This is a genomic window from Mesorhizobium vachelliae, assembly GCF_033977325.1.
GTDB classification, from domain to species: domain Bacteria; phylum Pseudomonadota; class Alphaproteobacteria; order Rhizobiales; family Rhizobiaceae; genus Mesorhizobium; species Mesorhizobium vachelliae.
This window is the reverse complement of sequence record NZ_JAVIIR010000024.1, coordinates 1-54,780: the sequence shown is the minus strand read 5'-3', so window position 1 is coordinate 54,780 and position 54,780 is coordinate 1. Positions and strand designations below refer to the sequence as shown.

General features: G+C 63.8%; 41 protein-coding genes. 23 read left to right on the top strand and 18 right to left on the bottom strand.

Features of this window, described 5'->3' with window-relative positions; translation table 11 throughout:
* The first annotated feature begins 416 nt into the window (after window positions 1-416).
* Together RFM41_RS31530 and RFM41_RS31525 are read left to right on the top strand one after the other, a co-directional pair.
* A complete protein-coding gene (locus RFM41_RS31530; RefSeq protein ID WP_320253161.1) occupies window positions 417-2,528 on the top strand; it encodes an adenylate/guanylate cyclase domain-containing protein in 2,112 nt (703 codons plus the stop codon).
* Window positions 2,529-2,557: 29 nt separating this feature from the next.
* Window positions 2,558-3,943, top strand: a complete 1,386-nt coding sequence (locus RFM41_RS31525) for a cyclic nucleotide-binding domain-containing protein (RefSeq protein WP_320319333.1) — start codon at window positions 2,558-2,560, stop codon at window positions 3,941-3,943.
* A gap of 429 nt (window positions 3,944-4,372) precedes the next feature.
* Here RFM41_RS31525 and RFM41_RS31520 read toward each other — a convergent pair whose 3' ends face one another.
* Window positions 4,373-6,331, bottom strand: coding sequence for an acetoacetate--CoA ligase (locus RFM41_RS31520; RefSeq protein WP_320253159.1), 1,959 nt, complete (start codon window positions 6,329-6,331; stop codon window positions 4,373-4,375).
* Window positions 6,332-6,598: 267 nt separating this feature from the next.
* Between RFM41_RS31520 and RFM41_RS31515 the strand changes: the two genes are divergently transcribed.
* Complete coding sequence (locus RFM41_RS31515) at window positions 6,599-8,479, top strand: AsmA family protein (protein ID WP_320253158.1); 1,881 nt, start codon at window positions 6,599-6,601, stop codon at window positions 8,477-8,479.
* 28 nt (window positions 8,480-8,507) lie between these two features.
* On the opposite strand, the gene RFM41_RS31510 is transcribed toward RFM41_RS31515, so the two are convergent.
* The 6 genes from RFM41_RS31510 to RFM41_RS31485 all read right to left on the bottom strand — a co-directional run bounded on the left by RFM41_RS31510 (window position 8,508) and on the right by RFM41_RS31485 (window position 15,552).
* Window positions 8,508-9,326 (bottom strand): ABC transporter permease, encoded by an 819-nt coding sequence (locus RFM41_RS31510; RefSeq protein ID WP_040988184.1) that lies wholly within the window; start codon window positions 9,324-9,326, stop codon window positions 8,508-8,510.
* The gene (locus RFM41_RS31505) at window positions 9,323-10,285 is read right to left on the bottom strand and encodes an ABC transporter permease subunit (protein WP_320253157.1); all 963 of its coding nucleotides are present in this window, start codon (window positions 10,283-10,285) and stop codon (window positions 9,323-9,325) included. The genes RFM41_RS31510 and RFM41_RS31505 overlap by 4 nt, the downstream gene beginning before the upstream one ends.
* 10 nt (window positions 10,286-10,295) lie before the next feature.
* A complete protein-coding gene (locus tag RFM41_RS31500; protein WP_320253156.1) occupies window positions 10,296-11,435 on the bottom strand; it encodes an ABC transporter ATP-binding protein in 1,140 nt (379 codons plus the stop codon).
* Between the two features lie 78 nt (window positions 11,436-11,513).
* Window positions 11,514-12,611, bottom strand: a complete 1,098-nt coding sequence (locus RFM41_RS31495) for a polyamine ABC transporter substrate-binding protein (RefSeq protein WP_320253155.1) — start codon at window positions 12,609-12,611, stop codon at window positions 11,514-11,516.
* A 395-nt stretch (window positions 12,612-13,006) separates the two neighbouring features.
* Window positions 13,007-13,972, bottom strand: a complete 966-nt coding sequence (locus RFM41_RS31490) for a DMT family transporter (protein WP_320253154.1) — start codon at window positions 13,970-13,972, stop codon at window positions 13,007-13,009.
* Window positions 13,973-14,109: 137 nt separating this feature from the next.
* Window positions 14,110-15,552: a helix-turn-helix domain-containing protein gene (locus RFM41_RS31485; protein ID WP_320253153.1), complete on the bottom strand. Its 1,443-nt coding sequence runs from the start codon at window positions 15,550-15,552 to the stop codon at window positions 14,110-14,112.
* A 251-nt stretch (window positions 15,553-15,803) separates the two neighbouring features.
* Between RFM41_RS31485 and aceA the strand changes: the two genes are divergently transcribed.
* From aceA to RFM41_RS31470, 3 genes are all read left to right on the top strand, one after another.
* Window positions 15,804-17,093 carry an isocitrate lyase gene (gene aceA, locus RFM41_RS31480; RefSeq protein WP_320253152.1) on the top strand — a complete coding sequence of 430 codons (1,290 nt, stop codon included), beginning with the start codon at window positions 15,804-15,806 and terminating at the stop codon, window positions 17,091-17,093.
* 54 nt (window positions 17,094-17,147) lie between these two features.
* Window positions 17,148-17,390: an SMc00767 family acetate metabolism repressor gene (locus RFM41_RS31475; RefSeq protein WP_027168360.1), complete on the top strand. Its 243-nt coding sequence runs from the start codon at window positions 17,148-17,150 to the stop codon at window positions 17,388-17,390.
* A 226-nt stretch (window positions 17,391-17,616) separates the two neighbouring features.
* Window positions 17,617-18,066: a response regulator gene (locus RFM41_RS31470; RefSeq protein ID WP_320253163.1), complete on the top strand. Its 450-nt coding sequence runs from the start codon at window positions 17,617-17,619 to the stop codon at window positions 18,064-18,066.
* Between the two features lie 34 nt (window positions 18,067-18,100).
* Here RFM41_RS31470 and RFM41_RS31465 read toward each other — a convergent pair whose 3' ends face one another.
* Window positions 18,101-18,814: an HAD family hydrolase gene (locus RFM41_RS31465; protein ID WP_320253151.1), complete on the bottom strand. Its 714-nt coding sequence runs from the start codon at window positions 18,812-18,814 to the stop codon at window positions 18,101-18,103.
* A gap of 180 nt (window positions 18,815-18,994) precedes the next feature.
* On the opposite strand from RFM41_RS31465, the gene RFM41_RS31460 reads away from it, so the two are divergent.
* The 3 genes from RFM41_RS31460 (at window position 18,995) to RFM41_RS31450 (ending at window position 22,871) form a co-directional block, all read left to right on the top strand.
* Window positions 18,995-20,431 (top strand): glutamine synthetase family protein, encoded by a 1,437-nt coding sequence (locus RFM41_RS31460; RefSeq protein WP_430691588.1) that lies wholly within the window; start codon window positions 18,995-18,997, stop codon window positions 20,429-20,431.
* Between the two features lie 10 nt (window positions 20,432-20,441).
* Window positions 20,442-21,728: an NAD(P)/FAD-dependent oxidoreductase gene (locus RFM41_RS31455; protein WP_320253149.1), complete on the top strand. Its 1,287-nt coding sequence runs from the start codon at window positions 20,442-20,444 to the stop codon at window positions 21,726-21,728.
* A 258-nt stretch (window positions 21,729-21,986) separates the two neighbouring features.
* On the top strand, window positions 21,987-22,871 hold the full coding sequence (locus tag RFM41_RS31450; protein WP_320253148.1) for an SH3 domain-containing protein: 885 nt from the start codon (window positions 21,987-21,989) through the stop codon (window positions 22,869-22,871).
* Window positions 22,872-23,248: 377 nt separating this feature from the next.
* Here the strand turns inward: RFM41_RS31450 and RFM41_RS31445 are convergent, their stop codons facing one another.
* Window positions 23,249-23,995 carry an SDR family oxidoreductase gene (locus tag RFM41_RS31445; RefSeq protein ID WP_320253162.1) on the bottom strand — a complete coding sequence of 249 codons (747 nt, stop codon included), beginning with the start codon at window positions 23,993-23,995 and terminating at the stop codon, window positions 23,249-23,251.
* 257 nt (window positions 23,996-24,252) lie between these two features.
* Between RFM41_RS31445 and zwf the strand changes: the two genes are divergently transcribed.
* The 5 genes from zwf (at window position 24,253) to RFM41_RS31420 (ending at window position 28,973) form a co-directional block, all read left to right on the top strand.
* Window positions 24,253-25,722 carry a glucose-6-phosphate dehydrogenase gene (gene zwf, locus RFM41_RS31440; protein WP_320253147.1) on the top strand — a complete coding sequence of 490 codons (1,470 nt, stop codon included), beginning with the start codon at window positions 24,253-24,255 and terminating at the stop codon, window positions 25,720-25,722.
* Complete coding sequence (gene pgl / locus RFM41_RS31435; protein WP_320253146.1) at window positions 25,704-26,420, top strand: 6-phosphogluconolactonase; 717 nt, start codon at window positions 25,704-25,706, stop codon at window positions 26,418-26,420. The genes zwf and pgl overlap by 19 nt, the downstream gene beginning before the upstream one ends.
* Window positions 26,421-26,481: 61 nt before the next feature.
* Entirely contained in the window at window positions 26,482-28,305 is a 1,824-nt protein-coding gene (gene edd, locus RFM41_RS31430; protein ID WP_320253145.1) for a phosphogluconate dehydratase, read from the top strand.
* A 60-nt stretch (window positions 28,306-28,365) separates the two neighbouring features.
* Window positions 28,366-28,695, top strand: coding sequence for a type II toxin-antitoxin system RelE/ParE family toxin (locus RFM41_RS31425; RefSeq protein WP_320253144.1), 330 nt, complete (start codon window positions 28,366-28,368; stop codon window positions 28,693-28,695).
* Complete coding sequence (locus RFM41_RS31420; RefSeq protein ID WP_320253143.1) at window positions 28,692-28,973, top strand: helix-turn-helix domain-containing protein; 282 nt, start codon at window positions 28,692-28,694, stop codon at window positions 28,971-28,973. Before RFM41_RS31425 ends, RFM41_RS31420 begins: the two co-directional genes overlap by 4 nt.
* Window positions 28,974-29,069: 96 nt before the next feature.
* On the opposite strand, the gene RFM41_RS31415 is transcribed toward RFM41_RS31420, so the two are convergent.
* From RFM41_RS31415 to RFM41_RS31400, 4 genes are all read right to left on the bottom strand, one after another.
* The gene (locus RFM41_RS31415; RefSeq protein ID WP_320253142.1) at window positions 29,070-30,701 is read right to left on the bottom strand and encodes a vWA domain-containing protein; all 1,632 of its coding nucleotides are present in this window, start codon (window positions 30,699-30,701) and stop codon (window positions 29,070-29,072) included.
* Between the two features lie 111 nt (window positions 30,702-30,812).
* On the bottom strand, window positions 30,813-31,820 hold the full coding sequence (locus RFM41_RS31410) for a GlxA family transcriptional regulator (RefSeq protein ID WP_320253141.1): 1,008 nt from the start codon (window positions 31,818-31,820) through the stop codon (window positions 30,813-30,815).
* Window positions 31,821-31,929: 109 nt separating this feature from the next.
* The gene (folD, locus tag RFM41_RS31405) at window positions 31,930-32,829 is read right to left on the bottom strand and encodes a bifunctional methylenetetrahydrofolate dehydrogenase/methenyltetrahydrofolate cyclohydrolase FolD (protein ID WP_320253140.1); all 900 of its coding nucleotides are present in this window, start codon (window positions 32,827-32,829) and stop codon (window positions 31,930-31,932) included.
* A gap of 212 nt (window positions 32,830-33,041) precedes the next feature.
* Window positions 33,042-35,456 carry a GumC family protein gene (locus tag RFM41_RS31400; protein WP_320253139.1) on the bottom strand — a complete coding sequence of 805 codons (2,415 nt, stop codon included), beginning with the start codon at window positions 35,454-35,456 and terminating at the stop codon, window positions 33,042-33,044.
* A 200-nt stretch (window positions 35,457-35,656) separates the two neighbouring features.
* Here RFM41_RS31400 and RFM41_RS31395 point away from each other — a divergent pair, with 200 nt between their 5' ends.
* A complete protein-coding gene (locus tag RFM41_RS31395; RefSeq protein ID WP_320253138.1) occupies window positions 35,657-36,952 on the top strand; it encodes a lipopolysaccharide biosynthesis protein in 1,296 nt (431 codons plus the stop codon).
* A 3-nt stretch (window positions 36,953-36,955) separates the two neighbouring features.
* Here RFM41_RS31395 and RFM41_RS31390 read toward each other — a convergent pair whose 3' ends face one another.
* The 3 genes from RFM41_RS31390 to RFM41_RS31380 are packed head-to-tail and all read right to left on the bottom strand — an operon-like array spanning window position 36,956 to window position 39,842.
* Complete coding sequence (locus RFM41_RS31390) at window positions 36,956-37,882, bottom strand: DUF6492 family protein (RefSeq protein WP_320253137.1); 927 nt, start codon at window positions 37,880-37,882, stop codon at window positions 36,956-36,958.
* Window positions 37,879-38,673, bottom strand: a complete 795-nt coding sequence (locus tag RFM41_RS31385) for a WecB/TagA/CpsF family glycosyltransferase (protein ID WP_320253136.1) — start codon at window positions 38,671-38,673, stop codon at window positions 37,879-37,881. The genes RFM41_RS31390 and RFM41_RS31385 overlap by 4 nt, the downstream gene beginning before the upstream one ends.
* A complete protein-coding gene (locus RFM41_RS31380; RefSeq protein WP_320253135.1) occupies window positions 38,670-39,842 on the bottom strand; it encodes a glycosyltransferase in 1,173 nt (390 codons plus the stop codon). Before RFM41_RS31380 ends, RFM41_RS31385 begins: the two co-directional genes overlap by 4 nt.
* A gap of 170 nt (window positions 39,843-40,012) precedes the next feature.
* Here RFM41_RS31380 and RFM41_RS31375 point away from each other — a divergent pair, with 170 nt between their 5' ends.
* From RFM41_RS31375 to proC, 3 genes are all read left to right on the top strand, one after another.
* Complete coding sequence (locus RFM41_RS31375) at window positions 40,013-41,011, top strand: glycosyltransferase family 2 protein (protein ID WP_320253134.1); 999 nt, start codon at window positions 40,013-40,015, stop codon at window positions 41,009-41,011.
* Entirely contained in the window at window positions 40,980-42,299 is a 1,320-nt protein-coding gene (locus RFM41_RS31370; RefSeq protein WP_320253133.1) for an O-antigen ligase family protein, read from the top strand. The genes RFM41_RS31375 and RFM41_RS31370 overlap by 32 nt, the downstream gene beginning before the upstream one ends.
* An 81-nt stretch (window positions 42,300-42,380) precedes the next feature.
* Complete coding sequence (proC, locus tag RFM41_RS31365; RefSeq protein WP_320253132.1) at window positions 42,381-43,196, top strand: pyrroline-5-carboxylate reductase; 816 nt, start codon at window positions 42,381-42,383, stop codon at window positions 43,194-43,196.
* Here the strand turns inward: proC and RFM41_RS31360 are convergent.
* On the bottom strand, window positions 43,171-44,511 hold the full coding sequence (locus RFM41_RS31360) for an NAD(P)H-dependent oxidoreductase (protein ID WP_320253131.1): 1,341 nt from the start codon (window positions 44,509-44,511) through the stop codon (window positions 43,171-43,173). The genes proC and RFM41_RS31360 overlap by 26 nt on opposite strands.
* Before the next feature lie 496 nt (window positions 44,512-45,007).
* On the opposite strand from RFM41_RS31360, the gene RFM41_RS31355 reads away from it, so the two are divergent.
* From RFM41_RS31355 to RFM41_RS31340, 4 genes are read left to right on the top strand one after another with little or no spacing between them, the layout of a single operon-like run.
* A complete protein-coding gene (locus RFM41_RS31355; protein ID WP_320253130.1) occupies window positions 45,008-46,456 on the top strand; it encodes a TolC family outer membrane protein in 1,449 nt (482 codons plus the stop codon).
* 39 nt (window positions 46,457-46,495) lie between these two features.
* On the top strand, window positions 46,496-48,628 hold the full coding sequence (locus RFM41_RS31350; RefSeq protein WP_320253129.1) for a type I secretion system permease/ATPase: 2,133 nt from the start codon (window positions 46,496-46,498) through the stop codon (window positions 48,626-48,628).
* 13 nt (window positions 48,629-48,641) lie between these two features.
* Complete coding sequence (locus RFM41_RS31345) at window positions 48,642-49,931, top strand: HlyD family type I secretion periplasmic adaptor subunit (protein ID WP_320253128.1); 1,290 nt, start codon at window positions 48,642-48,644, stop codon at window positions 49,929-49,931.
* Window positions 49,921-50,562 (top strand): ribbon-helix-helix domain-containing protein, encoded by a 642-nt coding sequence (locus RFM41_RS31340; RefSeq protein WP_320253127.1) that lies wholly within the window; start codon window positions 49,921-49,923, stop codon window positions 50,560-50,562. Before RFM41_RS31345 ends, RFM41_RS31340 begins: the two co-directional genes overlap by 11 nt.
* A 91-nt stretch (window positions 50,563-50,653) precedes the next feature.
* Here the strand turns inward: RFM41_RS31340 and RFM41_RS31335 are convergent, their stop codons facing one another.
* Window positions 50,654-51,598: a transglutaminase-like cysteine peptidase gene (locus RFM41_RS31335; RefSeq protein WP_320253126.1), complete on the bottom strand. Its 945-nt coding sequence runs from the start codon at window positions 51,596-51,598 to the stop codon at window positions 50,654-50,656.
* A gap of 323 nt (window positions 51,599-51,921) precedes the next feature.
* Here RFM41_RS31335 and RFM41_RS31330 point away from each other — a divergent pair.
* Window positions 51,922-54,780 (top strand): beta strand repeat-containing protein (locus tag RFM41_RS31330; RefSeq protein ID WP_320319332.1); only part of this gene is annotated, 2,859 nt, incomplete at its 3' end.

Here is a 54,780-nt window from a genome sequence, read left to right as displayed (position 1 = left end):
TCGCTACATCAACATGGACGACCTGCGCGAGCACAAGAAGCTCGCCCTACGCCAAGCCGCATGACCAGCAACAGGGCCGCCCCTTTTTGCTGAACTTGACGCACACAACCCGAAGACATCCGGTCGACACCAGCGCCCCTGTGACGGTGAATCATCAGCCACCGTTCTCACCCCTTAATGTCGTGCAGCGTTGGGCACAGGGCAAACGCGAGAATACATCGGAGAGGCAGAGGAAAACATATCCAGAACTCGTCATTATGACTTGCAATATAATTTTTTGGAGCGGAAGATTAATTCATGCCAATTGTCGCCTATTCTACATTAAACTGACCTTTATTAGGATGTAGTAGAAAGCGCTTTGGCCGCAGGCACTTCCGGTGCCATTGTCTACCAGGGCAATACGTATGAGAGGGCCGATGTTACGCCATCTTTCGATCCGCTCAAAACTCCTGGCGCTGTTGCTGCTGAGTGGCGTCCTCTGCATCGCGGTAACCGGCTTGATCGCGGACCGGAGCGGAACGAAGTCGCTACGCCAGTCAATTTTTGGCCAGCTCACGACATTGCGGGAAAGCAAAAAAGCGGAGGTCGAACGTTACTTCGGCCAGCTTGAGCGGCAATTCGTGGCGCTGTCGAAAAGCCCCGATACCGTTTCCGCCGCCGATGCGTTCACGCGCGGGTTCGACGAACAAGACATCGCCAACGTCTCCCCAACCGATCTTCAGGCATTCTATAAGGACAAGTTCATTCCCCATATTACCGGGCTAGGGGTCGATGAGACGCCAAAGTCCTATATGCCGACAAGTGCGCTGTCGCTGCGTCTTCAGACGGACTACATAGCCCACAATCCATATCCCCCAGATGAGAAATATAAGCTTGTCTCGGCTGGCAACGGCAGCGCCTACGACAAGGCCCATGCGTTCTATCATCCCTTTCTGGCTCGTATGGCCGATGCGAGCAATCTGAGCGATATCTCCGTAGTCGATCCCAACACAGGTTATGTGGTCTACACGGTCTACAAGGGGGCCGAGTTCGGCGCGAACCTGAAGGAAGGCCCGCTCGCTCAGACGGGCATTGCGCGGGCCTTCGAGGCAGCCATCCACAGCGGCAGCGTGGTATTTGAAGATTTCAGCCCCTACGCGCCGAGCTACTTTGCACCCGCAGCCTTCATCGCCACGCCGGTGATGGAGGATGGCCGCATGAAGGCCGTCCTGATCGCGGAGGTGATGAAGGATGATCTCGAGGCCGTGATGAGCGCGGATCGTCGCTGGGAGGATGCCGGTCTGGGCAAAACCGGTGAAGTCTACCTGGCGGGCGCGGATCGGACGATGCGAAGCGGCTCGCGCTTTCACGACGAAAACCCAGACCAATATTATAAGGACCTTGCCGAAAACGGTGTCGCCGCAACCGATATCGCCCGTATCAAGCGCTTCGGTTCCGTCATTCTCAATCAGCCCACCATTTCAAGCGCAGTGGATCTGGCCCTGAAGGGAGAATCCGGCACCGACATCCTCACCGATTATCGTGGCGCCGAGGTTCTCGATTCCTGGTCTCCCATCGATGTCCTTGGATCGCGTTGGGCTATCGTGGCGAAGATGGACACGAGCGAGGCGCTGGCCCCGATCGGCAATTTCCGGCAGCGCCTGTTGCAGGTAGGAGCCGCGGCAACTGCCTTGCTGACCTTATTTTCTCTGCTGGCCGCCGGCATATTCACGCATCCGATCAGGGAGGTGCTCAACGGCGTCAATCGCCTTGCTGCCGGCAAGGAAGACACCCGCATAGACGTTTCCGGCCACGACGAATTCAGCGAGCTAGGCCAGGCCTTCAATTCGATGGCCGATGAGATTGCAGCCCGCACGGAAAAGATTGAGCACAAGACGCTCGAATATGAGACGCTGCTGCGGAATGTGTATCCCGACATCGTTGCCGAGCGCATCAAGCTCGGCGATGAAACGGCCGCGGAAGTCGTCAAGAACGTCTCCATCATAGTCCTCAGCATCGAAGGGGTGAACGCGCTCATCACCAACTCTGCCGAGGATACGGTCCGCCGCATGAATGAACTCATCGGCGATTTCGATCAGGCGGCATCGGAAGCGGGGATCGAGAAGCTCTGCACCGTCGGGGAAACCTATTTGGCCGCTTGCGGCCTGTCGTCGCCACGATTGGATGGGCCGAACCGAGCCCTTGAGTTCGTGAGGAAAGCCGCGCTCATCGTCGATCGGCACGCCCAAAGTTGGAGCTTGCCACTCTCAATCAGGGGCGGCGTCGCGATCGGCGATGCCGAGGTCGGCCTGATCGGCCGTCAGCGTACCGTATACGAAGTTTGGGGCGTTACGATGCTGACTGCCCGTCGGATGGTCTTCGACGCAGCGCCCGGTGAGGTCCATGTCACGAAGGCAGTGCTCGACCAACTGCCTGATCCGGAGGGTTTCGCCAAAGGTCAGTCCTTCAATATTCACAACGCCGGTACGGTCGTTACCTGGAAGCGTCCGATCCTGCAGCAGACCGAAACGGGAGTTGCGGCGCAGTGAGTGGCATTGCGGACATGAGTTGGGCAGCGATGGTCGCCTGGACCGCCGTCATCGTTGTTGGCTATCCATTGCTTACGATTGCACTTTCGGAAGCATCGCGGCGGACACCGCAGGAAAGCGGCTCTGACGGCGCGCGCTTCTTGCGTGTGCTGCAGTTTGCCGTGCTGCCGGCGGCCGTTATCTGGGTGCTCATCCACAAGCTGATGTCGCTTCCCGAGCAAAGCTTCTGGATCAAGATCATCGACACGATCGTCGGCATATTGGTGCTCTATGCCGTTCTGCTGATTGCACAAGCCGCGCTTTTTGCAGTGCGCAGCCGCATCAATGGCAGGTTAACCGCACCCAAGCTGTTCTACGAACTCGGCGGGCTGGTAATCGCCGTGGTCGGCGGCGCGATGATCATATCGGCGGTCTGGGATGTGGACCTCGGAACGTTGTTCGGTGCCTTGGGCGTGGGCTCGGTTGTACTCGGTCTCGCCCTGCAGAACGTCATTGGAGGGCTCGCAAATGGGCTGATCGTGCTGTCGGGACGTCACTTCTCGATTGGAGACTGGCTGAAAGTCGATGGCGAATTTGCGAAGGTCGTCCAGGTTGACTGGCGCTCCGTCACGCTGGAAAACGGCGATACCAGGGTGGTTGTGCCGAGTTCTCAACTGTCTTCCTCGACACTGCGCATCCGGCAGGGGCAGCAACCCCGATCGGTTCAGGTTTCGTTGAGCTTCCCAGCGGTTCATTCGCCACAGAAGGTCAAGGCGGCCCTTATGGAGGCGGCCCAAAGCATCGAAGGCGGCTTGCCGGGAACGGCGCACGCGACTGCCGACGAGATTTCGAACGGTTCCATTGCCTATTCAGTTTCCATTGCGGTAGCCGATCCTGCCGCTATGACTGCCGTGCGCGCGGCAATGCTGGAGCGCATCTGGTATGTCTGCCGCCGTCGCGGTCTGGATAGCAGCAATGCCGGCGCCGAAGCCGACGAGACCGAAATTCCGCGACGCGAGCAGATTTTCGTGAGAATGGCCGGTCTTCGCGGAACCGTTGCGGGACTGAACGAACTCGCGGCCGCTATCCGTATCGAGCGTTATGCCGAGGGAGAATACCTTCAGCGGCACGGGGAGCCGGCCGAGAACATTTTCATTCTCCTTTCGGGCGATCTGTCTGTGACGACAGGTCGGGGTCGTGTCGCGGTTGAGCGCCTGGACGCCGGTCAGATGTTCGTCATCCGCGAAATGCTGCGCGGTGCGAAAAGTCCCGTCGACTTGCTGGCTGAGACCGAGAGCGAGGTCATGAACGTTCCCGCCGACGCCATGCAGCGAATGCTCGACAAGAACAGAGGACTGGCCGCGGATTTCGAATCCGCTATAGAAACCCGGACCAAACTTATCGGCACCGTGGTGACTCGGGAACGATCTCAGTGAGACATTTACGAGGAACGTAGCAGCGAGACCGGCCATCCTCAGGCAATGCGTCAGACTTCCTCAACCGCCTGCTAAAGAGTTTGACCGTTTCACGAAAACGGCGAACCGGCTCTACCGCCTTATGTTGACGCAATTCCGGACGGAAGGCTACGGCGAAGTCGCCGAGCCTAACCGCTCACCCTTTTCCTGGAATTGCTCCAAAGAAAAAGGCGTCCTGGAGGACGCCTTGAGAAATGGGATGCTGTCACAACGGGGGCTTGAGCTGAACCTCAGGGGATGAGGAACGGGATTTCTCCCTCAAGTTACACGCGACTATCGGGGTCGTCCCTTAACAAGTCCTTACCGGGCGGCAAAAAAATTTACGAATGTGTACCACCCATGAAATCTAGGTAAATTCGCCGGACAGATTTCGTTAACCATATCGGGGCGTCAGCTTGCCAGTTGGGGCAAGTCGCGGAACAGTTCCAGCGCCTCGGGATTGGCGAGCGCTTCCTTGTTCTTGACCGCGCGGCCGTGGACCACATCGCGCACCGCGAGCTCGGTGATCTTGCCGGACTTGGTGCGCGGGATGTCGGTGACGGCGACGATCCTGGCCGGCACGTGACGCGGGCTGGCGCCGGTGCGGATCCTGGCGCGGATGCGCTTTTCCAGATCCTCGTCCAGTCTCGCGCCGGCGGCGAGCCGCACGAACAGCACGACACGGACATCATTGTCAAAATCCTGGCCGATGCAGAGCGCCTCGAGGATTTCCGGCATCTGCTCGACCTGGTTGTAGATCTCGGCCGTGCCGATCCTCACCCCGCCCGGATTGAGCGTGGCATCGGAGCGGCCGTGGATGATCATGCCGCCATGGGCCGTCCATTCGGCGAAGTCGCCATGGCACCAGACATTGTCGAAACGCTCGAAATAGGCGGCGTGATACTTCTTGCCTTCGGGATCGCTCCAGAAACCGATCGGCATCGACGGGAAGGCCTTGGTGCAGACAAGCTCGCCCTTCTCCTGCCGGACAGGCTTGCCGTCGTCGTCCCAGACGTCGACCGCCAGGCCAAGGCCGGCGCCCTGGATCTCGCCGGTCCAGACCGGCTCGGTCGGCACGCCGAGCACGAAGCAGGAGACGATGTCGGTGCCGCCCGAGATCGAGGCCAGATGCACGTCCTTCTTGATACCGTCATAGACGAAGCGGAAATCCTCCGGCGACAGCGGCGAGCCGGTCGAGGAGATGGTGCGCACGCTCGACAGATCGTGGCTCGCGATCGGCTTCAGGCCGGCCTTGCGAACCGAATCGATGAATTTGGCCGAGGTGCCGAAATAGGTCATCTTCTCGGCATCGGCGAAATCGAACAGCACATTGCCGTCGGGGTAGAAAGGCGAGCCGTCATAGAGCAGCAGCGTCGCGCCGGAGGCCAGCCCCGAGACCAGCCAGTTCCACATCATCCAGCCGCAGGTGGTGAAATAGAACAGGTGATCACCGTCGAGCAAGCCGGCATGCAGCCGATGCTCCTTGACGTGCTGGATCAGCGTGCCGCCCGCCGAATGGACGATGCATTTCGGAATGCCGGTCGTGCCCGATGAGAACAGGATGTAGAGCGGATGCGCGAAGGGCAGCCGCTCGAAGCTGACCGTCCTGGCGGCAAAGGGCGATAGCGCTTCTTCGAGCGCGGCCGCCTTTTCGATGGTGGCGGCGACGTCGCTTGACGTGCCGAGATAGTCGACGATGAGCACCTTGCGCACGCTCGCGAGCTTCTCGGCCACGGCGCGCACCTTGTCGGCCACCTCGATCGCCTTGCCGTTGTACCAATAGCCGTCCGGCGCGATGAAGACGACCGGTTCGATCTGGCCGAAGCGGTCGAGCACGCCCTGCTCGCCGAAATCGGGTGAGCATGACGACCAGACCGCGCCGATCGAGCTTGCCGCCAGCATCGCGGCGATCGTCTCGGGCATGTTGGGCATCATGGCGGCGATGCGGTCGCCGGCCTTGACGCCGAGCGACAGGAAGAGCTGCTGCAGCCGCGAGGTCAGCGCATGGAGCTCGTTCCAGGAGAGCCGGCGCTCGACCTTGTCCTCGCCGCGAAAGACGATGGCCGGGCCGCCGCCGGTCTTCTGCAAAAGGTTCTCGGCGAAATTCAAGCTGGCGTCGGGGAAGAAGCTGGCGCCGGGCATCTTATCGCCGTCGACGAGGTGCTGCTCGCCCTTGTCGCCGACAAGCCCGCAGAAATCCCAGACCAGGCTCCAGAAGGCTTCGCGGTCATCGATCGACCAGCGATGGAGTTCGGCATAGGAGGAGAAAGAAAGCGCGGCCTTCGCTTCCGCGGCTTTCATGAACGCGGTCAAGGGCGCTGCGTCGACGCGCTCCTGCGTCGGGGTCCACAAAGGTGTGTCGGCGGCCATGATCGCTCCTCCCAAAGCGCGTCGCGTTCGAGCCAGTTAAGCCCAACGTCGCCTATGCCATCGTCCCAGAAACGGCGTGCGATTGCGGATCGGGATCGTGCAGACCGCTTATGCATATTGCAGCGCAGCAGAGCAAGATTTTGTTCAGGCGGCCCGTGGCTGCAGCTGCGCAAATGCCATCGCAAGGCCATAAAGACTTGAAAAGCGTCGGCGCTCGGTTACACCCGTCGGGCGATTTTATCGGCAATGAAAGCATAACGGGGCGAAATGCCATCATCTTTGATCCGGCGCGGGGTGTGGGCGATCGGCGTTGCCGTGCTCATCATCGCGCTCGCCGTCGCCGCCTTGCCGCTGATTGCCTCGACGCGCATCGTGCGCGACCGCATCGCCTGGGAATTGAGCGCCTGGAGCGGCTTCAGGGTCACGATCGACGGCTCGCCGCGCATCGAGGTGTGGCCGAATTTCCGGGCCATCCTCAGCGATGTGACGCTGTCGCAATGGACCGAGACCGACGCGCCGCCGGTGGTCGAAGCCGAGCGCGTCGAAGTCAACCTCTCAGCCATGGCCGCCCTGCAGGGCGACGTCGCCTTCTCGACCGCAAGGCTGGTGCGCCCGACGATCAGGGTGCAGCGCATGGCGAGCGGTTTCTATCTGCCGCCGCTTCCGACCGGCGGGCGCATCACGCGCTCGATCGATACCGCGCGCGGCGTGGTCACCGCCAACCCGCAGAAGCCGGATCTCGGCAGATTGCCTTCCGATCCGTTCGGCACCGTCGAATTCCGCGATGGCCGCGTAGTGACTTCGGTTGACGGCAAGGACACCGAAATCCTGAGCAGCCTGAACGGCCAGGTGAACTGGGAAGCGATGAACAGCGATGCGTCGATGACCGCGACCGGCATCTGGCGCGGCGAAAGCGTGCAGGTCGATTTCTCCTCGGCGAAACCGCTGGTGTTGTTTGCCGGGGGCGCGGCACCCGTCACCTTCTCCTTCAAGGCCGCGCCCGCGACATTCTCCTTCGACGGGACGGCCTCGATGTCGGACAATGCCTATCTGGACGGCCAGGCGAAGTTCGCCGCGCCGTCGCTGCGACGCGTGCTGGAGTGGTCGCAGACCGGCATCGCGCCCGGCGCGGCCATCGGCGCGGTCGCGGTCAGCAGCAAGGTGAATGCCTCGGCGGGACGGGCGAAGTTCGAGAACACCACGGTCACGCTCAACAACAATCCGGGCATGGGAGCGCTGGATTTCTCCTTCGCCGAGGGGCGCCCGGTGATTGCCGGGACGCTCGCTTTCGATACGCTGGATTTGAGATCCTTCCTGTCGGCTTTCACGCCTGTCGCGCCGACCGGCGAAACCGGCCCCGGCGACATCGACACAAGCTTCGCCGATCGCATCAACCTCGACCTCAGGCTGTCGGCGGCGCATGCCACGGTGGGACCGGTCCAGCTTGCCGATGTCGCGGCGACCGCGCAGGTCAAGAACGGTCTTGCCGTGTTCGACATATCCGACGCGGCGGCCTTCAACGGCACCATCCAGAGCAGCCTGCGCTTCGACCGCAAGCCGGAAGGCACGCAGGTCGAGATGCGGCTCCTGGCATCGGATGTGGACACGGGAGCCTTTGCCACGGCGGCGGGGATGACGCGGCTGGTGCCGGCCGGCACGGGCACGGTATCGGTCATCCTCAAGGGGCCGGGCAAGGCCTGGAATTCCATCTTCGAGAATGCCGACGGATCGTTCTCGGCGACGTTCGGGCCGGGCACGATCAACGGGCTCGACCTGCAGGCCTTCCTCAAGCGCAACCAGCAAGGCGGCTTCTTCGCGCTCGACGACGTCGCCAACGGATCGCTGCCGATCGACGGCGCCGAGATCAAGGCGAGCATATCGAAGGGTGTGGCGCGCCTGGACAAGGCCGAGATCAATGCGCAGAAATACAAGATCTGGCTGTCGGGCATTGCCTCCTATGTCGGACGCGGTCTGGCGCTCTCGGGCGGCGTGGTGCCCAGTGGACAGCCGGCGCAGCAGCCCCAGCAGGCCAACGGCCAGGCGGCCAGTCCGCCGCCCCCTCCGCCGAACCAGTCGCTGTTCTTCGTTGGCGGCAACTGGAGCGCGCCGTTCATCTCGCCGATCGCACCCGGCGTCACGGGCCAGTAAAGGGGGCGCCGACGGCGCCCGCTCACACTCAACCGCGCTGCGCGGCCTGCTCGTCGAGCTGGCGCTGGATCTCGCGGCGCTTATTTGCGATCGAGGCGATGATGACGCCGACCGCCACCACCGCGATCAGGATCGTGCAGGCGGCGTTGATTTCCGGGGTCACGCCGAGACGCACCTGGCTGTAGATCTTCATCGGCAGCGTGGTGGCGCCGGGACCCGAGGTGAAGCTCGCGATGACCAGATCGTCGAGCGAGAGCGTGAAAGCCAGCATCCAGCCGGAGATGATCGCCGGCAAGATGACCGGCAAGGTGATCTGGAAGAAGGTCTTCACCGGCGGCGCGCCGAGGTCCATCGCCGCCTCCTCCAGCGAGCGGTCGAAGGAGACCAGCCGCGACTGCACGACGACTGCGACGAAGCACATGGTGAAGGTGATGTGGGCGAGCGTCACCGTGAAGAAGCCGCGGTCGAGCCCGACGGCGACGAAAAGCAGAAGCAGCGACAGGCCGGTGATGACTTCCGGCATGACCAGCGGCGCGAACACCATGCCCGAAAAGAGCACTCGCCCCCGAAAGCGGGTGTAGCGGGTCAGCGTGATGGCCGCGAGCGTGCCGAGCACGGTGGCGACCGTTGCCGAGATGACGCCGACGCGCGCCGTCACCCAGGTCGCATCCATCAGGCCCTGATTGTGGAACAGCGACACGTACCATTTGGTCGAGAAGCCGCCCCAGACGGTGACGAGCTTGGATTCGTTGAAGGAAAAGACGATCAGAAGCACGATCGGCAGATAGAGGAAGGCAAAGCCCAGCACGATCGAGGTGATGTTGAAGCGGCTCCAGGTCGAGTTCATCTGCCCTGCTCCTGTGCCTTTGCCTGGGCCTGCTGGAAGAACATGATCGGAATGGTCAGCACCAGAAGCAGGATGACGGCCACGGCCGACGAGACCGGCCAATCGCGGTTTGAGAAGAACTCGTTCCACAGCGTCTTGCCGATCATCAGCGTCTGCGAACCGCCGAGGAGATCGGGGATGACGAACTCGCCGACGGCCGGGATGAACACCAGCAGGCAGCCGGCGACGACACCGGGCAGCGACAGCGGGAAGGTGATCTTCCAGAAGGCGCCGGTCGGCGGACAGCCGAGGTCTTGGGCTGCTTCGATCAGCGAATAATCCATCTTCTCCAGCGAGGAATAGAGCGGCAGCACCATGAAGGGCAGGTAGGAATAGACGATGCCGATGAAGATCGCGGTGTAGGTGTTGAGGATGACCAGCGGCTGGCTGATCAGGCCGGTGGCGAGCAGGACCTGATTGAGCAGACCCTCAGGCTTCAGGATACCGATCCAGGCGTAGACGCGGATCAGGAACGAGGTCCAGAAGGGCAGGATCACCAGCATCAGCAAGGTCGGGCGGATCGTCGCCGGCGCGCGCGCCATGCCATAGGCGATCGGGTAGCCGACGATCAGCGTGAGTATCGTCGATATCGCCGCGATGATCAAGCTCGTCACATAGGCGTTGAAATAAAGCGCGTCCTGGGTGAGCCAGGTGTAGTTGTCGAAGTTGAGCGCGCGGAAGCCGGCGAAGAATCCCGAGACGCCATCCTTGAAGTCGAGCACCGGGGTATAGGGCGGCATCGAGATCGCCGTCTGCGACAGCGAAATCTTGAACACGATGATGAAGGGGACGAGGAAGAAGAACAGCAGCCAGAGATAGGGAATGATGATGACGAGGCGGTTGACGAAGCCTGTTGCCAGCCTCGCCGGCAGTGTCGCGGTTTCAGCCGATGGGGCGGCAGTCGCTGCGATATCGGTCATCTCAGCCCTCCTACCTTGTCAGCACGACGCCGGCGTCGGGCCGGAAGGAAACCCAGGCGCGGTCGTTCCAGGTGAGCGGGTCCTCGGTGATGCGCGAGGCGTTCAGCGCGCTCGCCCGCACGATCTGCCCGTCGTCGAGCTTGATATGATAGACGGTCATGTCGCCGAGATAGGCGACGTCATAGACCTCGCCTTCCAGCGCGTTGACGGCATCGGCCGGCTTTTTCGAGGAAACCCTGATCTTCTCCGGCCGGATCGCGAAGACGATGTCGGAGCCGGCGGTGGCATTGCCGCCATTGTCGACGACGATCTCGGCTCCGGTCGCGCCGGTGATGCGCGTGGTGCTTGCCGTGCGCTCGGCAACCTTGCCCTCGAACATGTTCACATTGCCGACGAAATGCGCCACGAAACGCGACGTCGGCGCCTCATAGATCTCGGCAGGCGTCGCGACCTGCATCACCTCGCCCTTGTCCATGATGGCGATACGGTCGGCCATGGTCATGGCCTCCTCCTGGTCGTGGGTGACGACAACGAAGGTGAGGCCGAGCTCCTGCTGCAGGTCCATCAGCTCGAACTGGGTTTCCTCGCGCAGCTTCTTGTCCAAAGCGCCGAGCGGCTCGTCGAGCAGCAAAACCTTCGGCCGCTTCGCGACCGAGCGGGCAAGCGCCACGCGCTGGCGCTGGCCGCCCGAGAGCTGGTGGGGCTTGCGCTTGGCGAACTGCTCGAGCTTGACGAGCTTCAGCATCTCGGCGACACGCTTTTCGATATCGGGCCCGGGCATGCCTTCCTGCTTGAGGCCGAAGGCGATGTTCCTCTCCACCGTCATATGCGGGAACAGCGCGTAGGACTGGAACATCATGTTGACCGGCCGCTTGTAGGGCGGGATGCCGCGCAGGTCCTGTCCGTCGAGCAGGATGCGGCCCGCCGTCGGCTCCTCGAAGCCGGCGAGCATCCTGAGCAGCGTCGACTTTCCGCAGCCGGAAGCGCCGAGCAGGGCGAAGAATTCACGCTCGAAGATGGTCAACGACAGATTGTTGACGGCGGTGAAGTCACCGAACTTCTTGGTGACCTTGTCGAACTGGATATATGGCTTGGCACTCGGGTCGTTCCATGGCGCGAAATCCCTGCGGATGCTGCCAAGCGATTTCATGATCCCCACTCCGTTACTTTTAAATTCCCCAAAAGAAAGCGACCCCGGCAGTTGGCTGCCGGGGTCGCGTCTCGATGCCTACTGGCCGGTGACGATCTTGGTCCAGGTGCGCGTGATGACACGCTGTGTCTTGGGATCGTATGGCGCGACCGTGTACAGCTTCTTCGTCGTCTCTTCATCCGGATAGACGGACGTATCGTCCAGGATCGCCTTGTCGATGAATTGCTGCGAGGCCTTGTTGCCGTTCGCATAGAGCACATAGTTCGACGATTTGGCGATGACTTCGGGCGTCATCATGTAGTTGATGAACTCGAGCGCGTCGGCGGCATGCGGCGCGTCGGCGGGAATCGCCATCTGGTCGAACCACATCTGCGCGCCTTCCTTCGGCACCGAATAGCCGATCTCGACGCCCTGCTTGGCTTCCACGGCGCGGTTGCGCGCCTGGAAGACGTCGCCCGACCAGCCGATCGCCAGGCAGATGTCGCCATTGGCCAAGGCGTTGATGTATTCGGACGAATGGAACTTGCGGACATAGGGCCGCACCTTCAGCAACGCCTCCTCGGCCTTGGAAATGTCATCGGGCGAGGTGCTGTTGGGATCGAGCCCGAGATATTTCAGCGCCGCCGGAATGACGTCGGCAGGAGAATCCAGCACATAGACGCCGCAATCCTTCAGCTTGGCCAGCTTGTCCGGATTGAAGAAGACGTCCCAGCTGTCGATCTTGTCGGTGCCGAGCGCCGCCTGCACCTTCTTGACGTTATAGCCGAGGCCAACCGTGCCCCACATGTAGTTGACCGAATATTCGTTGCCCGGATCGTATTTGCCGGTGCGCTCGGAAATGACGTCCCACATGTTGGAGAGGTTCGGCAGCTTCGACTTGTCGAGCTTCTGGAACACGCCCGCCTGGATCTGGCGCGCCAGGAAGTTGGCGCTCGGCACGACGACGTCATAGCCGCTGCCGCCGGCAAGCAGTTTTGTCTCCAGTATCTCGTTGGAATCGAAGGTGTCGTAGACGACCTTGATACCGGTCTTCTTGGTGAAGTCGTCAATGATCGAGCTGTCGATATAGTCCGACCAGTTGTAGACGTTGACGACGCGGTCCTCAGCGTGACCGCTTAGTGTGAAAAGCGTAAGAAATGCCGACGTCGCCGAAAGCAAAAGCGCTTTGCGGATCATGGTGTTCTCCTTTGGTGAGTGTTCCCTCGCCGGCTCGTCGCGATATGGCGGGGCGGCGTTGGTTTCAGACTATTGAGCATTCCGGAGAGCGACAAGCGTGAACTGTCCACGCCAGGCTCGATCATGGCATCAAGGTTAGAGGCGTCCCGGCCTCCCCGGCGAGGCGCCCGGGCGGCGTCAACGGCATGCACCGTGGCGTATTGAGAGCTATGACGATGCTGTCCGGCCCTGAGCAGGCCGGCGGAGACACTTGGCAAGATACGCCTGTCTTGTTGTTGCCGTAATCGCAGCCTGCCCGCCCGGCGACTGGGTTGTCAATGGGGAACGCTGCCTATCGTCCTTGATGCATGTCGTTGTCCCAGAACCGCCGCACACTTCTGGGCGACATGCATTGGTCAATTGGGCGACGGGAGGCCGGTGACGCCGGGACGCGCCGGTCGAGCCTGGCGCTTGAACTCCAGGCCGATATGGACGAGCAGCGCCGTGACCACGACGGCGCCGCCGATAATGGTGCGCACCGACGGCACTTCGGAATGGACGAGCCAGACCCAGATCGGCCCAAGGATCGGCTCGAAAGTGCCGAGCAGCGCCGCGATCGCCGCCGGCACCAGCCGCGCGCCCATGGCGAAAAAGGCGAGGCCGACGCCAAGGTTGACGACACCGAAGGCGAACAGGAAGCCCATATCCCGCGCCGAGACCGCGAATGCCGAGGCCTGAGAAGCGGCGAAAGCGCCGGCTAGCAGCGCCGCAAGGCAATTGGCCGGCACCATGCGCACATGGGCAAAGCGGCGGGTAATCACGGTCGCCAGCGAGAACATCACCGCGATCAGCAGCGCCAGGCCGTCGCCGATCGGCGAGACGGCGCCGCCGAGGGATTCGGAGACCATGATGGCGACGCCGGCGATGACGGCGGCGATCGCGATCCAGGTCGCCGGGCCGACCCGTTCGCGAAACAGCAGCCAGGCAAGGAGCGCCGCAAGCAGTGGCACGCCGGCCTGCATCAGCAGGATGTTGGCGACCGTCGTGTAGGCAAGCGCCACCACGAAGCTGGTCGAGGCGGTGGCGAAACAGAAGGCGACGCCAAGGCCTGGCAGGCCCATGTGTCGGAAGAGTTTCAGGGTACCGCGCCAACCGTCACGCCACAGCATGAAGGCAATGAGAAAGGCCACGGCCCAGAGCGAACGCCAGAACACCACGGTCCAGCTGTCGCCGATATGGATGAAACGGGCGATGGTGCCGCCGAAACTCCACATCAGCGCCGACAGGAAGACCAGGAGCATGCCGATCCGCTCCTCGCGCGGCGAGACGGCCGGCAAGGCGGTGGAGGACGAGGCGACAGATGGCGAGGCGGTATCGGTCATGGCAGATGACTGTCAGCGAGTTGCGTTCGACACGATGCACCAAGGATCACAAAGAACTGCGTCTCAATCGCGTAGCGCAAAGGCGCAAAACCGGCGTGATCCAGCATTCGGCGAGGCTTGGGGCACATCCGCCGAGGTCATCCCTGGAAATCGAAGGCGCTGAGGCCCGTCACCATCTCGTCGAGGCCGAGCGGGCGCGTCACCGGCGGCTCGGCGCGCGCAAGGCAGCCGACCCGCTCGCAAAGCCTGCAGGCGGGACCTACCGGCGTGGCGAAGCCTTGCCCGGGCTTGCCGGCAGCTCCGGCCGGTAGCGCCGCGCCATAGACGATCTCATCGCGGAAGCCGATATCGCAACCGAGCAGGAGCGCGGTGCGCCGCGGCCGCTCGGAGAAGGCGCCTTGCGGGCCTTCCAGCGTGCGGGCGATGCAAAGGAACTCGGCGCCATCGGGCATTTCCAGCGCCTCGACCAGTATCTGGCCCGGCTGCGAGAAGGCGGCATGGACGGGAAGCTTGGGGCAACCGCCGCCGAAGCGGCTCTGCGGATAACCCTGGCTGCCGGCCTTGCGGAAGCGGTTGCCGGCATTGTCGACTTCCAGCATGAAGAACGGCACGCCCGACGCGCCCTGCCGCTGCAGCATGGTCAGCCGGTTGGCCGCCTGTTCGAAAGAGACGCCGAAGCGGGAGCGCAAGACGTCGATGTCGTAGCGGGCGCGAATAGCGGCGGCGTGGAAAGGCTGATAGGGCATCATCAGCGCATGCGCGGCATAGCGGCCGAGCTCGAAGCGGGCGAGCCGGCGCGCCTCGTCGGTGCCGAGCTTCAGCGCCTGGACCTCGCCCGCGATGGCCACCGACATGCGCATCAGGCTCGCCTCCATGGCGACTTCGCGCAGCTGGTCGAAGGGCGACAGCCGCTCGGACAGGAACAGGCGCTGCGAATGTCGGTCGTAGCGGCGGCGCCAGTTGGGCATGGTGGCGACCGGCAGCACCTTGACGACGATGCCGTGCTCGCGCCTCAGCCAGGCCTTCAGCGCGCCGGACAGGTCGTCGCCGGGATCGAGCACCGATGTGAAAGCCTCCGCCTCCTCCTCCAGCGAGGCGAAGTGGTTCGGCCGGCGCTCAAACACTTCGTGGACTTCGTCGGCAGGCAGGCGCGCGCCGGACAGCGCGGTCGCCCTGCCTTCCCTGGCCAGAAGCTGGTTGAGGTCGGACAGGCGCTCGGCCTGCTCGCGATAGGCGCGAAAGAGTTTTACCATCGCCGCCGAAGCATTCGGCGCCGTCTCGGCAAGGTCGATCAGCTCCTGATCGCCGGGCAGCTCACCGGCAAGAAGCGGATCGCTGAAGGCTTCGCGCAATGCCGCGATCGAACCCTTTGTCTCGCCCTGAAGTTCGTGCGGATCTACCTTGTAGACGGAGGCGAGCTTGAGAATGAGCTGCACCGTCAGCGGCCGCTGGTTGCGCTCGATCAGATTGAGGTAGGAAGGCGAGATGCCCAGCCCCTCGGCCATCGCCGTCTGGGTCAGGCCCCTGGCGTTGCGCAGCCGGCGCAGCCGCGGCCCGGCGAAGATCTTCTGGTCGGCCATCCCTGCCACCCTTGACAAGAATTTACATGGATATCGAGTCCGGCGCTCGCTTCGCCGCTTTTACAATCGTGACAAATTTACAGAGCTGGCTTGTCAATGGCAACACAGCTTTTCCTTTATTTTCCGAGATATCTGGCGGTTTTTCTAGGCGCCTTTCGCACTGCAATGTAAACGATGTCATACGCAAACGTCGCAGGATATGCCTTTGCGATGCAGCGCTGACGCAATTACCAAATGACCCGGAGTGACCCATGACCGATTTTTACAACCTCGTCCCCTCCGCGCCGGAAGGCCGTTTCGACGGCATCGAGCGCCCCTATTCGCCAGAGGATGTGAAGCGGTTGCGGGGCTCCGTGCAGATTCGTCAGACGCTGGCCGAGATGGGCGCGAACCGGCTGTGGAAGCTCATACACGAGGAGGATTTCGTCAACGCGCTGGGCGCCATGTCTGGCAACCAGGCCATGCAGCAGGTTCGAGCCGGGCTGAAGGCGATCTATCTCTCGGGCTGGCAGGTCGCCGCCGACGCCAACACCGCCTCGGCAATGTATCCGGACCAGTCGCTTTACCCGGCTAATGCAGCGCCGGAACTCGTCAAGCGCATCAATCGCACCTTGCAGCGCGCCGACCAGATCGAGACCTCGGAAGGCAACGGACTGTCGGTCGACACCTGGTTCGCCCCGATCGTGGCCGATGCGGAAGCCGGCTTCGGCGGTCCGCTCAACGCCTTCGAGATCATGAAGGCCTTCATCGAGGCGGGGGCGGCCGGCGTCCATTATGAGGACCAGCTGGCGTCGGAGAAGAAGTGCGGCCATCTCGGCGGCAAAGTGCTGATCCCGACGGCGGCGCATATCCGCAACCTCAACGCGGCGCGCCTTGCGGCCGATGTCATGGGCACGCCGACGCTGGTCGTGGCGCGCACGGACGCCGAAGCGGCGAAGCTGTTGACCTCCGATATCGACGAGCGCGACCGGCCTTTCGTCGACTATGACGCCGGCCGCACGGTCGAGGGGTTCTACAATGTGCGGAACGGCATTGAGCCTTGTATCGCGCGCGCCGTCGCCTATGCGCCGCATGCCGACCTGATCTGGTGCGAGACGTCGAAGCCGGATCTGGCGCAGGCGAGGAAATTCGCCGAGGGCGTGCACAAGCACCATCCGGGCAAGCTGCTCGCCTACAATTGCTCGCCGTCCTTCAACTGGAAGAAGAATCTCGACGACGCGACGATCGCCAAGTTCCAGAAGGAGCTCGGCGCGATGGGCTACAAGTTCCAGTTCATCACGCTCGCCGGCTTCCACCAGCTGAACTTCGGCATGTTCGAGCTGGCGCGCGGCTACAAGGACCGGCAGATGGCCGCCTATTCGGAACTGCAGGAAGCAGAGTTCGCGGCTGAGGCCAAAGGCTACACCGCGACCAAGCACCAGCGCGAGGTCGGCACCGGCTATTTCGACGCCGTGTCGATGGCGATCACCGGCGGCCAGTCTTCGACCACCGCCATGCATGAATCGACCGAGCACGCCCAGTTCAGGCCGGCGGCCGAGTAACGGATAACAACCAGAGGAAACGCCCGCAGGGCACCTACATCGAGGAGAAGACCAATGGCATCGATAAGCCGCGTCAAGGAAAGGGCAGAAGAACAATCGAGCGCGATGAGCGTCGACCAGCAGGCGACGATCCGCATGCTCGCCAACGATCTGCACAGGCTCAACCAGTCGGTCATGAAGGCAGTCGAAGCCGGCGTCTCGGTGGAGTTGGTGCGTTCGGCCAGGCACCATGGCGGCGACGGCAACTGGGGCGACCTTTTGATCCCGGTGATCGTTACCCAGCAGAGCCACACCTGACGTAACGTCAACAGTTTCGGCGAATGTCTCCCGTGCGCCTATACGTTCGGGAGACTGTCGCATTTTTTCGATTTGCCTTCGTCGCCGAGGGCTACGACTTGCGCTGAATTCCAGAATTTCTTGCTATATTTTCGACCGCGATCGTTTCAGCTTGACACCGGCCGCGATCTCACCCAATTGTGCCTCAGGTTTCAACCCTGCATTGAACCAGAGTGCCTGCCCGCCGATGTGTCCCGCCGACCGTGACGACCATTCCGAAAGACACCCGAGACCGGCAGCCCGGACGGGCGCGATCGCGGCGGACTTTTCCAAGGTGCTCGTCGTCGGGAAATCATCGATCAACCGGGTCGTGGTGTCGAAAATCGTCGAGAAATCGGGACTGAAGCCGATTTCGGAACCGCCCGAGGCCGCCGAGAAGGCACTGACCGGCCAACTGCCCGGCGCCGTCATCCTGGACGGCGGCCCGGACAACAAGGATTGCGACCCGCTGATGTCGGCCATCGACGCGCTGCGGCGCGCCTCCGGCAAGCCACTGCCCGCGGTGATCCTGCTTTCAACCAGGACTGGCACGCCGGAGAGCCTCGGCCTGTCGAGCGTGGTCGATGCCGTGGTTGCCAAACCGATCACGCCCGAGAGGCTGCAACCCGTGGTCGATCGCCTGGTCGGGCGCGGCTAAAGCAATTCCAAGAAAAGTGCGCCCCTGAACCTGATCAGCCCGCCGCGGCGATGCTTTCGATCAGCGCGGGTAGTTCGCCCAGATCGGCGATCTCGCGGAAACGCGGCGCGGCGACCGGCGCCTCGGCATGCTCGGCCGCCCAGGTCAATTCATGCGGGACATAGATGCCCCAGCCGCCGGCATCGATGGCAGGGACGACATCCGACTTCAGCGAATTGCCGACCATCATGCTTTTTTGCGGCCCGTCGCCATGGCGGCTGAAGATGCGGGCATAGGTGGCGGCGCTTTTGTCGCTGACGATCTCGACGGCGTCGAAAAGCTCGCCCAGTCCCGATTGCGCAAGCTTGCGCTCCTGGTCCATGAGGTCACCCTTGGTGATCAGCACCAGCCGATAGCTGCCGGCGAGCTTCTCGACCGTCTCACGCGCATGCGGCAGGGGCTCGATCGGATGGCTGAGCATGTCGCGGCCGGCAGCCAGGATTTCCGCGATCGTCGAGGCCGGAACACGGCCTTCGGTAACCTCGATCGCCGTCTCGATCATCGACAGCGTGAAGCTCTTTATGCCGAAGCCATAGAGGCCGAGATTGCGCTTGGCCGCGGCAAGCAGGTTCGCCGAAATGCGGCTTGCATCGCCATGCTCGGCAAGCATGGCGAGGAAGCGCTGCTCGGTCATGAGGAAGAACTGCTCGTTCTGCCACAGCGTGTCGTCGGCATCGAAACCGATTGTGGTCAACCGGGAAGCGGACATTAGCGCGCTCACTCTTTTCTGACAGGCACATCTAGACGTTGCAGCGCCGCCAGCAAGCAGAAAATGGCAGCGGCCGAACGACTTTTTCTCGGGCACCCGCTTGGTATGCCCGGCCCGCCTCCCCTTCCCTTCCCCCGTGGCGCCCGGCTATAGTCCGAAATCCGCAACACAATCTGGTGAATGATGCCGCCTGAGAAAAAGGAAGTCCGTCCGTCAAGCCGGGGGGGACGCGCCCGCACGCCTGCCTTCCTGAAGAACCAACGCGGCGTGAAGAACTGGAAGGAGGCCAGCGCCTGGCTCGAATGGCGCGGCATCGAGGACATAGAGTGCATCACGCCCGACCAGGCGGGCGTCGCCCGCGGCAAGATGATGCCGTCGAAGAAATTCACCTCCAACACCTCGCTGGCGCTGCCTTCGGCCGTGTTCATGACGACGATCTCCGGCGGCTATCCCGAGGACGGCAACGGCTTCCACTATCCCGAAGATGACGGCGACCTGAAGCTTCTGCCCGATCTTTCGACGCTGACCGTCGTGCCCTGGGAAGAAGACCCGACGGCCGCGGTCATCTGCGATCTCGTTCACCAGGACGGCCGCTCGGTCGAATTCACGCCGCGCAACGTGCTGAAGCGCGTGCTGGCGGCCTATGACGAGCGCGGGCTCAAACCGGTCGTGGCGCCCGAGATCGAATTCTATCTGGTGCGCAAGAACCCCGATCCGGACTATCCGCTGACGCCGCCCGTCGGCCGTTCGGGCCGACCGATCGGCGGCGGCGCCGGCTATTCGATCGCCGGCGTCAACGAGTTCGACGAACTGATCGACGACATCTACCATTTCTCGGAACGGCAGGGCCTGGAGATCGACACGCTGATCCATGAGGAAGGCGCCGGCCAGCTCGAGATCAACCTGCGCCACGGCAACCCGATCGAGCTCGCCGACCAGGTCTTCATGTTCAAGCGCACCATCCGCGAGGCGGCGCTGAAGCACGAGATCTACGCCACCTTCATGGCCAAGCCGATCCAGGGGCAACCGGGCTCGGCCATGCATATCCACCAGTCGGTGGTCGACAAAAAGACCGGCAAGAACATCTTCTCGGCCGAGGACGGCTCCGAGACCGACGCCTTCTTCCATTTCATCGGCGGCATGCAGAAGCATGTGCCGAACGCGCTGGTGATGTTGGCGCCCTACGTCAATTCCTATCGCCGGCTGACGCAGCAGGCATCGGCCCCGGTCAACAACAAATGGGGCTATGACAACCGCACCACCGCCTTCCGCGTGCCGCGCTCGGATCCGGCGGCGCGGCGCGTCGAGAATCGTATCCCGTCATCGGACGCCAATCCCTACCTAGCGCTAGCGGCATCGCTGGCCTGCGGGTTGGTCGGCATGAACAACAAGATCAAGGCAGAGCCGCCGGTCCTGACGACCGCCAATGCGGATGAAATCGACCTGCCGCGCGGCCTTCTGGAGGCCGTAGGCCTGTTCGAAGACGACAAGGAGCTCGGCGCCATCCTCGGCACATCCTTCGCCGCCACCTATACCGCGATCAAGCGTGCCGAGTTCGAGACCTTCATGGAAGTGATCAGCCCGTGGGAGCGGGAGTATCTGTTGTTGAACGTATAGGGCACAGATCATGCCCTACCAATCTCCCATTTCCCCCGGCCGTTCCTGGTACGAGGACACCGCCGGGCCCCGCCCTGAATACCCGCCTCTCGATGGTGACCGAACCTGCGACGTCGTCATCATAGGCGGCGGCTTCACCGGCTTGTCGGCAGCCGCGCACCTGGCCAAGGCCAGCGCGAATGTCATCCTCATCGAGGCCTATCGCTTCGGCGACGGCGCGTCGGGGCGCAATGGCGGCCAGCTTGGCACCGGGCAGCGCGCCTGGGCCGAAGAACTGGAGGCCGAATATGGCCTCTCCCGCGCCAGGGCGCTGTTCGACATGGCCGAAGAGGCCAAGGCGCATCTGCTCGACTTCGCCGCCGCCAACGCGATCGACATCGACTATATGCCGGGCCAGCTTTCTGTGGCGCACAAGAGGCGTTACGTCGACGACTACAAGCGCCATGCCGAGATCATGGCGAGCCGCTTCGGCTATCCGCATGTCAGCTTCATGGACGCGGCGGAGACAGCGGAACGGCTGGGCTCGACGCGCTATTTCGGGGGCACGCGCGACACCGGCACCGGGCACATCCACCCGCTGAAGCTGGTGATCGGCACGGCGAAAGTAGCGGCGGCCGCCGGCGCGCATCTCTTCGAGGAGACGCCGTCCACCGGCATCGTTTCCAACGGCGGCAAGGTGACGGTCACGACGCCCAGGGGCACGATCACCGCCGACAGATGCCTGGTCGGGGTCAATGCCTATGGCGGCAATCTGGAGCCGGTGAGCGCGGCGCACATCATGCCGATCGGCTCCTTCATCGGCGCGACCGTGCCGCTCGGCGCCGCCTCCAAAGTGCTGCCGGGCGGCGAGTCGGTCGACGATTCCCGCTTCGTGGTGCGCTATTTCCGCAAGTCGATAGACGGCCGGCTCCTGTTCGGCGGCCGCGAGGTTTATGCCGTCAACGATCCGAAGGACATCCATATCCACATCCGCAAGCAGATCGCGGAGCTCTACCCGGCGCTGAAGGATGTCGAGATCACGCATGGCTGGGGCGGCTATGTCGGCATCACAATGCCGAGAAAGCCGTTCGTGCGCGAGGTGATGCCGAAGGTGATTTCGATAGGCGGCTATTCCGGCCACGGCGTCATGCTGTCGAACTTCTTCGGCAAGCTCTATGCCGAGACCGTTGCCGGCAACCGCGACCGGCTGAAACTGATCGAGGATCTGAAGATCCCCGCCTTCCCGGGCGGGCGGCGCTTCCGCGCGCCGCTCTTGTTTCTCGCCCTCAACTGGTTCGCGCTGCGGGACAGGATTTGAAGCTGGCTGCCCAGCCGAAGCCGCCGATTCGACGCTCGCGGCTTCCACGCCGTGGGTTGTGGAAGCGTTAACAGGCGCACAGAATTTCGCAAATTGGCTCACTCATGCCATAATCAGCAATAAAAGATGCAATCATGGGCGAAAATCCGGGGATTTCGCGGGCCTTGTCCGCAATAATTTCGGGACCGATGCCGATCTAAGCCAATCGTTGCGGCAATGATCGAAAGAACGTCGGCCCGCTTGTTGGAGGTGGTTTGAGTGAACGGGCCCTTTAGTTTCGGCACGCCGGAACGGCAGCGCTTTACAATGCAATTCGGCTATAGCGTACGGCCATCCTTCTGGCAGAGGGTGCAGTCGAACGCCCATCTGGTCATTGCGGCGATCGGCACCGCCGCGCTGCTCGGCGTGGCCGCGGTGGCGCTGTGGCTGTGCTTTCCGAGCAGTGACCGGCAAGTGGCTGCTGCAACTGCCGCGCAAAACGTTCCGACAATTCCGGTGAAGACCACGAAAGTCGCTCCGGCGGCAGCGGCGGTCACCGTGGTGACGGCGCCGCAGGCCGCGCGCAAGGCGGATGCGGTCACGCCCACGACGGCGGCCCGCGAAGCCAGCATTCCGGCCCTGGCGCCGAGCAGCCCCCGCTGGACGGCTTCCGACGCCCAGACGCCGCCAGCCCCGACCGAGGACCAGCCAGCTCCATCCAAGCAGGCCGCCGGCACAGGTCCCGCGCAACCCGCCGATACGGCCTTTGCCGAGGCTAATGCCGAGAACGACGCCTCGAACGCGCTGTCGCAGGTCGCGGCTGCCGCGAGCGAGACGCCGATGGAAGTGAAGAAGCCGGGCGACAAGATGGATGGCGCCCAAACCGCCGCCATTCCCGAAGCCAAGCCGCAGGTTTCAGATCCGCAGCCGGCGGCGACGGACGGCGCGGCCAAGCCGAAAGCTCAAAAAGCCGGCGCGGCCGCAAACGGACGCATTTTGAGGGCTGTGACCATGCGCTCGGGCCCGAAGAAAGGTGCCGCCGCAATCGTCACGGTGCCGGCCAAGGCATCGGTGCAGGTGATCGGTTGCAAGCAATGGTGCGAGATCGTCTATAACGGCAAGCACGGCTGGGTCTACAAAAGCTACGTCAAGACCGGCGCCTGAAACCTAACCCGCCAAGCAGCCGTTCGTATCGACGTTTTCTGCGCTCGAGCCTGCGATTTGCTACGAAGGACTCGTGTTCCTCGAACGGCACTTCGTAGAGGCCGCAAGTGTAACACCCTTCCTGCTTGCCGCACGCCGGAATCCAGCATCTGACGGAACTGCCGGTTATCCCGATGAAGACAGCCTTGCTTCGGGCACGCGCGCGCTTTGCCCGATAGCGACGCACTCGCCAGCCCAGATCGTCGCGAATCTCACGCAGCCTGACCTTAACCACGCGCCAATTCCCCCGCCCCGATCCGTTATCGTTTTGACGGACCATGAGGTCAAACCGGGACCCGGCCTACGGCGCCAACGCTGCGTTCGCCGCATGAAGCGGCTCAGATGCAGCGACCGCCGTCGACCTCCAGTGCCACGCCGGTGATGAAGGCGGCTTCATCCGAGGCCAGCCACAGCGCCGCATTGGCGATGTCGAGCGGTGTCGAGAGCCGGCCGAGCGGGATCGAGGCACGGAATCTTTCGCGGATATCGGGCGTGTCCGCGCCCATGAATTTTTCCAGCATGCCGGTCTCGCCAGCGACCGGGCAGAGACAATTGACGCGGATGTTCTTCGGCGCCAGCTCGACCGCCATCGACTTGGTGGCGGTGATCGCCCAGCCCTTGGAGGCGTTGTACCAGGTCAAGCCTGGCCTCGGCCGAAGCCCCGCCGTCGAGGCCGTGGTCAAGATGACGCCGCCGCCCTGCCGGTCCATGATCGGCACGACGCTAAGGGCCGCGTGATAGATCGCCTTCATGTTGACCGCGGTGATCAGGTCGAAGGTTTCCTCGTCGACGCCGAGCATATCGCCGTTGCGATGGGTGAAGCCCGCATTGTTGACCATGATGTCGATGCGGCCGAAAGCGCTCTTGGCGGCATAGATCATCTCGTCGAATTCGGAGCGCATGGACACATCGGTCTGGGTCCAGATCGCATTGGGACCGATCTCTTCGGCCACTCGCTCAGCACCCCTGGCGTTGAGGTCGGCGACGACCACGCGCGCGCCCTCTTCGGCGAAACGCCTTGCCATACCCTCCCCGAAGCCCGACGCGGCACCGGTGATGATGGCGACCTTGTTTTCCAGACGCATGGCTTTCCCGCTCATTGGATTTCCGCAGCTATCTCCTTTAGCTTTCGTCACATTCGCGTTCTATGGTGCGGCCGCGAACGTTGCCGGAAGCCATGGCTTTACCGACAGGCCTGTCGGCGGCGCAGTGTCGGGAAACAGGTGGACCGATGCAATAGCAAGCGATTGGTCCTGCCTGTGACACCATGGCACTGGAAAATTTAAATCGATTAGAATATACCAACCACGCTGCCGGCATCCGGCATCAAATCGGACTGACCATGACCAGCCAGATCATCCCTGTCGATCCCTTCGATTTCATCATCTTCGGCGGCACCGGCGACCTGTCGGAACGCAAGCTCCTGCCTTCGCTCTATTATCGCCAACGCGACCATCAGTTCTCCGAACCAACGCGCATCATCGGCACCTCGCGCGCCAAGATGACCGACGCCGAGTTCCAGGCTTTCGCCAGGCAGGCAATTTCGTCCCATGTCAAGCCGGCCGATATCGACCAGAAGGAACTGGAAACCTTCCTGGCCAGATTTTCCTACGTCTCGGCCGACGCCACCACCGGCACAGGCTTCGACAAGCTGAAGAAGGCGATCGGCGACAGCGACCGCATCCGGGCCTTTTATCTCGCGGTGGCGCCGGCGCTGTTCGGCGATATCTCGCATCAGCTCAAGCAGCACAAGCTGATCACGCCGAACTCGCGCATCGTGCTGGAAAAGCCGATCGGCCGCGACCTGACCTCGGCGCGCGCGCTGAACGACGCGGTGGGCGACGATTTCCACGAAGGCCAGATCTTCCGCATCGACCATTATCTCGGCAAGGAAACGGTGCAGAATCTGATGGCGCTGCGCTTTGCCAACGCGCTCTATCAGCCGCTGTGGAACTCCGCCCATATCGACCATGTGCAGATTACGGTCGCCGAGACCGTCGGCCTCGAGGACCGCGTCACCTATTACGACAAGGCCGGCGCGCTGCGCGACATGGTGCAGAACCATATGCTGCAGCTTCTTTGCCTCGTCGCCATGGAAACGCCGTCCTCGATGGACGCCGATGCCGTGCGAGACGAGAAGCTGAAGGTGCTGCGGGCGCTGAAGCGCATCAACGGCAACGAAGCGCCCAAGCACACGGTGCGGGGCCAGTATCGCGCCGGCGCCTCGGCGGGCGGCCCGGTCAAGGGCTATGTCGAGGAACTCGGCAAGGACAGCGCCACCGAGACCTTCGTCGCCATAAGGGCCGAGATCGGCAACTGGCGCTGGGCCGGCGTTCCGTTCTATCTCAGGACCGGCAAAAGGCTGGCGAGCCGGGTCTCCGAGATCGTCATCGAGTTCAAGCCGATCCCTTTTTCGATCTTCGACGAAAGCGCCGGGCCGATCTTCGCCAATCAGCTGGTGATCCGGCTGCAGCCCGACGAAGGCGTCAAACAGTTCATCATGATCAAGGACCCGGGGCCGGGCGGCATGCGGCTGCGCCAGATCTCGCTCGACATGAGCTTCGCGCAGTCCTTCGACGGGCGTGCGCCTGATGCCTATGAGCGGCTGATCATGGACGTGGTGCGCGGCAACCAGACGCTGTTCATGCGCCGCGACGAGGTCGAGGCGGCCTGGAAATGGATCGACCCGATCCAGGACGCCTGGGAAAGCGCCAGGCAGGAGGCGCAGGGCTATACGGCCGGAACGTGGGGGCCGTCGGCCTCGATCGCTCTTATCGAACGTGACGGACGGACATGGCACGAGAGCAATTGAGCGAAGTCCGCTACGGCTGGAACGGCTTTGCCGACCGCCAGGACCTGGCGACGGCGCTGGCCGGTGAGATCGCCGACCGGTTGACCGGGGCCATCGCGGAACGCGGCACCGCGCTGCTCGCAGTGTCGGGCGGCACCACGCCGGCGAAGCTGTTCGCGGTGCTCTCGACCACGCCGATCGCCTGGGACAAGGTCACCGTGACACTGGTCGACGAGCGTTTCGTGCCGCCCTCCTCGCCGCGCTCCAATGCCGGCCTGGTGGCGGCGAACCTGCTCCAGAACGAGGCCGCGGCGGCGCGCTTCGTGCCGCTCTACCATGAGGCGGCAAGCATCGAGGACGCAGCCACGGCGGACAGCGAGGCGCTCAGATCGCTGCCTTGGCCGCTCGACGTGGTGATCCTAGGCATGGGCGGCGACGGCCATACGGCGTCGTTCTTCCCGGATGCCGGCAACCTCGAGGAATTGCTCGACCCGGTCTCGCAGCGGATCGTGCTGCCGGTGCATGCGGCGAGCGGCGGCGAGCCGCGGCTCACACTGTCGATGACGCGCATCGTCGCCGCCGGCTTCCTCGCGCTCCACATCGAAGGCGAGGATAAGCGCGCAGCATTCAACGGCGCGATGGGTCCCGGCGCGAAAAAGCCGATCCGCAGAGTGCTCGAGGCGGCGCCGCGACCCGCAGAGGTGTTCTGGGCACCCTGATTTCAGATGAGGACAGTCCGGCGGCAGAGGGAGGACGTCGTCGGGCTCGAAAGGACGGACCATGACAGCCAGACGCGACATCGAAGCCATCACGGAACGCATCCGCCACCGTTCGAAAGCCGGCCGCGAAGCCTATCTCGGCCGTATCGCGGAGGCGTCCGGCCGCACCGCCAACCGCGCGGTGCTGGGTTGCGGTAACCTTGCCCATGGCTTTGCCGTGTGCAGCCCGTCCGAAAAGATAGCGCTGGGCGGCGACCGCGTGCCCAACCTCGGCATCATTACCTCCTACAACGACATGCTGTCGGCGCATCAGCCCTTCGAGACGTTTCCGGCGCTGATCAAGGAAGCCGCGCGGGAAGCGGGCGGCATCGCGCAAGTGGCCGGCGGCGTGCCGGCGATGTGCGACGGCGTCACGCAAGGCCAGCCAGGCATGGAGCTGTCGCTGTTCTCGCGCGACGTGATCGCCATGGCGGCGGCGATCGGCCTGTCGCACAACATGTTCGACGCCGCCGTCTTCCTCGGCGTCTGCGACAAGATCGTGCCCGGGCTGGTGATCGCGGCGCTCACCTTCGGGCATCTGCCGGCCGTCTTCATCCCGGCCGGGCCGATGACGACCGGTCTCGCGAATGACGAGAAGGCCAAGGTTCGCCAGCTTTATGCCGAAGGCAAAGTCGGCCGCGCCGAGTTGCTGGAGGCGGAGTCCAAATCCTATCACGGACCCGGCACCTGCACATTCTACGGCACCGCCAATTCCAACCAGATGCTGATGGAGATCATGGGCCTGCACACGCCCGGCGCCTCCTTCGTCAATCCGGGCACGCCGCTGCGCGACGCGCTGACCAGGGAAGCGGCGAAGCGCGCCCTGGCGATCACCGCGCTCGGCAATGCCTATACGCCGGTCGGGCGCATGATCGACGAGCGCTCGATCGTCAACGGCGTGGTCGGCCTGCACGCCACCGGCGGCTCGACCAACCATACGATCCACCTGATCGCCATGGCGGCCGCCGCCGGCATCGCGCTCACCTGGCAGGACATTTCCGACCTGTCGGAAGCAGTGCCGCTGCTTGCGCGCGTCTACCCGAACGGGCTTGCCGACGTGAACCATTTCCACGCCGCGGGCGGACTCGGCTTCCTGATCCGCGAGCTGCTCGACGAAGGCCTGTTGCATGAGGACGTGCAGACGGTCTGGGGTGAAGGCCTGCGGCCCTATGCGGTCGAGGCACGGCTTGGCGGTGACGGCAGCGTGGTGCGCGAAGCGGCGCCTCTCAACAGTGGCGACGAGAAGGTGCTGGCGCCGGTCAAGAAGGCGTTCCAGCCAACCGGCGGCCTGAAAGTGCTTGGCGGCAATCTCGGCCATGCCGTCATCAAGACTTCCGCCGTGAAGCCGGAGCGCCGCGTCATCGAGGCACCGGCCAAGGTGTTCGACAGCCAGCAGGCGCTGAACGATGCCTTCAAGGCCGGCCAGCTTACCGGCGACTTCATCGCCGTTATCCGCTTCCAGGGCCCGAAAGCCAACGGCATGCCGGAACTGCACAAGCTGACCACCGTGCTCGGCATATTGCAGGATCGCGGCCAACGCGTCGCGCTGGTGACCGACGGGCGCATGTCGGGCGCCTCCGGCAAGGTGCCGGCGGCGATCCATGTGACGCCGGAAGCGGTCGAGGATGGCCCGATCGCCAGGATCCATGACGGCGATGTCATCCGGCTCGACGCCGATGCCGGCACGCTGGAGGTGCTGGTGCCGGGGACGGAATTTGCGCTGCGCCGCACGGCCGACGCCGACCTCATCGGCAACGAGTTCGGCTTCGGCCGCGAGCTGTTCGCAGGCTTCCGGCAACTGGTCGGCCGCGCCGACCATGGCGCCGCTGCCTTCGGCAACGCCTAATCTCGTTTCGTGTGAGAAGCTACTTGTGCTGACTATACAAAATTTTGTATAGTCAGCCGTGTGAAAATGCTTGTGTTCCGGGGCAGCGCCCTAACCGATCTGCGCGCCTTTCCGAACTCGGCACGGCGTGAAGCAGGCTATCAGCTCGATAAGGTACAGAACGAGCAACCTCCGACCGACTGGAAGCCGATGACGACGGTCGGCAAGGGGGTACTGGAAATCAGAATTAGGGATGAGACCGGAGCGTTTCGGGTCATCTACACCGTCAAATTTGCCGAGGCGATCTACGTACTGCATTGCTTCCAGAAGAAGACGCAGAAGACCAGCAAAACAGATTTGGATTTGGCCGCAAAGCGCTACAGCGATCTCATGAAGGAGCTAGGCCATTGAACAACGAAACTTTTGCAAGCGTGTGGGATGCCATCGAAGACACTCCCGCCGAAGCAGAGAACATGAAGCTCCGCGCCACGCTCATGATGGCGCTGGAGAAGCACATCCGAGCAAAGGGCTGGATGCAGGCCGAAGCCGCGCAGCGGCTTGGCGTGACGCAACCGCGCGTGTCCGATCTCCTGCGCGGGAAGATCAACCTGTTCGCGCTCGACACCCTCGTCAATATGGCGGTCGCGGCCGGGCTTCATGTCGAAGTGCGCGTCTCGGAAGCTGCCTGATCGGCGAAGCCAAGTTTCGCTGCGTTACCGAGATGACATTCCGCGAGCCGTTCGCGGAATGTCGGACAGCCCAACTGGAAGACCGGCATGCGGTGACTACTGCACGGTGAGCTCGTTGCGCTCGCCGGCCTTGACCGTGAAGGACGTTTCCTTGTCGGCCTTGTCGGTGGTGAAGTTGGTCACCAGCACATAGTCGCCCGCGGCAAGCGTGGTTTGCATCTTCTCACCATAGGCATAGGTGACCTGCTTGCGCTCTCCCTGGATGTCCTTCCTGGCCTCATAGATCTTGAAGCCGTCCGCGCCCGGCGCGTCGACAGCCACGACACCGGCATTCAGCGTCACGTTGACATCGCTCATCTGCCCGACCGTCACGCTGAAAGGCTGCTCTGTAGACACGGCCTGAACGTCGACGCCCATTACATAGTGGCCGGGCGGCAGGTCGAACTGGCTGTCGGGACCATAGGCATAAGTTACCTGGTCGCGGGTGCCGTCGAGCTTCTTGGCGGCCTTGTACACTTTCCAGGACACGTCCGTGCCGGCCTTCTCACCGCCCTGGGTGTAGAAGGCGTTGGCCTTGGCCTTGCCGACGCCGACGATCATGTCCTTGTCGATGACCTGGCCAGCGACGAGCTGCATCGTCTCGCTCGCCTCGCCGGCTCCCAGGCTGACGGTGACCTTGGTCTCGCCGGTGGGGACGACGTACTTGACCTCGCCATAATTGGCGTCCGACGCGCCGCCAGGATAGGCGATGCTGATCTGAGCTCCGCGGTCGATATCGGCGCCCGGCGCCGGCCGGGCGTGGATGGAGATCTCCGCGGCGTTCAGGTTGAGCGCAGGCTCGGTCGCCTTGTCGGCCGTCAGCGAGACCTTCTGCTCGGCCCTGGCCGCACCACTGGTGGCGACGACGATATAGTTGCCGGCTGCAAGATGGAATTTGACGGTGTTGTAGCCGTAGTCGACATGCTCGCCGCCGGTTCCCTTGGCGTCGTCCTTGAATATCTCAAAGTAGACGTCCGACTTCGGCGCCTCGCCTCCCTCCTTCAGCAGCGCTGTCGGGACGAGATTGTAGTCGACCTCCGCTGCCTTCGGCGCGGGCGCCGGCGCCGGAGCCGCCACGGTCTCGACCAGAGCTTCCTGCAGCGCCTTCTCGTCGGAGGCCTGGATGTATTTGCCGCCGGTGTTTTCGGCGAGGCAGGCGATCTGCTTGCCCTCGTCGGCGCTCAGGCCGAAGCCAACGACATCGGCGGTGAAATCGACGCCGCTTTCCTTGAGCTCCTTGCCGAGCGCGCAAGGATCGCCGCCGCAGGTCTCCAGCCCGTCGGTGATCAGCACTACCGTTGCCTTGTCCTCGGTGTATTTCAGCGCTTCGGCGGCCTGCTTGACGGCGGCCGTGAGCGGTGTCTTGCCGAGGAATTTCATGCTGTCGGCCGCCGCCGAAATGGCGCTGGCGGAACCGGCTTGCGGCGGCACGATCAGCTCGATGTCGTCGCAGCTGCCCTTGGTGCGATGGCCATAGGCCATGAAGCCAATCTCGTCGTCGGCCGGGACCGACTGCAGCACCGTGCGCAGCGATTCACGCGCGATCTCCAGTTTCGGCTTGCCGTCGATCTGCGCCCACATCGAGCCCGATGCATCGAGGATGATGATGACCTTGTTGGCGGCAAAGCCGAAACTGGTCATCGACAAAAGGAGGACCGCCGCAGCGACGCTCCGTGCCAGTCCCGCCATGGAAATCTCCTGAGTGAACCCCCGTCCGCGCCCGGAAAACTATTTGACGCGGCGTCAGGATACAAGCCTGCAGGCGGGCCCTGCTCGGTACTCGCTTGCGGAGCCTGAATATCAGTAGGTGGTGCGGCGCTCTTCCGATGGCGGGCGGCCGAACTGCAGCCGGTAGCTCTGCGCGAAATAGGAATGCGAAGTGAAGCCGGTGGCGATCGCCACGTCGAGGATCGGCATGTTGGTCTGGCGCAGCAATTCGCGCGCGCGTTCGAGCCTGAGCCGCATGTAATAGCGGCCGGGCGTCACACTGAGGTGCCGCAGGAAAAGGCGCTCAACCTGGCGCACCGACAGGCCCGCCGACTTGGCGAGCTGCACGGCCGAGAGCGGCTCGTCGAGATGGTCGGCCATCAATTCGACGATGCGCCGCAGCTTTTCCGACTTGCCGGTGAGGTCGCGCTCCGGTCCGACGCGCTGGCGGTCGCCGGCTGAGCGGATGCGCTCGTGCTGGAACTGGTTGGCGACGCCATTGGCGAGGTTGGAGCCGAAATCGCCGCGCACGATCTCCAGCATCAGGTCGATCGAGGTGGTGCCGCCGGCGCAGGTGTAGCGCTTGCGGTCGATCTCGAAGACGTTGCCGGTGCAATTGATGTCGGGGAAGCGCTCCATGAAGCCGGCGCGGTTCTCCCAATGGATGGTGCAACGATAGCCGTCGAGCTGTCCGGCCTCGGCCAGCAGATAGGAGCCGACCGAGAGCGCCCCCAGCGCATTGCCGCGCCGGCCCCAGCTGCGCAGCGCCGCCAGCACCTTGCTCTTGCCGGGGAATTCCGTGGTGAGGCCGACCGAGGCGAACAGGATGTCGACCGGCGGCATGTCGGCGACCGAATAGTCGATCTTCAGTGGCAGGCCGTTCGAGGCCATGACCGCGTCGCCATCGGCCGAAATCGTCGTCCAGCCATAGAAGTCGCGGCCAAGCAGGCGGTTCGCCGAGCGGAAGCAGTCGATGGCCGCGGCCAGCGAGAACATCGAGAATTTATCGACCAGCAGAAAGCCGAACTGGCGGCCGCCCTGAGCGGGATCGTTCGTGATCGGCCGATCGAGAGCGTGATGCGACTGGGTCGAGTGGGGCATCCCGCTCTATCCCTTTATTTCAGCCGCATTTGTGCAACGCCAAGTGATCCCACTTGGCTGCAAAATGCTCGGAAGCAGTCAGGTTCGGCAATGCCAGGGCTTTCTCAAATCAGAAGGACGGCCGCTTCAGCCCGGCCGCGAGGTAGGCGGAAGCTACAGTGTTCGCCATCAGCATGGCAATGGTCATCGGCCCGACGCCGCCGGGGACCGGCGTGATGGCGCCGGCGGCCTTGGCCGCCTCGGCATAGGCGACGTCGCCGACCAGGCGGCTCTTGCCTTCGCCCTTCTCGGGCGCCGGAATGCGATTGATCCCGACATCGATGACGGTCGCGCCGGGCTTCACCCAATCGCCCTTGACCATCTCCGGACGGCCGACGGCGGCGACCAGGATATCGGCGGTGCGGGCGAGCGCCGGCAGGTCCCTGGTGCGGCTATGGGCAATGGTCACCGTGCAATTGGCGGCGAGCAGCAGATTGGCCATCGGCTTGCCGACGATGTTGGAGCGACCGACAACGACGGCGTTGAGGCCGGACAGGTCCTTGCCGCGCACCCGTTCGATCAACAGCATGGAGCCCGCCGGCGTGCAGGGCACGAAGGCTGTCTCGAGCTCACCGGTGCCGAGCTTGCCGACATTGATGAAGTGGAAGCCGTCGACATCCTTTTCCGGCGCGATCGTCTGGATCACCTTGCCGGCATCGATATGGCCGGGAAGCGGCAGCTGCACGAGGATGCCGTGGATCGACTTGTCGGCATTGAGGTCGCCGATGATCTGCAGCAATTGCTCCTCGGTGGTGTCAGCCGGCAGCGTATGCTGGAGCGAATGGAAGCCGCATTCCTTGGCCGTGCGCGATTTCGAGGCGACATAGACCTGGCTCGCCGGATCCTCGCCGACAATGACTACCGCCAAACCGGGCTTGGTGGCGCCCTTGGCCGAAAGCTCCGACGTCAGCGCCTTGACCTTCGAAACCACATCCTCGGCGACACGCTTTCCGTCGATCACTTCGGTCATCACGAACTCTCCGTTTTGAGGCCGCATCGATGCATGCCCCATGCCTCAATCCGGCATCTCGATCCGCCGACGCAAAGCGCAATCGGCCGAAATGCCGCGCGGCATTTTCACGAAAATTCGACAAGGCAATCCCGTCAAAGCGTCGTCGGATGCCGTAAACCCGAAACCGGCTGCTTTTATCGAAGGTCAGGCGGTTAAGAAATACGGATGGTTTAGAAATAGCGACGACGCGAGCGGTTTTCGGTCAGCTCGCGCACCGCCTCGCGGAATTCACGCAGGCTGGCGCGGATGTCGTCGATCTCACCCTGATCGACGGACGACTGGCGAGCGTCGTCCGGGACCGGCGGTTGCGGATGATAGGATGCCGGCGAGACCGGATAATGATCCTCGTAGGGATCGGTCCGCGCGTGGTCCGGCCGATACGAATAGGAATATCCCTGCTCGTATGGCGGCTGAAAATTCTCCCGCGCCGGGGCCCGAGGATAGCGTTCTTCCCGGCTGGGCGCGCGCCAGGCGCTCTCGGGCGGGACAGTGTCCAAATCCACCGTATCAGCCGGCCCGCGACGCACGAAATAGCGAACCGCCGAGGCCAGCGAGCCCAAAAGTCCCGGACGGCCGGCGTCATTGGCCGGCTCCGGTGGGGGCGTGAAGGGCGGGGGCGAAGGCGGCGCAGCCGCCGCGACCGGCGGAGGAGCCGGGGCTGAGGCCGGCGGCGGCGCGAACGACGAGGCCGGCACTGGAGCGACAGGCGGAACAGGCGGCGGCGTCACAAGCGGTGGCGGCGCCGGCGGCGGGGCCGCTCGCTTGGAATTGCCCTCCGCCCTGGGATCACGCTCATCGACCCTGCGGCGTGAGCGGGTATCGGCCGTCTCGCGCAGGCTCGCATAGACGCCTCGCAGCCCGCCAAGGCCGATGCCGGCGAACAGGCCGGCGAACAGGCCCGCCAGGGCCATCACGGCACGCGACGGCCCCTTGGCCTGCAGCGGCGCATAAGCCTCCGAAATGACGCTGATATTGGCGGTGTTGATGTCCTTCTGCTCGCCAGTTTCCTTGGCGCGCAGCAGGAACTGCTCGTAGACGGAGCGCTTGGCGGCCGCCTCGCGCTCCAGCTCGCGCAGCGAAACAAGGTTGTTGTTGACGTCGCCGCTCTGCACCTTGGCTTGGGCCAGGCGCGAGGACAGGTCCTGCTCGAGCTGGACGGAGCGCTTCAGGTCGACCTGCAGGGAGGAAGCGATGCGTTGCAGCTCGGCGCTGATGCGCTCGCGCGCGCCGGCGAGCTGGGCGTTGAGCGCCTCGATCTCCGGATGGCGCGGCCCGAGCTTGACCTGGGCGCGGTCGGCTTCCTGCTTCAGCGCGGCATATTGCGAGCGCAGCTCGCTCATCATGTTGGAGTTGATCTCTTCCGGCAACGTGCCGCTGAGGACCGAATTGACGTTCAGCGCGCGCGCCGAGGCGGCGCGGGCGTTGAGCTCGAGCGTGCGGGCGCGGGCGACGGAAAGCTGCTCGTTGAGCTTCAGCATCTGGTCGTCGCTGATCAGATGGCCCTGCGCGTCGACAAGGTCGTGCGTGGCCCTGAAATCCTCGACGGCGCGTTCAGCCGTCTCGACGCCCTTGCGCAATTCGTCGAGCCTGGCGGTGAGCTCGTCATTGGCGCGACCCGCCGTGCTCGACTGGATCTCGCTGGAGATCTGCTTGAAGGCCTTGACCATGGTGTTGGCGATCAGGGCGGATTTCTCGGCGTTCTGCGTGGTGGCGCTGACCGAGACCACGAAGGTCTTGCCGCCGCGCTCGACGTCGAGGCTTTCATACAAATTGCCGACCGCCAGCGCGCGCTTGCGCGCTTCGTCCGCCGCGCCCACATCCTGCCGCGACAGGATCGAGCGGAGCGTCGACATCAAGCCGAAGCCGCCCTTGCCCTGGCCGTTGAACTCAGGATCGTTGATGAGGTTGAGGTCGGTGACGACCTTGTTGAGAACGGTGCCCGAAGTCAGGATGCGCACCTGGTTCTCGACGATGGCGAGCGTCGCATCCGAAGCGACCACATTCTGCGTGAGGTCGCGGTCGGTGAGCTTGAGGTCGCGCGGGTCAACGATGACGTCGGTGGTGGCCTCATATTTCTTCGGCGTCGACAGGGCGATGGCGACGCCGAGCGCGGCGCCCAGGATGGTCGTCGACAGGATCAGCGCCTTGGATCGCGTGATGCCGTGCACGACCTGCATCGGGTCGATCAGCGGTTTCCATTCCTGGGAATCGTGGCCGGCCGGCGACCGGCTCGTGTGACGCGGTTCGGGGGCGGCTTGCGGCTGCTGGCTCCCGGGTGAGGCTTCATAGAACGGCTCGGGCGACGCAGACCGGTTTCTTCCGCGCCAGTCATGTTCGGTTTCGACCGGCTCCGATTCCGGTTGCGCCTGATCGCGGCCGAATTCGTCGGTATCGGCGGGCTGCGGATTCAACTTGCCTTCACGCTCGGAACGCGCGGCGCGATGGCGGGCGGCTGCGTCCTCGCGCCAGGAAGAATTGGCCCGGTCGCCGATCGAAACCGTGTTGTCGTCGCCACGCATGGCCTGGCCGAGCGCCAGCAGGGAACGCTCGCGCCTCCAGTCATCACGGTTATCCCTGTCGACCATTGTCCTGGAACTTGCTCTCTGACGGCTTGGGCGCGGCGGATCCGCCAATCGTTAAGCCACGCTAAACGGGCATAGGAAACAAACGGTTAATTTTGCACCCGCGCCCGCACGGTTTCCGGCCTTGTTCGCGGCATTCCGGCGCCGCCAGGACAGGCGCCAGAACGCCGCGTTAAACTTTCCAGCCTATCTATCGCCCCGACATGACCCAGGCCAGCGACATGCCGCAAAGGCGGAGCTTCGCGCGGATCGGCCACTTCGTGGCCACGCGCCGGAAACTGGTGTTCGACTATTTCTCGGCGATCAGCGGCGCCGGCGGCCGGCTGGTGTTCTCGCTCGCCTATTTCGTGGCTTTGGCAAACACGCTTTCGATCGCCGAGTTCGGCATGTTCGCGACCGCCTCGGCCGCCGGCGTCATGCTGTCGCGCATCCTTGCCTTCGGATTCATCTCGGCGCTCTATCGCACCGCCACGATCCGCCCCAACCTGATCGGCACGTTCACCGCCGGTTTCCTGCTTCTCGGCGTGTTGTCCCTGCCGTTCCTCGCCGCCGCCTCGTATGTCGTCTACCTCGTCTTCTTCGCCGGCACGATGCCGCTGTCGGCCTTCGCCGCTGTCGTCTTCGCCGAGGCGCTTTTATGGCGGCCGGTCGAAGTGGCGCTGATCGTCAATAACGGGCTCGGCAAGTTCGGGCGGGCAGCCGTGCTCGCCATCCTGGCGACGGCGCTCAGGGCCGTCGGCGCGATCCTGTTCACGCTTGCCGCGCAGCACAGCATCGGCGTCTGGTCGCTGTTCTATATCGGCGCCAATGCCGCCTCGCTCATCGTCGCCTTCGTCTTCTTCTATCCGCGCCAGCGGCTGCGGTTGCGCGCCGAGCTCTATTTCCGGCGACTTCTCGATTCCATCTATGTCGCCGGATCCGAAGTGCTGTTCTACCTGCAGATGGAGTTCGACAAGCTCCTGGTGCTGTCGATCGGCGGGCCGCATCTGGCCGGCATCTACGCCATCATCATGCGGCTGGTCGATCTCACCGCAATCCCGATCCGCACCTTCTCCATGATGCTGGTGCGGCGCATGATGCGGGCGCCGGAGCTTCTGTCGCGGCTGGCGGTGAAGAGCGGCATCGAAGGCGGCGTGTTCCTGGTCTCGACGCTCGCGCTCGTGTCGCTCGGCATCGTGCTGCATTTCTTCCCGAACGCGCTCGGCAAGAATGTCGCCGAGGCGGCGCCGCTGGTGGCGCTGGCGGTCTGCGTGCCGGGCCTGCGCAACCTCGTCGAATACCAGGCCGAGCTGCTCTTCGCGCGCGGCCAGACGGCCGTGCGGGCGATCAATCTCGGCCTGCTCGCGGGATTGAAGGCGGTTCTGCTCACCTATGTGCTGACAACGATCCCCGACACCGCCAATCTGGTGCTGTCGCTCAACATCGTCTTCCTGCTGCTTTATCTCGCTTCGATGCTGCTGACCTACTCGGCGATGCGCCGGCCGGCCAAAGCAATTTAAGCCCTACGCGGAAAGCCCGATCAGGCGGCGGATGCGGCCGATATCGGTGCCGATGAAGGACTGCATGCCGATCGCCACCTGTTCCGGCGCCATGGTGTCGACGAAGCGGCGGAACTCGTCATCCGAGAGCGGCTTGCCGTTCCAGTGGACGCGGCAGAACTCTTCCGAACCGTGGAAATGGCCGGCGCCCTGAAGCACGTCGTCGACATAGCGGCCATAGATCATGCATTCGGAGAACTGGCGCGCCGAGCCGACGACGCCAACCCAGCCGCGGCCATGCATCTTCTCGATGCGCCCGCACATCGCGTTGACCGTCTCGCGGCGCCAGGCGATCAGCGTCGAGATGTAGTCGTGGCTCGATTGATTGGCAGGATCGATGCCAAGTGCTGTGCCGGCATTGCGCGACCAGATGCGATGCTCGTCATGACCTTCATTGGCGAGCACGCCGTCGCGCCGGAACAGCCGCACCTTGCCGTCGCGCCAGAAGGCGCCGGTGTCGAACGGCTTCAGAAAGGCAACGTCGGAATCGCAGAAGACCAGCACGTCTTCCTTGGCCTGCCCGGCAATGGCGATGCGGCGCAGCTGCTGCACATGCCATCCGCGCAGCGGCTGCGTCTTCAGGCTCAGCCAGACGCGGCGGCGGAAGCCGCTCAGCGGATCGTCGAACACGCGCAGCCAACTCGGCAGCAGGTCCCGCTCGTCGACGACGCTGCGGCGGCTGCCTTCGAGCTGGCGAAACAGCGCGACGTCGCGATGCTCGGTAAGGATATAGTGATGCGCCATGCCGGTGACGTGGCGATCGATGGTTTCGCACAAGAGCCGGCAGCGCTCGAAATCGGGCGCATAGCTCGCCGTGACGATCGCAGCCAGGGGCATGCGCGGCAGCGGTTCTATAGCGGTGGCGGCATCCGGCACGAAGCGGCTGTTCACCGGCGCGCCTCCAGCGGTCGCGGCCCGAGCGACAGCTTCTGCCTGACGACGCGCCACAGGAACAGCGGATTGCCGACGATATAGCGGCGCCACAGGCGGCCCGGTTCGATCCACAGGCGGAACAGCCATTCGAGCCGCAGCCGGCGCAGCCACAGCGGCGCGCGCGGCACCGAGCCGCTCATGAAATCGAGCAGCGCGCCGACGGCGACCGGCAGCGTGCAGTGGCGGCTGTCGATGTGGCGCTCGATCCACAATTCCTGGCGCGGCACGCCCATGGCGACGAGCAGCACGTCCGGCCGCAGCCTGGCGATGCGCTCGAGGATCGCCGGCTCCTCGGCGGCGGAGAAGAAGCCGTCATGGATGACGACGAATTTGTGCTGCATGGCGAGCGTCGAAAGCTTCGCGGATGCGGCTTCGGCGTTGGCGCGCGTCGTGCCGAGCAGCGCAACCGTCAGCGGGTGCGAGGAGGCCTGCAGGAAGGCCGGAATGAAATCGGTGCCGTTGAGATTGCTGGGGAAAGGCGCGCCGTAAAGCAGCTTTGCCGCCATGTCGACGCCGACGCCGTCAGGGAGGATGAGGAAGTTTTCCAGCGCCTCGGCAAAGACCGCATCGGTGCAGGCAAGGTTGGCATTATGCGCGTTGAGGAAGCTCACCTTGGTGAAGCGACGCTCGTCGATCAGCCTGGTGAGCAAGGCGATGGCCTCGTCCCAGCGTATGGCAAGCACCGGAATGCCCAAGATGGTCTTGAGCGTGTCGAAGCCGAAGGCGGCGCGCGCGGTGTGCATGTTCATGCGGCGACCTCCCACCTGACGTCACCGAGCTTCTCCAGGCCAAGTTCGATCGCGGCGTCGAGCGCCTTGAGCTGGCGGCGATGGAAGGCGCTGCCATCCACGTCGCGGACGCTTGCCGCTGCCGCCTGCAGGGCGGCCGCGAAAGCAATCGGATCGTCGGTCACCACGCAATTGTCGGGACGATAGCCGATGCCGCGCAGCGAGCGGCTGGTGGCGACGGACGGAAGGCCGAGCTCGAAGGTCTCGATGGTCTTCAGCTGCACCCCGCTGCCGGCGGTGCTGATCAAGGGAATGACGGCACCGCCGCGCACGAAGGCCTGCGCGTCAGGAACCCTGCCGACGAAGGAAACGCCAGGATGCGACGAGCTGACACCGGAAGGCATGTTGCCCGCGATCCTGATGCGGAAATCCGGCTTCAGATGCGGAACCACCTTCGTCAGGAACCAGTCGAGCCCGATGCGGTTCGGCTGCCAGGTCCAGGTGCCGATCAGCGCGGCGTCGCAATCGATGTGGCGCGGCGCCTTGCCTGTCGGCGCCTGCGCGCGCGTTACCAGCGGCAGCACCGCCGAGCGTCTGTCGGAGGCGACGCCAAGGGCGGCGCGGTCTTCCTCGGCCAGCGTGAAGACAAAGCGCGCGGCGCCGCAGAGGCGCTCCTCCATGACCTTGAGGAGCCTGGCCTCGCGGCGGAACATCCAGCGCTGAAGCGCGCTGCCGGCCGCCGCCGCATTTTCCTCGGCGGAGCGATGCTCGACATTGTGGGCGACGAAGATAGACGGCCGATCGGCGAGCACCTTCTCAAAGGCACCGACGAACTGCACCGAATTGAGCACATAGCCGTCGAAGGGACCGGCGCGCTCGATGGCAGCGCGGACCTCGGCATCCGGGATGACGCGCAGCTTGATCGAGGAGAAGGTGAGGCCGGAGAGAACCGCCTTGCCCAGCCAGGCAAGCTTTTGCAGCGGCGAAGCGCTTTCGGTGCGAACCTCGACGGCATCGAGCACGATGGTGTTCTCGGGATCGGAGGGGACCTTTCCCGGCCAAATGAAGCCGATCACCGTCACGCGCACCCCGGCGCGCCGCAGCGCGTCGATGATCGCGGCGTTGGCAATCTCGTAGCCCGAGGCGAGAGCGCCATCAGGCACGATCGATGTGGCGAACAGCAGATGCATCTCACCTATCCTTGGCTGCAGCCGGTAGCAAAACGCGGTGAAGCCTTGATTAAATGGCACTGTCAAAGGCTCAAGACCCGCCTTTTCCGACAGCCGGGCGAGAAGGTGATTAACGAAGCGTTATCACCGCGATGCTATCGAGGGTTTAAACCCACGCGGCTCAAAAACGGATGATCCCTTTGCCGTCCGACGCTTCTGTATCGATCGCGGGACGGTCGCCGGGACTTGCCGCCGAGACCGTCGAGGCTGTGGTGACGCTGCCGACCTTCAAGCGGCCGAAGCAGGTGCTGGAAACCCTGGCTTCGCTCAAGGCGCAGCGGACCGACAGGCGCTTTGCCGTCATCGTCATGGAAAACGAGGCCGAAGCGCGCGAGGGCGCCAAGGCCATGCTGCCGCTGTTCGAGAGCGGCGAGATGTCCGGCCTGGTGATCATCGCGCATGAGCGCGGCAATTGCAGCGCCTACAATGCCGGCTGGCAGACGGCGATCCTGCAGTTTCCCAACTTCAAGCACCTTTTGGTCATCGACGATGACGAGATCGCCGAGCCGGACTGGCTGGAGCGCATGTGCAAGGCGGCCGAGACCCTTGGCGCCGACATTGTCGGCGGCCCGCAAGTGCCGGTCTTTGCCGATCCGAGCCACGCCAGATGGGCCGAGCACCCGGTCTTTGCGCCGCCCTATCGGGAAACGGGCCGCGTGCCGGCGCTTTATTCATCCGGCAACCTGCTGCTCGGTCGCAACGTGCTGAAGGCTATGGGACCGCCCTTTCTCGATCTCAGGTTCAATTTCATGGGCGGCGGCGATTCCGACTTCCTCAGCCGTTCGGCGCAAAAAGGCTTCGTGCTCGGCTGGTGCGCCGAGGCAAAAGTCAACGAGACCGTGCCGGCCAGGCGCGTCGAGGCCGACTGGATCCGCGCCCGATCCTTGCGCAACGGCGTGATCTCGACGCTGGTCGAAAAGAAGAAGCGGGCCGGCACGCCGTTTGCCGGCGCCAAAGTTTTCCTGAAAAGCCTGGCGCTGCTTGCGGCCTCGCCTTTGCGCGGCGCCATCCGGCTCGCGCGCACCGGCTCGCTGACGAGCGGCCTCTACCCGGTCCATGTCGCGCTCGGCCGGGTGCTCGCCGAATTCGGATATGCCAATGAGCAGTACCGACAGCCTGAGAAGAATTGAGCGCGCGCCGCTCAGCGCAGCCTTCACCAGGCAAGGTGTGGCGACGGCTATCGCCGCGCTCTTGTTCACCGTCATCATGGTCTCGTTCCGGCCCTTCCAGCCGGCGGGCGCGGAACTGACCGGCGACGGCGGCGACATCGTCAACCAGCTCGGCTTCGGCTCACTCGGCGCGGTCTCCATCTTCGCGCTGCTCGCCTTCGCCGACCCGCGTGTGGTGCGCTCGCTGGTCAGCCCTTCCTGGGCGCTGATGCTGGGCTTCTTCTTCCTGTCGGTGGTGCTCGCCACCGATCCGCCCGCGGCGATGCGCGCCGCCTCCTTCACCATGATCGGCATCATCACCATGGCGACGATCCTGGTGCTGCCGCGCGACGCCGAATCCTTCGCGCGCGTGATCATCTTCACGGCTGTCGTGGTGATCGGCCTTTCCTATATCGGCCTGGTCGTCTTCCCGCATGAGGCGCTGCACACGGCCGACTCGCAGGAGCCGGAGCATGCCGGCCTGTGGCGCGGCGTCTTCACGCACAAGAACATCGCCGGTCCGGTGATGGCCTGTTTCAGCTTCGCCGGGCTTTATCTGTTCCGGCGCGGCCAGCGCTGGTGGGGCGCCGGCATCTTCTGCGCGGCGATGGTGTTCATGCTCCACACCGGCTCCAAGACGACCGCCGGGCTGGTCCCGTTCTCGATCATGATCGTCGTGCTGCCCAGCCTCATCGGCATGCGGTTGGGCACGCCGATCCTGTTCGCGCTGGCGATTATCGCGACCGCCGTCGGCACGCTCGGCATCGTCTTCATTCCGCCGGTGAAGCACCTGGCGGCAATCTATTTCCCCGATCTCACCTATACCGGGCGCACGACGCTTTGGGAGTTCGCTGGCGAGATGCTGGCGAAGAGGCCGTGGACCGGCTACGGCTACGAAAGCTTCTGGGGAACGCCGCTTTTGCTCAACCAGGACCAGCCCTTCGACCGGCCCTGGGACATCCGCACCATCGTGCACGGCCATGACGGCTATCTCGACATCGCGGTGCTGATGGGCATCCCCGCGCTTTGCGTCGCCGCTTACACCTTTCTGATCGCCCCCTTGCGCGACTACATGCGCATCCCGGCGCGCAAGGAAAACATCTTCCTCGGCGATTTCTTCATGATGGTGGTGCTGTTCACGGCGCTGAACGCTTTCCTGGAAAGCTTCTTCTTCCACCGCGGCGATCCCGTCTGGCTGTTCTTCGTGCTGGGCGTGCTTGGCTTGAGACAAGTCTCGCTGCGGCCGATTCCGGTTCGCCTATCTCGCTGATCCTGGACTGTCGATCTTCCGCAACTGGACTTTTCCGCTACGGCGCAAACGTCTAAGGAGAGCTTTCTTGCGGAGGTTTTCATGACGATCAGGCTCGTTCTCGCCGGTTGCGGCAATATGGGTTACGCCATGCTCTCGGGCTGGCTGAAATCCGCGAAGCTCGAGCCGCAGGCGGTGTTCGTGGTCGAACCCAACGCGGAACTGCGCCAGCGCGCCGAGCATCTCGGCTGCCGCGCCGCCGCCGAAGCCGCAGCCATCCCGGTCGACGCCTTGCCCGATCTCGTCGTCATCGCCGTGAAGCCACAGGTGATCCGCGAGGTGACGGCGCGGTACAAGCGCTTCGGCGACGGCAGGACGACCTTCGTCAGCATTGCCGCCGGCACGCCGGTCGCCACCTTCGAGGAAGTCCTGGGCGAGCTTGCGCCGGTGATCCGCTGCATGCCGAACACCCCAGCGGCAATCGGCAAGGGCATGATGGTGGTGTTTTCCAATCCGCTTGTCTCCGACGACGCTCGCCGCTTCGTTGTCGAACTGCTTTCGGCAAGCGGCGTCGTGACGACGATCGACGACGAGGGCCTGATGGACGCCGTGACGGCGGTTTCCGGCTCCGGCCCGGCCTATATCTTCCACTTCATCGAGGCGCTGACAGTCGCGGCCGAGAAGGCCGGCCTCCCCGCCGAAACCGCCAAGCTGCTTGCCATGCAGACCGTGTTCGGCGCCGCCTCGCTCGCCGCCGAAAGCGACGAGGAGCCGGGCGTGCTGCGCCAGCAGGTGACCAGCCCCAACGGCACCACCGCCGCCGCGCTTGCCGTGCTGATGGGCGGCGACCGCCTGACCAAGCTCGTCACCGAAGCGGTCGAGGCGGCGCGGCTCAGGTCGATAGAGCTGGGGAAGTAACCTTCGCTCCGTAGAGCATGTCGTCCTGCAGCCGGCGCAGCGCGTAGAGCCTCGTCGTCCGGTCCGGCGCGGCATTGTCCTCGGTCAGCAACCCGCCCTTCTTGACCGGCTTCAGCACCTTGCCGCCTTCGAGCAGGCCGACCGGAACGGTGCAACTGGCTCGGGCGTCGGCAACGGTCATGGTCCAGGAGCGGTAGCAGGTCTCGCCGATACCATCGAAGGTCTCCCCGGCGGCGAGGTCGCGTTTGGCGACCGCGCAGACTTCCGCCACCGGTCTCGGCAAAGGCACCATGTCGGGCTTGCCATGGAGCATGATGCGGGCGGCGGTGAGCGGCACCTCCAGCGAGGTCAGATGATAGGGCCGGAACAGGCCGTAATAGGGGCCTTTGCCGACATGGAGATCGTCCATGCGCTCGACGACGCGCGGGTGCATCGCCTCGACGATGACGAAGACGCCGGGCGCCACCCCCTTGCCGATCGTGTAGTCGACGACGCCTTTCCTCGACAGGAGGCCGCCATCCTCTTTCGGGATCAGCACCTTGGCCAGTTGATCGCGGTCGGCCTTGGGGCCGTGCATGCCGGAAACATCCGGGACCAGGCCGGTGGCATTGGCGATGGCGCACATCTCGACCATGGTCTTCGAGCCGTCGACGAACTCGACCAGCATGCGCGGGTTCATGTTGCGCCGGGCAGCCTCCTCCCGGTAATCGTCCGGAACGGCGTCGTGGTTGAGGGGATTGTTCTTGCCCTTGCCGGCCGCCACGATGCTCAGCCCGAGTGCCGAGGCGAACTCGATCAGTTCCATACAGCTTGAGGGCTCGTCGCCCGCGCCGACCGAATAGACGACGCCCAGCCGGTCGGCCTGCTGCTTCAGGTAGCAGCCGATGGTCACGTCGGCCTCGACATTCATCATCACCAGATGCTTGCCATGCTCCATGGCCATCAGGTCGAAATCGGCGGCGACGCCAGGCTTGCCGGTGGCGTCGATGACGACGTCGATCAGCGGGTTGGTGACCAGCATCTCGTTCGAGGTGATGGCGATCCTGCCGTCCTCGATCGCCCGGGTGACCCTGGAAGCGGTTTCGGCCTCTACCGCCATCGCCTCGTCGCCATAAGCAATGCGGATCGCCTCGCGGGCTGTGTGCGGGCGCCGCGTGGAAATGGCCGCGATCGAGATGCCCGGCATCAACATGCCCTGCGTCACCAGATCGGTCCCCATCTCGCCGGAGCCGATGACGCCGATGCGGATTGGCCTGCCCTCGGCGGCGCGTCGGGCAAGATCGCGGGCAAGCCCGGTCAGAGCGACATTGGTCATTCGAGAAGATCCACGGCTTTTGCCTCCGGCCCGCAATACAGGGAACGATCCCTGTTTGCCAACCAAACCAGACGGACATGGCGATTTCTTGCGCACGCTTTGCAAGGCCGCAGCAGATTTCCCCCAGTAACCCGCAGCTTTCCGGCCTTCGTAGCAACCAACTAATTTTCGGAAGAACTAATACTGCTGAGTCTATGCGCGGCGGCCCTGCGATTCGCCATTTGTTTCAGACTATTAACCATGGCGGTCTGTCTTGACGCGATTGCGGCTGGTCCGGACCGGAATGCGGTGGCCCGCCACACCCGGCTTCTGTGCCATTTTTGCTACAGTTTTTAACCCTAATGCCCGGAATCGCACTTTTGAGGGGTGTCTAATCCATTATATGCTCACATCCTCGAAAAATCTGATAGATACTCGCCGAAAGCTCCGGTGGCAGGCTTGGGCAAATAAGCGCCAATAAAAAAACAAATGGCGCGGGGATAGTCACGGGGTAGAAATGACCAGGACGGGTAAAGTGACCGTCGGCTGGCGGTTTGCGCTTGCCATTACGGTGTCGATGCTGGCTTGCGGAAGCGCCAGCGCACTCACACTCAAAGAAGCCGTTGCCGTCGCAGTGGAATCCAATCCGGAGATTGGACAGGCGATCGAAAATCGCGAAGCGACCGAATTCGAGCTGCGCCAGGCGAAAGGCCTTTATCTTCCCAGCGTCGATCTGGAAGCGTCGACCGGCGTGCGCCGCCTGGACAATGATACAAGGCGCGCGCTCGATCAGGCTCATGACCCGCTTTATCCGAACGAGGCCGATCTCACGGTTTCGCAGACGCTTTATGACAGCGGCGCGCGGCGCGCGGAACTGAACCGCCAGGCCTCGCGGGTCGACGGAGCCTCCTTCCGGGTTTTGGAACGGTCCGAGTTCATCGGGCTCGCGGTGGTCCAGGACTATCTTGAATACATGCTGCAAGCCTCGATCGTGGCCGAGGCCAAGAAGAACCTTGGCTTCCATCAGTCGATCCTCGGCGACATCAAGCAAGGCATCGCGGGCGGCGCGCTCAACGAGGCCGACCGGCAGCAGGCCGAGGAACGCCTCTTTGCCGCCAAAGCGCGGATGCAGGAGGCAACCGAAGAACTCGAGGCGGCCAAGATCCGCTTCTTCAAGAATGTCGGCAAGCCGCTGACCAACCCATCGCGCCCGGCCGACGTCGCGGCCGCTCTGCCGCGGTCGCTGGACGATGCGATCGGGCTCGCCAGGCAGAACAATCCGCGCGTCCATATGGCCAACAGCGATATCGACGCCGCCGCTTCGCTCGTCGATGCGGCGCGGGCGAAATACGGCCCGACGATCACCGCCGAGGGCGTTGCCCGGGGCGGCTATGATATCGATGGCGACAATGGCGATGCGAGCGACCTGCAGGCCCGGGTGGTGCTGCGCTGGAACCTCTATCGCGGCGGCATCGACAAGGCCAACGAGCAGGAACAGATCCGCCGTACCAGCGAGCAGCGTCTTGCGATGCACCAGGTGCTGCGCGAGATCGAGGAAGCCGTCCGCACGTCGTGGGACCGCCGCTTCCGCCAGGCAGATCTCGCAAAGACGCTGCGGCAACAGGCAGCCACGAATGAAAAGCTCGTCGCTTCCTATCGCGAGCAGTTCAAGGTCGGGCAGCGCTCGCTGCTTGATGTGCTTGATGCCCAGAACACGCGCTTCAATACCGCGACGCTGGCCGACACGTCGTCCTACGCGTCGCTGTTTGCGGAATACAGGCTGCTGGCCGCAACCGGAGAATTGCTGAAGACGCTCAACATCCAGCCGCCAAAGCAGGCCACGGCCTATGCGCAGACTGAGTTCGGCGTGCCGGCAACGGCCGATACCGAGACCTACGCGCGGACGCCGTCGGAACAGAAGAACGACCTGCCGTTCGACATCCTCGCGCCTGTCAGGAAAAAGTAGCCGATGTAAGCATGATCTTTCAGTCCTTCGGGGCGGATCGTGAACCAGCAACCCAATATCCTTTCGCCCAAGGAGGCCTTCAAGGCCTGCTTCTGCGCTGTCGCGGGCTATCTCGGCAGGCCGAGCGCGGAAACCGTGCTGTTCGCCGGCGTGCCGATCTCGGAGACGCGCATCGAGCCGGATGAAATCCGCCATCTGGCCGAACGCATCGGCCTGGAGGTCCAGGATTTCAGCCATCGCGATTTCCTGCGCGGCCGCTTCGATCTTCCGGCGATCATTTTCCGAGCCAGCCAGTTGCCGATCGCTCTGCTGGCGGAGATCGAGGGCGGGCAATATCTGACCGCGCCACAGGAAAACGGCCGCACCACGATCGACAGGACGGAACTCGCCGAAAGCTATATCAGCGGCGGCGCGTCCTTCTCGATCACCTATGCCAACCAGGCCGAAGAGATGACGGTCGGCACCGCCGCGCGGATCGAACGGCGCCACTGGCTGACCGGCACGATGGGAGCGTTCTGGCGCACCTATTCGAAGGTCGTGCTGTCGGCGGTCTTCATCAACCTGCTGGCGATCGCCTCGCCTATCTTCACCATGAACGTCTATGACCGGATCCTGCCGAACAAGGCGATCTCGACGCTTTGGGTGCTGGCGCTCGGCATCGGCGCGGCCATCCTGTTCGACCTGCTTCTCAAGACGGCCAGGGCGTCGCTGATCGATTATGCCGGACGCAAGGCGGACCTGCGGATTTCCTATCTGCTGTTCGAAAAAGTGCTGAATTCCTCGCTTTCGGCGCGGCCGGGGTCGACGGGTGAATATGCGAACCGTGTCACGCAATACGAATTCGTGCGCGAGTTCTTCACCTCCAACACGATCAGCGTCTTCATCGACACGATCTTCGTCTTCGTCTTCCTGGCTGTGATCTACGCGATCGGCGGCTGGCTGGTGATCATACCGGCGCTGGCCTTCGTCATCTCCGTCGTTGTCGGACTGATCACGCAGCGACGGATCGGCAAGCGGGTCGCCGCCTCGATGAACGAGGCCTCGCAGCGCCAGGCGCTGCTGGTCGAATCCATCTCCACGCTGGAGACGATCAAGTCGCTGCGCGCGGAAGCCTATCTGCTGCGCAAATGGGGCGAGCACTCCAAGAACGCGGCCAACACGTCGGAAAAGATCAAGGAGCTTTCGGCGGCGGCAGGCAACGTCACGGGCGCCATCCAGCAACTCGTCACCGTCGCCCTGGTGGTGGCCGGCGCCTATGCTTTCTCGGAAGGCCAGGTCTCGACCGGCGCCATCATCGGCACCGTGATGCTCGCCGGCCGCGCCGTGGCGCCGCTCGGCCAGATCGCCATCACGCTTGCCCGGTTCCGGCAGGCCATGCTGTCGCTCAGGATCATCAACACGATCATGTCGCAGCCGGAGGACCGCCCCGATACGGTCGGCTTCGTCAACCGGCCGATCCGCAGCGGTGCGCTGGTGTTCAGGAATGTCGGCTTCGCCTATCCGGGCACCGAGAACGAGGTTCTGAGCGGGCTCAACATCGCGGTCAGGCCCGGCGAGCGGGTCGGCATCATCGGCCGCATCGGCTCCGGCAAGACCACGATGGGCCGGCTGATCGGCCGGCTTTTCCTGCCGACGTCGGGGGAATTGCTGCTCGACGGCATCGACATCCGCCAGTATCACCCCTCGGAGGTCCGCGCCGCGGTCGGCATCGTGGCGCAGGCCGGCGATCTGTTTTCGGGAACCATCAAGGAGAACCTGTTGATGGCGGCGCCGGAAGCGACCGACGAAGAGATCGTCGATGCGGCGAAAGCCGCCGGCGTCGACGACTTCGTCTCGCGGCATCCGCGCGGCTACGACATGAATGTTGGCGAGCGGGGCACCAATCTGTCGGGCGGTCAAAGACAGTCGGTGGCAATCGCGCGGCTGCTCTTGACCAAACCGAAGATCGTCTTCCTGGACGAGCCATCGGGTTCGATGGACCTCGCCTCGGAACGGCAGTTGATCAAGCAACTCAAGGTGGCGTTCGACCGCAACACGACGCTGATCGTGTCGACCCATCGCTACAGCATGCTGGAGCTTGCCGACCGCCTCATCGTCATCGAACAGGGTCGCGTCGTCGCCGACGGGCCGAAGGAACAAGTCATCCAGGCACTGCAGAAGGGCAGTGCCTGATCGGAACGTAGACATGCTTGCAAGGGAAGATCGGCCGCCTCTTTTCGCCTCGGTGTCCGTCTATATCATCGGGGCGCTGTTCGTGTGCTTCACCGGCTGGGCGTCGTTTGCCGAGGTGGATGAGATCGCGCGCGGTGACGGCAAGGTCATACCCGCTTCCAAGACGCAGATCATCCAGGCCAGCGAGCCCGGCGTGGTGCAGGAGATCGCCGTCCAGATCGGCCAGACCGTCAAGAAGAACGACCTCATCATCCGTCTCGACAATTCGGGCAACACGTCGAGCCTCGGCGAGGAGAAGGCAAAGGCGCGCGCGCTGCAGGCGCGCATCGCCAGGCTGCAGTTCGAGCAGAGCGGCAATGTCGAAGGGTCGTTCCCCTGCCCCGCGGAGATCCAGAAGGCCGCGCCGGAAATCTGCGACAACGAGCAAAAGCTGCTTGTCGCGCGCCGCGACAATTTCGAGGTGAAGCTTTCGGTCCTCAAATCGCGCCTCGACCAGCGTGAAAAGGAGCTGGACGAGGCCAACGCCAATTCCGACCGCCTGTCCAAGAGCCTGGCCGTTACCGACCAGGAAGTGGCCCTGATCGAACCGATGGTCAAGAAGGGCCTGATGGCCAGGACCGAGCAGATCCGCGTCGAGCGCGAGCAGACGGACCTGCATGGCCAGCTCAACCTCGCCGGCGAGACCATCAAGAAGGGCCAGGCGGCGATCACCGAGGCGCAGCTGCAGGTGAACGAGCTCGGCCTGCAATTGCAGCAGGAGGCGTTGAGCGACCTGACGCAGGCGCTCGCCGATCTTTCCGTGGTCGACGAAACCATCCGCGGCGCCACCGACAAGGTGGCGCGCACCGACATACGTTCGCCGGTCGACGGCATCGTCAACACGCTGGACGTCAACACGCTCGGCGCCTTCGTGCAGCCAGGCGCGGTCGTGGCCGGCATCGTGCCGACCTCCGAGACGCTGCTGGTCGAGGCACGGGTTTCGCCGCGCGACGTCGCCTTCATCCAGCCGGGCCAGGAGGCGCTGATCAAGGTCACTGCCTATGATTTCTCGATCTTCGGTGGCATCGAGGGCAAGGTCTCCAACATCACCGCCGACAGCCTCGTCGACCAGAAGACGGGCGAGCCCTACTACCAGGTGCGCGTCGCCACCGAGAAGTCGACGCTGACAAGGAACGGCAAGACCTATTCGATCATCCCTGGGATGATCTGCTCGGTCGACATCAAGACCGGACGCAAGACGATCCTCAACTACCTTTTGAAGCCGATCAACAAGGCGCGTCAGGAGGCGATGAGTGAGCGATAGCGCCATCCACCCAGACGCTCCGCGCGAACGGCTGCTGCCGGCGCTCGCGGCCGAGGATTTCGGCCCGGAATTCCGCGTCGTGGCACGTGGCGGCGTGCGTCGCGGCATCCGGCTGGAGCGCGCTTTCTGGGTGTCGCTGAAGCAGATGGCGGAAAGCCGCAAATGCACGATCGGCATGCTGGTCGAGGAGATCGCCGAACATCACCCCGACCAGGGCAACCTCACATCGGCGATCCGGGTCGCCTGCATGCGGGGCCTCGCCGAGGAAAGCATGGAGCTGCGCAAGCTCGCGTCGATCCGCACGATCAACGCGATCCTGGTCGCCTGTCCCTCGCCCGCCTTCGCGCTGTCGTCATCGAAGAAGATCCTGACGTTCAACGCGCCATTCCAGCAACTGGTCAGGCGTCAGTTGCCGAACGTACCGGGTGACGACGGACGGCAGGACCTCAAGCTGGCGCTCGACCTCAATGTCACCGACATCTTCGCCAGGCTCGACGCCAATGGCGAAACACCGGTCACCAGCGGCTTCGTCATCGGCGCGGGCGAGCGCCGCTATCGCGGCCAACTCAGCGCCGTGCGCGCGCCCGTGACCGAGCCGGAACTCCTCATGGCCTTCGTCTTCAACGGCTAGAGCAGCCAAGCGGAATCGCTTGGCGTCGGACAAATCAGGCTAAAGCAAGAGAGCGGTTCTGCGTTTCGATGAAACGGTCAACCGCTCCGGCCTACTGCCTCAGATTTGAAGCAACGGATGTTTCCGGCACCCCTTCGCCGGGCGCCACCGCCGCAAGGCCGCCGGCGATATCGGCGACCTGCGTGCCGGACTTCGAGCCGTGGATCCAGGCGCGATCGGTGCTGAAGGAATAGAGCGGAACATAGTCGGGCAGCTGGGTATCAGCCAGGACAAGGTTGCTGAGGCTGTCGAGGATGAAGTTGCCGCTTCCCGTGCTCACCGACACAACGGCGTGGAAGAACTTGCGGCGGCGATCCTGGAGCACCACGAGCGACATGCTTTGCGCGGGAATCCCTGCGCGCAGCAGCGCCGCCATCTTCAGTATGGCGTAGTCCTCGCAATCGCCGGCGCGATGTTCAAGGACTTCCGAAGGCGTAGCCCAATGATCCAGCTCGCCATAGACAGCCATATCCGACTTGTAGGTGATCAGCCGATTGATGCTGCTGTTGATGAAAGACAGCTTCTCGCGGAAGCCCTTCTTGCTCGCGATGTCGACGATCTCGCCGAAAGCCGCGTTCTTGCGGTCGCAGGGGCTGCCGGCCGTGCAATCGAGGATCGCCTTGTAGACCGGAGCCCAGTGCGCCGAGACCGGGAAATTATGCATCGACAGCGCAACCGATCCGAACACGCCGGGGACGATCGCCGCGGTTTGGATCGGATCGACTCCCGCCGGAGCGCCCGAAGCGACCCCTGCCGCCTCGAGCGGACTGTAGGCCGAGGCAACAGCGCCGATCCGATATGCGCCTGCCGGCTGCCAGGGCCGCGGACGGTTCAGCGAAACGCCGCCCAGACTGGCTGGCGCGACCACGTTATGCGGGGCCGGATCCGAGCCCGAATTCACGCTGGCGGATGATGGATTTGCCGAAGCGGCGAGACCGATCGCCAGCAAGAGAACCTTGATCCCCGTCATCCCCGAGGCTGCTTTTTGTATTTTCATGACGCCCACCTTCGACTGTGGACGCTACCAATCTTGTCTCAAATTATCGGAAAGGAAGGTGGGTAAATTTCCGCGAATCACTCTATTCTGTTTTCATTCAAATTTTATTCAAATTTATACTTTCATTTACCAACCCTGCGACGCTCGCCGCGGTCAATTCGGCATTCGTCAAGAACATGCATAACTGGATATATCATGGCGATTTACCAAGTGTAAAAAATGCGATTCTCTACATATTCAAATATATGAAATAGATTGAAGGTCTGTTGCAAAGTCTGAGCCCGACATGTCTTTTTCCGGGAAACGCCGGAGGGGCTTGAGCTATGACGACCAATATCGAATTCGATGCCGTTTCAAATTCCTGGGACGAGCACACCAGCGCCGCGGAAAATCACATCTCGACCGGTGTCCAGGTCGCCCAGGCCGCCAACGGCCAGGGTGCGAGTGAACCAGTGCCTGTCGATGTCGGCAGCGGCGCGCCGGCGCAGGGCGCGGCCAATACGCCAGCGACAAACCAGCCGGCGGCTAACGCCAATGCCTCCGCGCCCAATGCTCCCGCTACCCCGGCCCCCAATGCGGCCGCAGGCAACGCGCCGGCCGGAAATGCGCCGGCGACGAATGCCGCGGCTTCGAACGCTCAGCACGAATACGTCGTGGAAGCCGGCAATGTCGTGAAGCTCCCGGCCAATGTCTCGATCGACGACATCAAGGTCGACGGACACAACCTCGTCCTGGTGCAGCCCGACGGATCCGAGATCATCATCAAGGACGGCGCGCTGAACGTGCCGACCTTCATCCTCGGCGACGTCGAGGTGCCGCGCGTCGCCCTGATTGCCGCCCTGGAATCGAGCCACATCAATGTCGCCTTCGGCGCCGATGGCTCGATCTCGGCCGGCGGAAACGGCTCGCCGAGCAGCGCCGGCGGCAATTTCGACCATCCAGCAGGCGATATCGGCAACGGCTTCGGTCTCAGCCCGCTTCTGCCGCCGACGGATCTGGCGTTCGGTCAGCCCGAGCATCGCGAGTTGTTCCCGGGGTTGGCGCCGAACCACGCGCCCGAGATCGATGTGACGCCGACGAATCCAAACCCATTGGACGGCTCCAATATCGTGGACGAGTCCGGCCTGCCGGTCATCGGCTCCAACCCGTCGGATGCCGCCATCCATGCCACCGGCACGATCCACATGACGGATGCCGATGGCGCGGGCGACCTCAAGACGGTGACGGTGAGCCTCGGCGGCTCGACGCAGACGGTGAACATCTCAGCCATCACCGGCGGGAACAGCCAGACGTTCGACTTCACCAGCGGCGGCGCGCACGGCACGCTGACCATCACCGGCTACGACACAACGACGGGCAATGCGACCTATACCTACACGCTGACCAATCCGGTTCACGACGCGACGCCGAACAACGGCGCGGACACCGTCAGCCCCGGCGACACCTTCACCTTGACGGTAACGGACGCCAGCAACGCGAGCGGCACCGCCAACCTCGTCATCGACATCAAGGATGACGTGCCTCATGCGGTCGCGGACACCAGCGGCATTGCGGCCGGGGCGCCCCAGGTCACGGGCAATGTCGAGAGCAACGACACCCCCGGCGCTGACGGCTATGCCGCCGGCGGCGGGGTTGTGGGTGTGGCCAAGGGCGACACCGGCGCAGATCTCAACGACACCGGCACGCTGGGCGGCACCGGGGTGACAGGCGCACACGGCACGCTGGTGCTGGGCGCGAGCGGCGCCTACACCTACACGCTCGATCCCAATGACGCGGCGGTGAAGGACCTGCCGAAGGGTCAGACGCTGACCGACACCTTCACCTACACGATCGCCGATGGCGACGGCGACCTGTCGCACACGACGCTGACGGTGACGATTACAGGCAGCAACCATACCCCGACGATCGACGTGACGCCGACGAATCCAAATCCGGCGGACGGTTTCAATATCGTGGATGAGTCCGGTCTTCCGATCGGTTCCAACCCGTCGGTTCCCGCCACGCAGGCCACCGGCACGATCCACCTGACGGACCCGGACGGCGCGAGCGACCTCAAGACGCTGACGCTGGGCCTCGGCGCCTCGACCCAGACGGTGAACATCTCCGATATCACCGGCGCGGGCAGCAAGACGTTCGACTTCACCAGTGGCGGCGCGCACGGCACGGTGACAATTACCGGCTACGATCCGGCTACGGGCAATGCGACCTACACCTATACGCTGACCAACCCAGTTCACGACGCGACGCCGAACAACGGCGCCGACACCGTCAGTCCCGGCGACACGTTCGCCCTGGCGGTGACGGATGGCAGCGGCACCACGGCCTCTGCCAATCTCGTCATTGACATCAAGGACGACGTGCCGACGGCGAAGGCCGACACCGACGCGGCGCAGTCGGGCGAGACGGTGACGGGCAATGTCGAGACCGGCACGAGCACGCATGGCACCGGCGCGGCCGACACGGCCGGAGCCGACGGCATCGCCTCGATCGCCTGGACCGGTTCGGTCACCAACGCCGGCATCACGACGGTCACCGGCACCTATGGCGTGCTGACGGTGCAGGCCGATGGCAGCTACAGCTACAAGGCCTTCGCCAACACCTCCGGAACGGACGTGTTCACCTACACCATCAAGGATGGCGACGGCGACACCTCGCCCTCGACGCTGACGATCAATGTGACCAACGGCCAGCCGCAGCCGGTGGCCGCGACGGGCCAGGTCGACGAGTCCGGCCTTGCAATCATCGGCAGCCATGCCGGGGATCCGACGCATCCGATCACGGCGACCGGCACCCTGACGCTTGGCGATCCGAACAGCCCGGTCGTGACCGGCGCGAGCGGCACGGGCGGCTCGGGCTCGGCCGACGGTGCGACCCACATCCAGGGCACATACGGCTATCTGACGATCGACAGCGCGGGTCACTACACCTACACACTGACGACGCCGGAGGCCAACGTTCCGGCCGGCAACAACGGCACCAACATCCAGAGCGGCACGGACGCCTTCACCTATACGGTGCAGGACGCCTTCGGCAACACCAACACCTCGACCATCACCATCTCAATCAAGGATGACGTGCCGACGGCGAAGGCCGACACCGACGCGGCGCAGTCGGGCGAGACGGTGACGGGCAATGTCGAGACCGGCACGAGCACGCATGGCACCGGCGCGGCCGACACGGCC

Excerpts from the sequence above, each read along its gene's own strand:
- RFM41_RS31465 (WP_320253151.1), bottom strand. The coding sequence starts at position 18,814 with ATGTCCGCTTCCCGGTTGACCACAATCGGTTTCGATGCCGACGACACG.
- RFM41_RS31520 (WP_320253159.1), bottom strand. The coding sequence starts at position 6,331 with ATGGCCGCCGACACACCTTTGTGGACCCCGACGCAGGAGCGCGTCGAC.
- RFM41_RS31335 (WP_320253126.1), bottom strand. The coding sequence starts at position 51,598 with ATGAAAATACAAAAAGCAGCCTCGGGGATGACGGGGATCAAGGTTCTC.
- RFM41_RS31345 (WP_320253128.1), top strand. The coding sequence starts at position 48,642 with ATGCTTGCAAGGGAAGATCGGCCGCCTCTTTTCGCCTCGGTGTCCGTC.
- RFM41_RS31395 (WP_320253138.1), top strand. The coding sequence starts at position 35,657 with ATGACCCAGGCCAGCGACATGCCGCAAAGGCGGAGCTTCGCGCGGATC.
- RFM41_RS31475 (WP_027168360.1), top strand. The coding sequence starts at position 17,148 with ATGGCATCGATAAGCCGCGTCAAGGAAAGGGCAGAAGAACAATCGAGC.
- RFM41_RS31355 (WP_320253130.1), top strand. The coding sequence starts at position 45,008 with ATGACCAGGACGGGTAAAGTGACCGTCGGCTGGCGGTTTGCGCTTGCC.
- RFM41_RS31385 (WP_320253136.1), bottom strand. The coding sequence starts at position 38,673 with ATGAACATGCACACCGCGCGCGCCGCCTTCGGCTTCGACACGCTCAAG.
- edd (WP_320253145.1), top strand. The coding sequence starts at position 26,482 with ATGACAGCCAGACGCGACATCGAAGCCATCACGGAACGCATCCGCCAC.
- RFM41_RS31375 (WP_320253134.1), top strand. The coding sequence starts at position 40,013 with ATGATCCCTTTGCCGTCCGACGCTTCTGTATCGATCGCGGGACGGTCG.
- RFM41_RS31505 (WP_320253157.1), bottom strand. The coding sequence starts at position 10,285 with ATGACCGATATCGCAGCGACTGCCGCCCCATCGGCTGAAACCGCGACA.
- RFM41_RS31415 (WP_320253142.1), bottom strand. The coding sequence starts at position 30,701 with ATGGCGGGACTGGCACGGAGCGTCGCTGCGGCGGTCCTCCTTTTGTCG.
- RFM41_RS31400 (WP_320253139.1), bottom strand. The coding sequence starts at position 35,456 with ATGGTCGACAGGGATAACCGTGATGACTGGAGGCGCGAGCGTTCCCTG.
- folD (WP_320253140.1), bottom strand. The coding sequence starts at position 32,829 with ATGACCGAAGTGATCGACGGAAAGCGTGTCGCCGAGGATGTGGTTTCG.
- proC (WP_320253132.1), top strand. The coding sequence starts at position 42,381 with ATGACGATCAGGCTCGTTCTCGCCGGTTGCGGCAATATGGGTTACGCC.
- RFM41_RS31490 (WP_320253154.1), bottom strand. The coding sequence starts at position 13,972 with ATGACCGATACCGCCTCGCCATCTGTCGCCTCGTCCTCCACCGCCTTG.
- RFM41_RS31455 (WP_320253149.1), top strand. The coding sequence starts at position 20,442 with ATGCCCTACCAATCTCCCATTTCCCCCGGCCGTTCCTGGTACGAGGAC.
- zwf (WP_320253147.1), top strand. The coding sequence starts at position 24,253 with ATGACCAGCCAGATCATCCCTGTCGATCCCTTCGATTTCATCATCTTC.
- RFM41_RS31460 (WP_430691588.1), top strand. The coding sequence starts at position 18,995 with ATGATGCCGCCTGAGAAAAAGGAAGTCCGTCCGTCAAGCCGGGGGGGA.
- RFM41_RS31370 (WP_320253133.1), top strand. The coding sequence starts at position 40,980 with ATGAGCAGTACCGACAGCCTGAGAAGAATTGAGCGCGCGCCGCTCAGC.
- RFM41_RS31445 (WP_320253162.1), bottom strand. The coding sequence starts at position 23,995 with ATGCGTCTGGAAAACAAGGTCGCCATCATCACCGGTGCCGCGTCGGGC.
- RFM41_RS31500 (WP_320253156.1), bottom strand. The coding sequence starts at position 11,435 with ATGAAATCGCTTGGCAGCATCCGCAGGGATTTCGCGCCATGGAACGAC.
- RFM41_RS31485 (WP_320253153.1), bottom strand. The coding sequence starts at position 15,552 with ATGGCCGACCAGAAGATCTTCGCCGGGCCGCGGCTGCGCCGGCTGCGC.
- RFM41_RS31470 (WP_320253163.1), top strand. The coding sequence starts at position 17,617 with ATGTGTCCCGCCGACCGTGACGACCATTCCGAAAGACACCCGAGACCG.
- pgl (WP_320253146.1), top strand. The coding sequence starts at position 25,704 with ATGGCACGAGAGCAATTGAGCGAAGTCCGCTACGGCTGGAACGGCTTT.
- RFM41_RS31495 (WP_320253155.1), bottom strand. The coding sequence starts at position 12,611 with ATGATCCGCAAAGCGCTTTTGCTTTCGGCGACGTCGGCATTTCTTACG.
- RFM41_RS31410 (WP_320253141.1), bottom strand. The coding sequence starts at position 31,820 with ATGCCCCACTCGACCCAGTCGCATCACGCTCTCGATCGGCCGATCACG.
- aceA (WP_320253152.1), top strand. The coding sequence starts at position 15,804 with ATGACCGATTTTTACAACCTCGTCCCCTCCGCGCCGGAAGGCCGTTTC.
- RFM41_RS31510 (WP_040988184.1), bottom strand. The coding sequence starts at position 9,326 with ATGAACTCGACCTGGAGCCGCTTCAACATCACCTCGATCGTGCTGGGC.
- RFM41_RS31530 (WP_320253161.1), top strand. The coding sequence starts at position 417 with ATGTTACGCCATCTTTCGATCCGCTCAAAACTCCTGGCGCTGTTGCTG.
- RFM41_RS31525 (WP_320319333.1), top strand. The coding sequence starts at position 2,558 with ATGGTCGCCTGGACCGCCGTCATCGTTGTTGGCTATCCATTGCTTACG.
- RFM41_RS31515 (WP_320253158.1), top strand. The coding sequence starts at position 6,599 with ATGCCATCATCTTTGATCCGGCGCGGGGTGTGGGCGATCGGCGTTGCC.
- RFM41_RS31380 (WP_320253135.1), bottom strand. The coding sequence starts at position 39,842 with ATGCATCTGCTGTTCGCCACATCGATCGTGCCTGATGGCGCTCTCGCC.
- RFM41_RS31360 (WP_320253131.1), bottom strand. The coding sequence starts at position 44,511 with ATGACCAATGTCGCTCTGACCGGGCTTGCCCGCGATCTTGCCCGACGC.